The 42,836-nt window shown below is 52.4% G+C and carries 31 protein-coding genes, 1 tRNA gene and 1 pseudogene; 12 read left to right on the forward strand and 21 right to left on the reverse strand.

The features are described 5' to 3' along the window. Positions 1–384, forward strand: a 384-nt coding sequence (locus tag ACQKP2_RS18355) for an ABC transporter ATP-binding protein (RefSeq protein WP_427578427.1), incomplete at its 5' end; no start/stop codon positions are given. A gap of 1,396 nt (positions 385–1,780) precedes the next feature. On the opposite strand, the gene ACQKP2_RS18360 is transcribed toward ACQKP2_RS18355, so the two are convergent. Next, positions 1,781–2,251, reverse strand: coding sequence for an Lrp/AsnC family transcriptional regulator (locus tag ACQKP2_RS18360; RefSeq protein WP_427578429.1), 471 nt, complete (start codon positions 2,249–2,251; stop codon positions 1,781–1,783). 151 nt (positions 2,252–2,402) lie between these two features. Here ACQKP2_RS18360 and ACQKP2_RS18365 point away from each other — a divergent pair, with 151 nt between their 5' ends. The 10 genes from ACQKP2_RS18365 to rarD all read left to right on the forward strand — a co-directional run bounded on the left by ACQKP2_RS18365 (position 2,403) and on the right by rarD (position 16,098). Next, entirely contained in the window at positions 2,403–3,797 is a 1,395-nt protein-coding gene (locus tag ACQKP2_RS18365) for an amino acid permease (RefSeq protein ID WP_427578431.1), read from the forward strand. Positions 3,798–3,813: 16 nt separating this feature from the next. Next, entirely contained in the window at positions 3,814–5,025 is a 1,212-nt protein-coding gene (locus ACQKP2_RS18370) for an aromatic amino acid transaminase (RefSeq protein WP_427578432.1), read from the forward strand. Positions 5,026–5,048: 23 nt separating this feature from the next. Beyond that, complete coding sequence (locus tag ACQKP2_RS18375) at positions 5,049–5,792, forward strand: HpcH/HpaI aldolase family protein (RefSeq protein ID WP_427578434.1); 744 nt, start codon at positions 5,049–5,051, stop codon at positions 5,790–5,792. Positions 5,793–5,977: 185 nt separating this feature from the next. Beyond that, on the forward strand, positions 5,978–7,471 hold the full coding sequence (locus ACQKP2_RS18380; protein WP_427578435.1) for an aldehyde dehydrogenase family protein: 1,494 nt from the start codon (positions 5,978–5,980) through the stop codon (positions 7,469–7,471). A gap of 539 nt (positions 7,472–8,010) precedes the next feature. Then, complete coding sequence (locus ACQKP2_RS18385) at positions 8,011–9,087, forward strand: threonine aldolase family protein (protein WP_427578436.1); 1,077 nt, start codon at positions 8,011–8,013, stop codon at positions 9,085–9,087. A 637-nt stretch (positions 9,088–9,724) separates the two neighbouring features. Next, entirely contained in the window at positions 9,725–10,846 is a 1,122-nt protein-coding gene (locus ACQKP2_RS18390; protein WP_427578437.1) for a branched-chain amino acid ABC transporter substrate-binding protein, read from the forward strand. 448 nt (positions 10,847–11,294) lie between these two features. Then, the gene (locus tag ACQKP2_RS18395; RefSeq protein ID WP_427578438.1) at positions 11,295–12,995 is read left to right on the forward strand and encodes an AMP-binding protein; all 1,701 of its coding nucleotides are present in this window, start codon (positions 11,295–11,297) and stop codon (positions 12,993–12,995) included. Positions 12,996–13,226: 231 nt separating this feature from the next. Then, positions 13,227–14,201 carry a quinone oxidoreductase family protein gene (locus tag ACQKP2_RS18400; protein ID WP_427578439.1) on the forward strand — a complete coding sequence of 325 codons (975 nt, stop codon included), beginning with the start codon at positions 13,227–13,229 and terminating at the stop codon, positions 14,199–14,201. Further along, positions 14,198–15,124, forward strand: a complete 927-nt coding sequence (locus ACQKP2_RS18405; protein ID WP_427578440.1) for a LysR substrate-binding domain-containing protein — start codon at positions 14,198–14,200, stop codon at positions 15,122–15,124. Before ACQKP2_RS18400 ends, ACQKP2_RS18405 begins: the two co-directional genes overlap by 4 nt. Positions 15,125–15,165: 41 nt before the next feature. After that, positions 15,166–16,098 carry an EamA family transporter RarD gene (gene rarD / locus ACQKP2_RS18410; RefSeq protein WP_427578441.1) on the forward strand — a complete coding sequence of 311 codons (933 nt, stop codon included), beginning with the start codon at positions 15,166–15,168 and terminating at the stop codon, positions 16,096–16,098. Positions 16,099–16,299: 201 nt separating this feature from the next. On the opposite strand, the gene ACQKP2_RS18415 is transcribed toward rarD, so the two are convergent. The 6 genes and pseudogenes from ACQKP2_RS18415 to ACQKP2_RS18440 all read right to left on the reverse strand — a co-directional run bounded on the left by ACQKP2_RS18415 (position 16,300) and on the right by ACQKP2_RS18440 (position 20,886). Beyond that, positions 16,300–16,659 carry a hypothetical protein gene (locus ACQKP2_RS18415; RefSeq protein ID WP_427578442.1) on the reverse strand — a complete coding sequence of 120 codons (360 nt, stop codon included), beginning with the start codon at positions 16,657–16,659 and terminating at the stop codon, positions 16,300–16,302. A 255-nt stretch (positions 16,660–16,914) separates the two neighbouring features. Further along, positions 16,915–17,106, reverse strand: a complete 192-nt coding sequence (locus ACQKP2_RS18420; RefSeq protein ID WP_427578444.1) for an antitoxin Xre/MbcA/ParS toxin-binding domain-containing protein — start codon at positions 17,104–17,106, stop codon at positions 16,915–16,917. A gap of 83 nt (positions 17,107–17,189) precedes the next feature. Beyond that, positions 17,190–17,717 carry a hypothetical protein gene (locus ACQKP2_RS18425; RefSeq protein WP_427578446.1) on the reverse strand — a complete coding sequence of 176 codons (528 nt, stop codon included), beginning with the start codon at positions 17,715–17,717 and terminating at the stop codon, positions 17,190–17,192. A 137-nt stretch (positions 17,718–17,854) separates the two neighbouring features. After that, positions 17,855–18,066, reverse strand: a pseudogene (locus ACQKP2_RS18430) (hypothetical protein). 361 nt (positions 18,067–18,427) lie between these two features. Further along, the gene (locus ACQKP2_RS18435; RefSeq protein ID WP_427578448.1) at positions 18,428–20,659 is read right to left on the reverse strand and encodes a hypothetical protein; all 2,232 of its coding nucleotides are present in this window, start codon (positions 20,657–20,659) and stop codon (positions 18,428–18,430) included. A 56-nt stretch (positions 20,660–20,715) separates the two neighbouring features. Continuing rightward, on the reverse strand, positions 20,716–20,886 hold the full coding sequence (locus ACQKP2_RS18440) for a hypothetical protein (RefSeq protein ID WP_017704414.1): 171 nt from the start codon (positions 20,884–20,886) through the stop codon (positions 20,716–20,718). 717 nt (positions 20,887–21,603) lie between these two features. Here ACQKP2_RS18440 and ACQKP2_RS18445 point away from each other — a divergent pair. Beyond that, the gene (locus ACQKP2_RS18445) at positions 21,604–22,449 is read left to right on the forward strand and encodes a GIY-YIG nuclease family protein (protein WP_427578450.1); all 846 of its coding nucleotides are present in this window, start codon (positions 21,604–21,606) and stop codon (positions 22,447–22,449) included. A gap of 353 nt (positions 22,450–22,802) precedes the next feature. Here ACQKP2_RS18445 and ACQKP2_RS18450 read toward each other — a convergent pair whose 3' ends face one another. The 14 genes from ACQKP2_RS18450 to uca all read right to left on the reverse strand — a co-directional run bounded on the left by ACQKP2_RS18450 (position 22,803) and on the right by uca (position 42,624). Then, positions 22,803–24,428, reverse strand: coding sequence for a hypothetical protein (locus ACQKP2_RS18450; RefSeq protein WP_427578452.1), 1,626 nt, complete (start codon positions 24,426–24,428; stop codon positions 22,803–22,805). Between the two features lie 227 nt (positions 24,429–24,655). Next, positions 24,656–25,054 (reverse strand): hypothetical protein, encoded by a 399-nt coding sequence (locus ACQKP2_RS18455; RefSeq protein WP_427578454.1) that lies wholly within the window; start codon positions 25,052–25,054, stop codon positions 24,656–24,658. Beyond that, a complete protein-coding gene (locus ACQKP2_RS18460; protein ID WP_427578455.1) occupies positions 25,017–25,646 on the reverse strand; it encodes a hypothetical protein in 630 nt (209 codons plus the stop codon). Before ACQKP2_RS18460 ends, ACQKP2_RS18455 begins: the two co-directional genes overlap by 38 nt. Next, positions 25,643–29,017, reverse strand: a complete 3,375-nt coding sequence (locus ACQKP2_RS18465) for a hypothetical protein (RefSeq protein WP_427578456.1) — start codon at positions 29,015–29,017, stop codon at positions 25,643–25,645. The genes ACQKP2_RS18460 and ACQKP2_RS18465 overlap by 4 nt, the downstream gene beginning before the upstream one ends. Further along, a complete protein-coding gene (locus ACQKP2_RS18470; protein ID WP_427578457.1) occupies positions 29,017–30,396 on the reverse strand; it encodes a tyrosine-type recombinase/integrase in 1,380 nt (459 codons plus the stop codon). The genes ACQKP2_RS18465 and ACQKP2_RS18470 overlap by 1 nt, the downstream gene beginning before the upstream one ends. A 448-nt stretch (positions 30,397–30,844) precedes the next feature. Then, positions 30,845–31,801 carry a hypothetical protein gene (locus tag ACQKP2_RS18475; protein WP_427578458.1) on the reverse strand — a complete coding sequence of 319 codons (957 nt, stop codon included), beginning with the start codon at positions 31,799–31,801 and terminating at the stop codon, positions 30,845–30,847. Then, positions 31,801–32,466: a hypothetical protein gene (locus tag ACQKP2_RS18480; RefSeq protein WP_427578460.1), complete on the reverse strand. Its 666-nt coding sequence runs from the start codon at positions 32,464–32,466 to the stop codon at positions 31,801–31,803. The genes ACQKP2_RS18475 and ACQKP2_RS18480 overlap by 1 nt, the downstream gene beginning before the upstream one ends. A gap of 534 nt (positions 32,467–33,000) precedes the next feature. Then, a tRNA-Gly gene (locus ACQKP2_RS18485) sits at positions 33,001–33,074 on the reverse strand. A gap of 277 nt (positions 33,075–33,351) precedes the next feature. Further along, on the reverse strand, positions 33,352–34,236 hold the full coding sequence (locus ACQKP2_RS18490; RefSeq protein WP_427578461.1) for an alpha/beta fold hydrolase: 885 nt from the start codon (positions 34,234–34,236) through the stop codon (positions 33,352–33,354). 312 nt (positions 34,237–34,548) lie between these two features. Then, the gene (locus ACQKP2_RS18495; protein WP_427578462.1) at positions 34,549–35,241 is read right to left on the reverse strand and encodes a pseudouridine synthase; all 693 of its coding nucleotides are present in this window, start codon (positions 35,239–35,241) and stop codon (positions 34,549–34,551) included. A 34-nt stretch (positions 35,242–35,275) separates the two neighbouring features. After that, positions 35,276–35,494, reverse strand: coding sequence for a cysteine-rich CWC family protein (locus ACQKP2_RS18500; RefSeq protein ID WP_427578464.1), 219 nt, complete (start codon positions 35,492–35,494; stop codon positions 35,276–35,278). Then, a complete protein-coding gene (locus ACQKP2_RS18505; protein WP_427578465.1) occupies positions 35,481–36,974 on the reverse strand; it encodes a sensor domain-containing diguanylate cyclase in 1,494 nt (497 codons plus the stop codon). Before ACQKP2_RS18505 ends, ACQKP2_RS18500 begins: the two co-directional genes overlap by 14 nt. 214 nt (positions 36,975–37,188) lie before the next feature. Next, positions 37,189–38,967 carry an allophanate hydrolase gene (gene atzF / locus ACQKP2_RS18510; protein WP_427578466.1) on the reverse strand — a complete coding sequence of 593 codons (1,779 nt, stop codon included), beginning with the start codon at positions 38,965–38,967 and terminating at the stop codon, positions 37,189–37,191. A gap of 24 nt (positions 38,968–38,991) precedes the next feature. After that, complete coding sequence (gene uca / locus ACQKP2_RS18515; RefSeq protein ID WP_427578468.1) at positions 38,992–42,624, reverse strand: urea carboxylase; 3,633 nt, start codon at positions 42,622–42,624, stop codon at positions 38,992–38,994. Between the last annotated feature and the right edge of the window lie 212 nt (positions 42,625–42,836).

A 42,836-nucleotide genomic window follows, 5' to 3' on the forward strand; every position in this document is an offset into this window, starting at 1 on the left:
TGCGACTATCAGGAACAGATGGACAAGGTTCTTGGACTTTTCCCTCGGCTGAAAGAGCGCTTCAACCAACGCGGTGGCACCATGTCCGGCGGCGAGCAGCAAATGCTTGCCATTGGCCGTGCGCTGATGAGCAAGCCCAAGCTGTTGCTGCTCGACGAGCCGTCGTTGGGCCTGGCACCGATCATCATCCAGCAGATCTTCGACATCATCGAACAGCTGCGCACGGACGGTGTGACCGTGTTCCTGGTCGAGCAAAACGCCAACCAGGCGCTGAAAATCGCCGACCGTGCGTATGTGCTGGAAAACGGCCGGGTGGTGATGCAAGGCACCGGTGAAGCCCTGCTGACCGACCCGAAAGTGCGCGATGCTTATCTTGGTGGATAAGCATCGATTTTGAAATGCTCGCATAGTCCGTGTTCAAAAGATTGAGCCTTTGATACTGGGCTCATTCTTTAAGAACTAAAACACGACCATCATATGTGCGCTGGATAAGTTAATAGTAAATTTCACGTCGCGTTATCTTTTTAGGGGAATAATCAATGCCCTCAATAATCAATAGTCTATCCTCGGGCGTGCTTCGAATCGCTTCACTGATCGTAAGTGCTGGCAGCTATATGTGCGGACTAGTCAATAGAGTGGATCGAAGACTCTTGGAGTTGCCGCAGCTTGGGCATATTCCTGTAACTTTAAGAGTCGTTTGGTTGGCTTGGTTGAAGCTAATTGTCGTCGGATTTATAGCAAGCTTCTCCGTCAATGTGGCTCTGGTGGTTTTGGGGGTGTTGTTGATCTCGGTAGTGCTAGCTCGGACAATAAAAGAATCACCAGTTTGAATTTTATGGTTGAAGGGGAAGTGGAATTATCAACGTGTTGAGAACGTGACAGATCTTTATCCGCGCTTGCGCCATAGGAAAAAACAAATCGCCGTTGAAAATAGCGCAAATGGGAATCCTGCGAGCAGGGATATTTTAGACGAGACGACGCTGCCTGCCAGGAGCCCGGTGATGATCGAAATAATTAAGTAGAAAATGTCGCTAGCTCTCTGGTTTGGCCGGATTATAGAGTTTGTTGGTTTGGTCATATTTGTGCCTCTCTGATTTTATTCTATGATGGATTGTCGGATTGGGTTTTGAAAGGGGTTGTTAATCTATAGCGGCTGGTGATTTGTGTGCTCTGTTTAAGGCTGTATGATTTTGTCCGGTGTCAATGGCGGCGCGTCATAAACTATTGGTCTAAAGCATTGCAACGAATAAGCATAAAAGACCGAAACAAGGATGGCTTGTAAAAAATTGAACGGAAGGACAATGTGCGCCTCCCAAGTGTTTTGCGACTGTCCTGAGTGGGCATGAGTTGTTCATTCAGTTCACTATTCCAGTGACTGTACGAACACGTCGTCTACCTTGACGAGCAGATCAAGGTGGTGGAAAAAGAGCTAGCAGGTCAATTGGCGAAGATGATCTGGGCAGTTGGTTACTGAGACTAGTAGTCTAGCGACCCGATCGCCACGGCCTGGTACCCATTCTGTACAGGCGGCAGGGCAAACTTGTTGGACGTCAACAGGTGCAGTGACAAAAAGTCATGTGCCTGAATTTATCCGCAGCGTCTGGACTATCAACATCGTCTTTTGGCCGGCTTGGTATATGCGTTGGTTGAGCGACGACACTGGAACGTTTTGACCTGTGTTCCGGCCAATAGAGAGGCTGCCAATTCGAAAGCTGCCGGAGCTCATCATGTTGGCTTTGGTGTTGCTGATTTTTTACGTACGTCAGCAAATGCCTCTCTTTCAAGGTAGTGGCACATCTGCAATTCTGCCTTTGATTTCCTTAAGTGAAATATGGCTGTGTAATCGACTCACGCCGGGTAAGCCATGAAGCTTGCCGTGCAAAATTTCTGTGTAGCATTCGATGTCTTTTGCGACAACGACGAGAATGTAGTCTTCAGTTCCGGATAAACAATGGAACATTACAACTTCTGGTATTTTGATTACGGCGGCTTCGAAGTTTTTTACTTTGTCAGTAGATTGGTAGTCTAGTGTGATCATTACGAATGCCAGAAAACCTAGATCCACTTTTTTTCTGTTTATTTCAGCGTGGTAACCGCCAATGACCCCTAGCGTCTCTAGTTTATTAACTCGTCGCCAACAGGGTGATTGGGAAAGATTAACTCTAGGTGCCAATTCTGACGTCGTAAGACGGCCTTCCTTTTGCAGTTCTCTCAGCACCGCGTAATCAATCGAGTCTAGCTCTTCACGCATGGGTTATTCCTTTTGTCCTATCGAAACGGTGAGTTTATGCATGTTTCGCAAATTTGATGGATGGCTCTACCTTTTGCCGTTGACACGATTATAGACTTCAGTCCGCGTTACCTGCAATTGCACTAATAATAACCACAAAAGGTTGTCTAATATGACGAGTAATAGCATCGAATCCCAAGAGGGCGGTTTGCACCGGAGTTTATCGGGTAGTCAAATCAGCATGATAGCCATTGGAGGGGCGATTGGGACGGGCTTATTTCTAGGGAGCGGTTACGCTACAAACTTGGCAGGGCCAGCAGTCCTTTTGAGTTTTGCGATCGGGGCAGTGATATCGATGATGCTCATTGCTTGTCTCGCGGAAATGACGGTGCTTCATCCGATGGCAGGGTCGTTTGGCGTATGCGCCGAAAAGTACATCGGCCCATGGGCAGGATTTTTAGTTCGTTATACTTACTGGGCCGGCCTGGTATTAGGTATTGGGCTAGAGATAAGTGCAGTCGATATGTTTGCTCGTTATTGGTTCGTGAATCTGCAGCCTGGAATAGCAGGTGCAGTGCTCGGCATAATGTTAATTGGGTTAAACGGAATCAACGTTAAAGCCTTTGGCTCGATTGAATACCTATTTTCATCAATAAAGGTAGCTGCAATCCTCGCCTTCATTGGTATCGCTGGCTATATAATTTTTTTCAGGGATGTTCCGGGTGTTGGGTTTAGTAATTATGTTTCCGATGGAGGTTTTTTTTCCAAGGGAATCGCTGGTGTTTGGAATGCCACATTAGTTGCAGTGTTTAGCTATACAAGCATTGAGATGGTTGCGATCGCTGCAGGGGAAGCAAAAGATCCCCACCGTGCCATTGCGTCAGCGTTCAAAGGAACCATTATAAGGTTAGTGCTTTTTTATCTCGTCTCAATTGCGTTGATGCTCGCGATTGTGCCATGGCAAAAGGCAGGGGTCGATGGAAGTCCTTTCGTTAAGGTGATGGAAATCATCGGCATTCCAGGTACTGCAACCGTTCTAAATTTCATTCTGCTGATCGCGGCACTTTCAGCGATGAATAGTGAAATTTATATCACCAGCCGTATCATGTTCAGCCTTTCACGAAGCGGCTATGCGCCCAAAAAATTCAGTGTTGTGAACGAGCGGGGAGTTCCAGTTCTCTCGCTGATCGTATCAAGTGTGGGTGCAATTATCGGCATTGCTACCACGGCCCTCTGGCCGGAACATGCATTCATTTGGATGATGGCATTAGTGATGTTTGCCTTCATGTTTGTTTGGTCGATGATTTTCATTACTCATATTTTCTTTAGAAAAGAGATCGCTCGAAAAGGTATTAAATTGCCTTTTAAAGTTAAAGGTTATCCGTATTTTAACTTGCTTGGGTTGGGGCTGATGCTTGCATTGATGATCAGTACTGCGTTTTTTAAAGACTTTGAGCCAACGTTAACGTACGGCGTGCCATTTATCGCATTCCTGAGCCTTGTCTACTTCTTCAAATATCGGAAAAAAGCAGCCTCCACTAACGGTGTTGTCGAATCATCGCTTTAAAGATAGGGGATTTAAGATGTTTTCTAACGTTAAGCCATATGCAGGCGATCCAATCTATACGCTTTTTGAGAACTTTCAGAAAGACGTTAGACAAAATAAAGTTAGCCTGAGTGTCGGCGTGTACTGCGATGAAGATGGCAATATTCCGTATATGGAAGCAGTTCGTGTTGCTGAAAGCCGAATTTCTCAAAATTTTGGTAGTCGCTCTTACCTGCCGATGGAAGGCATGGGTGTTTATCGGTCGATGGTTCAAGGTTTTCTGTTTGGTGACGGAAGTGAGGCCAATCAGAGCGAGCGGATTTCAACTATCCAGACAGTCGGCGCGACGGGGGCTCTACGTATCGGCGCTGACTTCTTAAGTCATAGCCTGAATTGTCGTGATGTTTGGGTGAGCGATTATACCTGGGAAACTCATTGCGATATTTTTGCGGCAGCAGGATATAGGGTGCATCGATATCCATTTTATGATTTCGCTACTGGCGGGGTAAAATTCGATGCTATGTACGGACTGTTGTCCTCTCTAAGTAAAGATAGCGTAGTGGTGCTTCATGCTTCTGCACATAACCCAACAGGTGCAGAACTTAGCGAAGGGCAGTGGAGGGAGTTAAGCAAGCTTGCAAAAGAAAAAGGGCTGATATTCTTTTTGGACATGGCCTATCAAGGATTCTCCAAGTCAGTGGAGGAAGACGCAATAGCCATCCGAACGTTGATTGACTTCGAAGTTGGTTTCTTGCTGGCGAACTCATTTTCCAAAAATTTTTCAATGTATGGTGAGCGCGTCGGCAGTTTAAGCGTGGTGTGTCCGAACTCCTTGCAAGCGGAAAAGGTAACAGGCCAGCTTAAAGCGACGGTTCGACAGAGCTATTCCAGTCCGCCTACGCATGGTGCGCGTGTGATCTCTAGTATATTGGGCGATGGGGTTTTGAAAGAACTATGGCTCACAGAGTTGGATTCGATGAAAAATCGAATTCAATCTATGAGATACAGTCTTTATGAACGTCTGTTGCCATATGCTGATCCTGATCAGATTAAATATCTTCTCCGGCAGAGTGGGATGTTTAGTTTTACAGGCTTGTCTACCCAGCAAATCGACTGGCTTAAAAATGAGCGCGGTATCTATTTGGTAGGCTCTGGTCGAATTTGCATAGCTGGCTTAACGACTAAAAATATAGATTATGTTGCGGAATCTTTGGGACACATCCTATCCCACAATTCCAAAAAAAATTGATCATTGATAAGGTTGAATTTGTGATGACTACAAACAATGAAAATCTCAAAGCCAAACTTAATGCCCGCAGACCTGTCACAGGCACTTTCGTTTCTATACCACATGCTGCGGCAATAGAAGCGTGTGCCAATAGCGAGATGGACTTCATTTGCATTGATGCCGAGCACGCGTCAATCGGCAGAGAGACCATGGAGAATATGATTCGCGCAGGGGAACGAGAAAATACAGTATTAGTACGGATTCCTGATGCCAAATCTGGGTGGGTTGGATGGGCATTGGATGCTGGTGCCGAAGGAGTTGTGGTGCCACGTATAGAAAGTGCTGCCGAAGCCGAAGCGGTAGTGCGCGCCGCTTACTATTCACCTCGTGGGGCACGTGGTGTAGGAATTTGTAGGGGGTCGAGTTATGGCGAGTCACTTCTTACCGATACCCAAGTCGCGCATCAACGAACCTGTGTGATTGTTCAAATCGAGACGCTGGCAGGAGTCAATAATGCGGTAGAGATTGCAAATACTCCAGGTATTGACGCGATATTTGTCGGGCCATTTGACCTTGCGTTAAGTCTACAAGAGGCATCGACTGATGATCGACTTGAGCTCGAAGAGGCCATTGATATTATCAAGCAAGCCTGTGAGTCCTCGGGTAGGTGTATGGGTATATTTTGCCTAAATTCAGAGGCGGCAGTTAAGCGTCAAGATTTTCCTATGAAAATTATCGGCGCTGATCTTCTTTTTATTCAACAAGGTCTCTCGATGATCGCTAAGTAGCGAGTTGCCTGAGGGCATTGTCAGATACGTCGATATGCCCTTGGAATGTATAATTTCTTCAGTGTTGTGAGCTCTGCTGCACCTGGCCGCCGATTTCAATAGTTTTGGAGTCGGGCATGTGCACGGCTATAACGTGTAGTTTATATATTTTAATATTCGCATTTGGCAACTGAAGGTGCTCAAAAATGAACTTCGATTTTCCAATTTTACCTTCTACTCGCGCATTCATTAGTCGTAAACTTAGAATGCGCATCGGCACTGACTGGACGGACGCTACCAGTGGGCGAACTATAAATTTCAGAAACCCAGCCACCGGCGAGATTCTGGGCGAAGTACCGGCGGCTGACGCCTTCGATGTAGATCGTGCGGTTCAGGTTGCACGAAGGGCGTTCGACGACTCAGCGTGGTCGCGTATGCGACCACGCGAACGACAAAACCTTCTTCTGCGACTTGCCGACCTGATGCAGCGTGACAGACGAGAACTTGCAGAACTGGAGTGTCTCAACAATGGCAAGAGCGCGAATGTCGCTGAAGCAGTGGACGTTCAGCTTTCCATCGACTTTCTTCGATATATGGCCGGCTGGGCTACCAAGATAGAAGGAAGTACGATTGAACCATCTTTGCCACTGATGCCAGAAGAGTATTTCCATGCCTTCACCCGCCGGGAGGCTGTTGGTGTTGTCGGTGCTATCGTTGCTTGGAACTTCCCGTTAATGCTTGCCTGTTGGAAGCTGGGGCCAGCCTTGGCTACTGGATGCACTGTAATTCTAAAGCCAGCCGACGAAACTCCCCTCACCGCATTGAAACTCGCTGAGCTAGTTGAAGAGGCAGGCTATCCTGCTGGTGTCTTCAATGTAATTACGGGGTCAGGTCTAGAAGCTGGGGCTGCGCTGAGTCGCCACCCAGGTGTAGACAAGCTCACCTTTACTGGGTCTACGGAGGTCGGGAAGCTGATTGGTAAATCGGCTATGGATAATATGACGAGAGTTACCCTCGAACTTGGAGGGAAATCCCCGACTATCATTCTGCCGGATGCGAACCTACAGGACGCGGCAGCGGGTGCAGCGTCCGCCATTTTTTTCAACCAAGGGCAAGTTTGCTGCGCGGGCTCCCGATTATATGTACATCGCAAGCACTTTGATGAGGTCATTGCCGATATTGTAGCTATCGCCAATAAAATGAAACTTGGCAATGGTCTTGATTCTTCGGTAGAAATGGGGCCTTTGGTTTCGGCCAAGCAAAAGGAGCGAGTTTCTGGTTATATCGAACTAGGGCGCGAGTTGGGTGCCTCAGTTGCCTGCGGTGGCGAGGGATTCGGCCCAGGTTATTTTGTAAAACCGACTGTGCTGATGGACGTTAATCAAAGGCATCGTTTGGTTCAAGAAGAAATATTTGGCCCTGTTTTGGTAGCAATGCCATTTGATGATGTTGATGAAGTGGTTCGCTTGGCCAATGATAGTCCTTATGGCTTAGGGGCAAGTGTTTGGTCGAATAACTTACGCGAAGTTCATCGAATTATTCCGCAGATTAAATCTGGTTCGGTATGGGTCAATTGTCACAGTGCATTAGATCCCGCTCTTTCGTTTGGCGGTTACAAGATGTCAGGTATCGGTCGGGAGATGGGCGCTGCGGCCATTGAGCATTATACCGAGCTTAAAACGGTGTTAATGAAGTTGTAGTTTTTGATGGCGCCGGCCCGCGTTAACTGAGAGTTGAGCGCGGGCTAAACGGCGATTGAGTGTTATGTAGGTGGCGATCGATGTTTAATGAAATGGCGTTGCTTCCTTGGTTTGTGGTTTTTTTACTTTTGATTATTGTTATAGGGCAACGGCGAATGAGGTAAAAGCTTAAGGGGTTAAAAAAGTCCAAGCTTCTCTACGAGAATCTTAGAAGCTTATTAAAGCTGTATGGTGGCCAGGATCCAGTACGCTTTGGCACTCTCAAAGTCAGTAGCCTGTGATGGAAAAAAACGGTGCGAACTCTCTATCGAGTCCTAGAAGCTGGTTATTGGCCTGTGTGATGCGGTGTCGGTGTAAAATTTATCCGTAAAGAGTTTTGGTGACTATGTGAATAATCTAAAGGAGCGCATTAGCTACGGTTGACAAAAAACTGAGCATAGTCCCTGGTGATCAATTTTTTACAATGATCGCCAACTTCTATTCGTTAACATGCTTCGATGTTGAGGAGGAGGGCCTCCTTGCATCCAGGAGGGTTACCTGTGAACGAAGGTCTGAACTCGAATCTGAAGAAGCCCGCTCTTGGGTTTACTAGTGATAATATTGCGGATGTATCGCCGGAAGTAATGGATGCCATTGTCCGGTGCAATGTGGGCCAAGCAGCCCCCTACGGTAACGATGTATATACGGCTCGGATCGAAGAAAAATTCAGTGAGCTTTTCGAGCGCGAAGTCGAGGTGTTTTTGGTGCCTACCGGGACGGCCGCAAACGCTTTAAGCTTGAGCTTGTTGACCCCGCCTTGGGGAAATATTTATTGCCACGCGGACAGCCACATCAATAACGACGAATGTGGAGCTCCAGAATTTTTCACCAATGGTGCCAAGATAATCACGGTTGATGGGCCATCGGCAAAAATAGATTCCAGTCATTTACGTCAGAAAATAGGGGGGGATAAAGCAGGTAATGTACATGTTACGCAGCCTTCATGCGTAAGCATTACTCAGGCTACAGAAGTAGGTAGTATCTACACCCTGAGTGAAATCGCTGCAATCGGAGAAGTCTGTAAGTCGTCCTCCTTACGGTTGCATATGGATGGTTCTCGCTTTGCCAATGCCCTAGTTTATCTAGATTGTTCTCCAGCTGAGATGACCTGGAAGCTTGGTGTTGATGCACTTTCTTTTGGTGCTACCAAAAATGGAGTGTTAGCGGCAGAAGCCATTGTTCTGTTCGACCCTTCATTAGCTAGAGAAATGGGATTTCGGCGTAAACGTGCAGGGCATTTGTCGTCAAAAATGCGGTACATGTCAGCGCAAATGGATGCATATTTGAGCAATGATCTTTGGTTGCGCAATGCACGCCAAGCAAACACTGTGGCACAACATTTAGTTAACGGTCTTTTTCAACTTAAAGATGTAGAAGTATTGGGGGCTGTACAGTCGAATATTGTATTTTGTCGCCTGACTCCTGGCTTAATTAAAGGGCTGCTCGATGAGGGGTTTGAATTTTATCATGGGCGATGGTCGTCTGGTGTTGTTCGCTTTGTCACATCCTTTATGACATCCACGGAGGACGTAGACTATTTGTTAGGAACCATGAAGCGCCTCGGGGGCACATCATAAGTTTTGTTGCAAAAAAAACACAAGTTGAGCAAGGTATTTACCGTAAGTATGCGATGTGAAGCCAGCTCCTTAATGGTCTATAGGTTTCAAATCAAGGATTAGCTCCAGCTGCTTGGTGTTGTGGGCGAGGCGCATTAACTCTCGCAGTAGGCGGGTATTAGATTTGAAAACAGGCAATGCCAATAATTGAGCTTAATTACGAAGGGTGTTTTGGCTCTAATAAGGACTCATTGTTGCTGGAGCTACCAATTGTTAATCCAGCAACTCCTTTTTAAGGATATGCTTGGCTTAGAACTGAAATGCAGTCGGTGCGCGTTGTTAGCATGGAGGTCAGTTTAATGCTTGACATCAAATTCAAATCAGTTTCTGTCGACAAGGCGGTGCCCAAGGCGATTGCAATTCGGTTGAGTCAAACGGGCTAGAAGCTAAGCACGTGTCGGTTCAATTTTTTACAATCGTCGCGCTATAAATATCAATTATTTTGCAGAAACCTCAGGCATTCATCGTTAGATGGGTTAAGCGTCGCTTTGCTCTGTCTAAAGCTTGAGTTTGTAGTAACCCAGGTCGAATGAGAAATAAAGACTCAATCGGTATGGGCCGGCAAGGACTCGATATTCCTCACCATGAGTGGAGCACTATGAATAATATTTATAAAAAAACTCCCCAATTCCTTCTTGTCATGATGCTTGCAGGATTTGCTGGGCAGTCATTAGCAGCTGACAGTATAAAAATCGGTATTGCTGGCCCAAAAACGGGGCCTGTCGCTCAATTCGGTGAAATGCAATTCAATGGCGCAAAAATGGCGATTGAGCAAATCAACGCAAAGGGTGGAGTGCTCGGGAAGAAGCTTGAAGCTGTTGAATACGATGACGCCTGTGATCCAAAGCAAGCCGTGGCAGTTGCGAATAAGGTGGTCAACGACGGTGTTAAGTTTGTCGTTGGCCACCTGTGCTCCAGCTCTACTCAACCCGCTTCGGACATTTACGAAGATGAAGGTGTGATCATGATCACACCTTCCGCTACGAGTCCAGATATCACCAATCGCGGTTACAAAATGGTGTTCCGTACCATTGGCCTGGACAGTGCTCAAGGCCCTACCGCAGGTAATTATATTGTTGATTTCTTAAAGCCAAAAAGTGTCGCCGTTCTGCACGATAAGCAGCAATACGGAGAAGGCCTCGCGACTGCCGTGAGGAAAATTCTGGACGAGAAAGGCATTAAAGTTGCCATGTTTGAAGGTCTGAACGCGGGCGACAAAGACTTCTCGTCAATCATATCAAAGCTTAAGCAAGCCAATGTTGATGTCGTTTACTACGGCGGTTATTACCCTGAATTAGGCCTAATACTGCGCCAATCACGGGAGAAAGGGCTTAAAGCCAAGTTCATTGGGCCCGAGGGTGTGGGGAATGATGCGATTTCGTTGGTAGCCAAGGAGGCATCTGAAGGCCTTCTGGTAACAATGCCAAAAATCTACGACCGAGAGGCATCCAATTCCGCTTTGGTCGAGGCATTCAAAGCGAAGGGAGAGGATCCTAGTGGCGCTTTGGTGCTCCCTTCCTATTCCGCGATTGTGGTGATTGCCAAAGGCATCGAGTTGGCGAAAACAGAAGATCCAATCAGTGTTGCTCAAACGATCCACAACTCAACAGTGGAGTCGCCAATCGGAAACCTCAGCTTTGACGAAAAAGGCGACCTTAAAAACTTCCAGTTCCTTGTTTATCAGTGGCATTTCGACAAGCGCAGGACGGAAGTGGAGTAGGGGCTGTCTTTCAGGTTTGCAGGCAACTCAGTGAGTTTAGTTTCGCCTGGCTTTAAGTTGAGCCAGGCGAGATTTGATTTCCTGGAGTGTTTAATGCCTGATATCTATCGTCTGCTCACACGCCTGATGTCAAATTGAGCTTACGTTAAGCTCCGTAGGACGTTAGTAAATGGAGCGAAAATGCCTATGATTTTTTTGCATAACGCCTTGGTCAATTTACACGTTCTTATTCAATGATCGTCCAACTATAATCGAGCGCGCAGCACGAATTTCAATGACGATACCCTCAATAAAAATAATAGAGTACCCAATCATGAATCTTTCCTATGTTGCCGCAAGTTTTTCGCCATCCAGCACACGGCTCCTCAGACACGATCGGTAACGCATTCCTTATCAATAAATGAGCTTATAAAGCTGAGCTTATTTTTCGCGACTGATGGAGTTTTTTATGAACAAAAACCACCCATTTCTTATTGCCCGTGACTTTCTGATCACCCACCGGACAGACTATGAAACCGCCGTGCGTGGCTTTCTTTGGCCTCAGCTTAGTGAGTTCAACTGGGCGTTGGATTACTTCGACTCCATGGCCAAGGGGAACTCTGCCCCAGCCTTATCTATAGTCGAAGAAGACGGCAGTGAACAGCGATACAGTTTTCATCAGATTTCGACACGATCCAACAAGGTTGCGAACTACTTGCGAGCCCTTGGAGTTCAGCGCGGCGACCGTATTTTACTCATGTTGGGGAACGAAGTTGCATTGTGGGAGACTATGTTAGCGGCATTTAAGCTTGGCGCCGTAGTCATCCCTGCCACTGGTCTTCTCACTGCCGAAGACCTGCGAGATCGCATTGAGCGTGGCAATGTGCGGCATCTGGTGGTTGGCAGCGCCCATTTGGAGAAGTTCGCCGATTTGGGGGAAGGTTGTAACCGTATCTGTGTTGGCGCCGCTAATTTTGGTTGGACAGATTACAGTGCCGCCTACAAGCACCTTGGGCATTTTGAGAGTGAGGGTCGCACGTTGGCGACTGACCCACTGCTGCTTTACTTCACCTCTGGCACGACCTCCAAGCCGAAGATGGTACTTCATAGCCACCAAAGCTACCCGGTTGGTCACCTCAGTACAATGTACTGGATCGGCTTGCAGCCGGGCGATTTACACCTGAACATTTCTTCACCAGGTTGGGCCAAGCATGCGTGGAGCTGTCTATTTGCGCCTTGGAACGCTGGCGCTTGTATCCTCATCCATAATGTTGCCCGCTTCAGCGCCAAGAATTTGCTCGAAGTTCTGGAAAAGTACGGTGTGACTAGCTTATGCGCACCACCTACTGTTTGGCGCATGCTGATTCAGGAAGATCTGGAAGGCTACAAGGATCGACTTAACTTGCGTCAACTGGTCGGCGCTGGTGAACCACTTAACCCGGAGATCATCGAACAGATCCAGCGTGCTTGGGGACTGATGTTGCGCGACGGCTTCGGCCAGTCGGAAACCACCGCTCTAATTGGAAACACCCCTGGTCAGCCGCTCAAGCCCGGCTCCATGGGGCGCCCTCTTCCGGGTTATCGTGTGACTATGCTTGACCCTGATGGTCTTCCTGCAACTGAGGGTGAGGTCGCTTTGCCTCTGGCCACCGGCCCGCTTGGACTGATGCTTTGCTACGAAGATAGCCCGGAGAAAACAGCTGAAGTGATGCGCGGTGGGTATTACAGAACTGGCGATACAGCGCAGATCGATGCGGACGGATACATTACATTTGTTGGCCGAGCCGACGATGTGTTCAAGTCTTCCGACTACCGTATCAGCCCCTTCGAATTAGAGAGTGTTCTCATTGAGCACCCAGCAGTTATGGAAGCAGCTGTGGTACCAAGTCCAGACTCGCTACGTTTGTCCGTACCGAAGGCGTTCTTAATCCTGGCTCATGGTGAGTCAGGAAACGCCGAATTGGCTGGAAATATTTTCGCATTTGCGCGTGAGCACTTGGCGCCCTACAAGCGAGTGCGTCGAATTGAGTTCGTTTCGGAGCTGCCCAAGACTATATCTGGAAAAATTCGTAGAGTAGATCTGCGCCAAATGGAATCACAGCGTCGCCAAACAGAGATGAGAGAGCAGCAGGAGTACTTCGAAGAAGATTTTCCTTTTCTTAAGGGATGAAGGCCGGGCGTTATGCTCAGGCGCTTTTTAGATTGTTCCCGGACGTTTGAACAGACAAGTATTACCCGGATAAATTGCGTTTAAACGTGATAGTGCGCAATAGCTAGTAATCGACATTACTGCAAACTGTGCATCAATGACCTGCAGGAAACCAGACTTGTTCATGAAAAGATCAATTCTCATACTTGGCCCAGCGATTTGAAGGCAGCGTTTCACTGAAGGGGAATGACCATGGTTTCTGCAATCCAGTTTAGCCAAGTTGGCAATCCTGAAGTACTGAAAGTTGAGACACTGAGCGAGCAGTCGCCTGGATACGGCGAGGTCTGGCTTGAGCAAGTGGCCGTAGGCGTTAACTTTCTCGACGTTACCCAGCGGAAGGGGGCGGTGCCCCTTCCATTGCCATCTGGACTTGGGCTGGAAGGTGCAGGGCGCGTCGCCGCTGTTGGTGCAGGCGTCAACAACGTACGGGTAGGGGATCGCGTCGCTTATGCCACTGGCCCTATTGGTTCATATGCATCGGCACGGCTTTATCCTGCCGAACGATTGGTCAAGATTCCTGATGAGCTATCGTTTGATGACGCCGCAGCCGTCATGTTCAAAGGCATCACTGCGCAATACCTTTTGAAAGCCACCTATCCTGTAGGGGTGGGTACAACCATCCTCCTCTACGGTGTGGCTGGAGGGTTGGGTGAAATTATGGTGCAGTGGGCGAAACACTTGGGAGCTACTGTGATTGGCGTGGTTTCAAAGCCGGCGAGTGTCGAAAAAGCTCAAGCGTTGGGATGCGATGACGTTCTGGTATTCGATGCCGGTAACCTGGCGTCGGAGGTTACTCGAATCACCGGTGGCAAAAAGGTCGACGTCGTCTATGACCCAATAGGGCGTGCTTCTTTTCAGGCATCTCTGGATAGCTTGCGACCACGAGGACTGATGGTTTCTTTCGGAGCTTCATCAGGTGCGCCCTCAGCCGTTGAACTGGCGACACTTAACTCCAAAGGCTCCTTGTTCCTGACGCGCCCTTCATTGGCGGCCCATACTACGAGCACCTCTGAGTATCAGGAGCGAGCACAGGATGTTTTGGCAGCGATAGGTGCGGGTATTATCAAGCCTCGGATCTGGGCAAGCTACCCGCTGGCGGACGCAGCATTGGCGCATGCCGATCTGGAGTCGGGGCGCTCATCGGGGGCTATCATTCTAAAACCATGAATCTTGATGTTCTGAACAATCAACACAGTGATGAAATTGCTGCGTTTCTGGCCGTTGCCTCGCAAGGTTCATTTGTTGGGGCTGGCCGGTTACTGCAGCGTCACTCAACTGTCGTTTCGAAACGACTCGCTGCAATGGAAAAGCGTCTCGGCGTTCGGCTCGTGGAGCGTTCAACCCGACAGGTGCGAATCACTGAGGCAGGCGCCAAATTGGAAGAGCGTCTTCGCTCGGCCATCGAATTGTTGAATGAAGCGCAACAGCAAGCGGCAGAAGGCGCCAGTGAAATTCGAGGTACTTTGCGATTGGCATTGCCTGCCGCCATGGGAAGGCTTTGGCTTGGCCCGATGCTGCCTGAATTTCTAAAGGCTTATCCTCATGTCTCAATCCTTGCAGACTACAACGAACGGCTGGTCGATATCATTGATGAAGGTTTTGACGCTGCCATTCGGATTGGAGAGTTGGAAGATAACAGGTTGATCGCTAGGAAGCTGAGCGACCATCGTCGGATACTGTGCGCCTCGCCTGATTACATCAGACTGCACGGCATGCCCAAAACTCCGCAGGATTTGATCAAGCACAATTGCCTTCGCTTTAGCGGTCTTGCGTCTTTTCCTCAGTGGAGACTCCATCGCGACAACGTACTTCAGACGGTTTCACCTAAAGGAAACCTAACGGCCAATGACAGCGAATCATTACTTGCGGCGGCCTGCGCGGGTGCGGGAATACTGGGGGCCGGAGACTGGTTGATGAGTCGTGATATTGCTACCGGTAAGCTGCTGCATGTCCTCCCTGAGTGGGAATTGGACACCGCTGGTGGGGTTTACTTGGTAAGGCCGTCCGCCAAGTTTCCGAGTGCCGTGGTCGTCGCGTTCAAGCAATGGATAGAGTCAAAGTTTGTCCCCACACCGCCTTGGGCCATTTGACCGGCTCATCATCCATACACTCATTATTATATGGAGGCCCCTTGTTCAAAGGTGTCGTTCTTTCTATTGCATCATCCTGTCTTTTTGCCACTCTGTACTACTACGCGACTTTGCTTTCTCCATTGAATGGAGAAGAAATTTTCGGTTGGCGTATGGTGCTGATGTTGCCCTGCATAACTGTTTTTTTGATTTTCAGTGGGGAGTGGCGGCATGTGAACTCAATCTGGCAGCGCCTTAGCCGGAAACCTCAATTGCTCGTCATGCTTTGCTTGAGTAGCGCGTTGCTAGGTACGCAGCAATGGCTGTTCATGTGGGCGCCGTTGAACGGACACGGCCTCGATGTTTCTCTCGGTTATTTCCTTCTGCCACTTGTGATGCTCATGATCGGCAGGTTTTTCTACAATGACCGTCTGACATCGATGCAAAAAATTGCGGCCATTTTTGCTGCCATGGGGGCGGTAAATGAGCTTTATCAGGTCGGGCATATTTCATGGCCGACACTCTTGGTCGCCTTGGGGTTTCCTCTGTATTTCGTATTGCGGCGCAAACTCGCCACAGCGCATCTTGGCGGTCTTTGGTTTGACATTCTGCTCACACTCCCTGCTGCCGCATATTTTGCTATGGGGAACGAAACCGCGACTGACATTTTCGTCCAGGCACCGAGCCTGTATTTTTTGCTTGCGCTGTTGGCGATCATGAGCTCAGCCGCGTTCATGTCCTACACCGTTGCTGGCAAACTATTACCATTCAGCCTGTTTGGTTTATTAGGGTACGTTGAGCCGGTATTAATGGTTGTCGTGGCCTTGGCATTGGGTGAACAGATTGGGGCGGGGCAGTGGATGACATACATTCCAATCTGGACGGCAGTGGCATTGCTGGTTATCGACGGAGCTCGTTATCTCTGGCGCACGCGGCGCTTGGTGGGTAGCCAAAGCATACGAAGTGTTAAGGGGAATATACCTACAGCGGCTTGACGACTAAGACTGTCTTGAAACCAAAACTCTCTGCAGTCATGGGCATAGGGGGCCGGGTTTATCAGGTATTCCCACGATTAATCTGTCCAAGCTCATCCCAGACCAACTGATATGGTTTTGATTACTCGCGGTGACCAGGGCGCCTTCATGAATTCCTATGCGAAGGCTCCACCAACGGTCTGTCTAAAAGGGCGCGCTAAATCAGACTCCTACATCGAGTTGCAGACGCCACACGAGCAAGCCGTCATCCAGAGCCTCTACAGGCAGAGCTTTTACGATACCTTGCAAAAGGTAGGCGCAATGGCAGTGGAGGATCGCGACTTTGCGTGGGTCATCTTCCATAAACCTTAGCTCCGCTCCTGCCCGGCGTTGGCCATTGCGCAGGGCGGCAAGGGCTGCCGCACCAAGCCATTCAACATGCAAGAATCCATACATGTTCACCGCGCGCTTGCGCACGTGGCTCTTCAGCAGATCAACCACCAGCTCTTCCAGTCCTTGCGATCCGAGAGTAGCCACGGCCAGTTTCCAGATCTGCCCTTCGATAGGCCTTGTGATCTTCATAAAGCACCATGATCGCGCGTGTGAGGGACTTGGCTCGTACCGACCTGATCATGGAGCAGGTTGGTCGTTTGAGACTTCCAAGTGCGTTAGCAGGGCCGCGCGTAATTCAAGCAGTGCATCTCTTAACCTGGCATCTTCGCGTGCATCGCCTGACGTTGGGCTGAATTCCTCAACGTGGCGAAGGAGAGCCTCGGTGTCGTTCATGTTGAGATCAAACACAATCATCGAGGGCCTTCTGGCATGGATTTCTGATGGTTAGAAGCTGTAACCGTGATCGATTCTATCGAGCACATCTTTGACGCGGAGATAGCCTGACTCATCACGGGCAATCTCCAATGGTGTGCAGTCATCAAAATCGGCCTTAGGTTGATTGAGCCAGGCATCCGCTTTTTGTTTGTTGGCAAAGACACGTTTGGCTTCAAGCTGAATCTGCTCAACGTAGTTCATTTTTTGGCTCTCGTAAGGGGGCGGCGGCTTGGATTTTAGCCTGCGGTCGAGGTCGATGCTGGGGCCTTAACGAGCTCCATGACTCACAATCCTAGATCCTGCTGAAGCAATAGCTCCTGCAGGCTTTCAGGCGCCTCTCCAATAGTGACCAGAATGGACAACAGATGATGAGTCCAATGGCTCCAGAGTGATTTGTTCAACACGATACAGCTCCCCCGATCATCGATTTCAAATTCGGTAACCGTAGCCGCAAGCTTGCGCAAAACGCTAAAGACGGCAGAGCCGTAAGCGTCAGGTTGTGAGGGTTGGCTGTCCAGCGAGGATACTTTCCCGCTGTAGAGCTGGCCCATCGGCGAGGCATCCTGGAGAGTGCCTGCGAGCATTTCTATAAGCTCTGCTTCAGTGAATAACTCAGTGGCCCGTGACCAGATGAACTGTGCTTGAGCAATACTCATCCCCTCTGGGGCCGAATCGGGAACCTGCAGATACAAAGATGTTGAGGCATGGCCGGTATGGCCCATCTGTGCTTGCAGGGCACCAAGGAATGAAGGCATTTGAGTGGGATGCAGGCCCGCCAAGAGTGATTCAATCTTTTGCATGCGTTTACTCATGCGGCTCTACCTTAGAGTCTGTGCGATTGTATGACTAAATCGACATGGTGATGGGGCCTTGAACACAGAGCAATCGCGCTTGGTGCTTGATCGATGGGTCACCCCCTGATCAACCTCTATTGAGGGCCGTCCTCAGGTTAAGCAAAATCGAGATTCAGAGCGATCTTCTTCACCAGCTCCAGTGGCCTCTTACTGTCGATCACGCTGTACAAGATGTCACGATTACTCCGGTGTAATTTTTAACGACACTCCTCGCGGCAGCTTGAGCGCCTTGATCCGTGCCATGTATAAGCGCAGCCAGTAATAGGATGAGCACGGCGTCCGAAGGCGTCCTAGTCTTCGCTTTCAATGTGGCGATTCAGAACGGCGGGCGTCATGCGACGCGGATCGGGGATACGATGAGGCACGTGCATATCGTCGCGCCAGAGTCTGTTCTGATGGAGAGATACGCTGTGCGAGGGAAGAGTAACAGGTGAGCGTACTGCATCCTAACGAGCAGAGTGTTCGTTAGGATGCAAGTTTTGCGGACAAAGTTCTAGACACAGAAGAGTACACCCCGTTGGCAATTGCAGATCAGATAATGGACGTCTAGGAGAAGTAGCACATGGAAAACCGATCTAACCCTGGTGGTGATGGGGTCGCGATTTCGGGAGGTACTTGTTGTCCTGAAAAAGGTATTCCGGCAGGCCGTAGCCTGCCTTTCGAGGTCGTTATGCTTGATCCAGCTCAAGCCTTTCTCTTTCCTCTTTCTCCCGCCTCATGCGCTCTTCAACCAGAGGAGGGCGACTCAGGCCTTTTGCCACGAAGTCGACCTTGTCCTGAAAGAACGAGGCGATTTTCCGTACGGCGTTTTTCAAGTACTTATCAGGAGTCGCGTAGTCGCGGCTGTACCGACCTGACGAGTAGTTGACATGCCAGATGGCGTTCCCATTTTCTTCTGTCCACCAGATCTCGCCCGCGATCCGAGCTGCCTGGAGGCCGGTCATGCTGGGGTGGCCCAGCTTCGGCTCCGAGATATCCACCGCAAGGAACAGGCTGCCATCGCGGCCAATGGCCCAGATCAGGTTCTTCATAACTGGATCTGAGACAATTCCGGGGAAGACGTCTGCCAGCGTCGTCTCTTGAGGATCGAAGTAATGCTCCAGGGTTTCATTCAATCCTTTGCCCGACGCATCAACCTCACTGGGTTCAAGCTTTAGTGGTGCGCGGAGTGCGCCGTACGCCTGGTTGAGGTGGCTGACATAGTCGAGTTCGCGCAGCTCAAGCGCCTTGCGAAACGATCCATAGAAATGTGTTGTATCAGTCTCAGCACCGCTGTTCTCTGCTTTACGGAACAGACCGAAGAACAACTCAGAATACAGGGGGTCGCTTGCATACACGCCAGACACCGCATTGCCCAAGGGAATATCTGTCGCGTCCAGAAGCACTTTGAAAATTTCTTTGTTGCCCCAGAAGAAGTCGATTTCCCACTGCAGTCTGGCCATCGGACTGGTCAGGATGCGGATGCGATCCTCCTTCCACCTTTCCAGCTCTGTTGCGGTAAAGGAAACCACTTCATCGACTTCGACTTGTAGCGTTTCACCACCCGAGTATTCCAGCTTGTGGTTGCGCACATGCTCTCTGACCTCAGCAATCGAGGACAGCTTGATGTTGAACCTCAATGGGCCTGGCTCAAGCCGACTCTCTGTAGAGGCCAGTAGAGGCTCCGTCCAAAGACCGATTTGTTCAGCGATCGCTTCAGCTGTGCCGTGCGCGTATTGAAAGGGCAAACGAGCCTTCTTTTCTGCGGGTACGATGCAAGCGTCTGGGATGAGAATTTCGTGGGCATCTAACCATGTCTTGCCTAGGTCAGGGGTACGGCGAAATGCTAACGCCCAGCCTGTCCGTCGCTTGGGTAGTTCTCCTAACGTTTCGTAATTGTTCAGTTCTATCAGGTCAACTCGGGCATAAGGCCCTAACCGATCGTCGTGAATGTAGAGAAGGTTCGAGCCGACCCTGAAATCGTACCCGAGCACAGTGACCGCATGACCGCCCACTCTCTTAAGGGTAAGCACCGCTTCGTCAGTCTGTTCCTCCGTTTGGGCCCCAGTCTGGGCAGGCGACATGAGCGAGTACACTTCACCCACCAACACCAAGGGTAGATCGCTGTCGATATAGGAGGTCACGCAGGCCCGGAACCATTCTAGGGTTTGCTCCAGAAGCAGCGTCGAGTGGTAGCGAAGGCCTTCGACGTCCAAGGAGCGTTGAATCTGCTTATTGGTGAGCTCTTTGTTGGGGAAACCGTTGTTCGAGCCGTCGACGAAATTCAGGGCATTGATGGTGATTTCACTGCAGGAGGGAACGTGTTTAACGTCCCGCCAAGGAAGCGCATGGAGTGCCGTCCAAATGGCGGTGGTCGCACACGCGGCCACGACCTTGTCTTGTTCCTGGAAAGCGATCGAGTCGACATGCAGCTTGATGCCGAAAAGGTTCACGTCGTAACGCTTGGCGATTTTCTTTTTGGTGCCGTCACCTACACCCTTGTCGCCTGTGAGTTGCAGGCACGTTTTGCCTACAAAGGTGCGGCTTAACGGTTTGACCACCATAAATCCCAGGTAGTGTTGCTGCAGCTTCTCTGGGGTAAGCCCATCCTTCGGTTCCCCTTGGAGCAGCAGATCCAAGTGCTCGTGGTCAATGCCGTGGCTGAAGAAGTGGATGCGACCGCACTCATAGCTGTCGTTACCGAAGCGCTTTACGTAGTAACGGGAATAGTCTTCCAAGAACTCGCGATCGATATACTCAGGCTCCAGAAGCATGGAGACGCAGTCTCGCTCCTGGAGGTAATTGAACAGGTACGTGACCTGATCTTTCAGGAAAATGTCAGCGAAGTCGTAGCCGAAGCATTCGCGTATCAAGGCGCTAAGTGTGGCCTTCTGAAAACTGGAAACGAGGTATGGAGTCATTTTGATCGCGCAAAAAAAAGCAGCCGCTGAGGCTGCTTTTTATAGAACAGGAAAGATCAGAGGCTACAGGCTTTTGCCAGCACTTCCGGAGTCATGGCTTGAGAGGCGAGCTGACGCTCCAGCTTCTCATTGAGTGCGCTCATACGCGCGCGGGCCGCAGCCTCACGCAGCTCTGGGGTCTCGCCAACTCGATTGCGAATCTTGTCAAACAGACGATCAGTCGTCATCGCATTCAACTCCTTTTCCTATCACTACGTTTGTGGCCCATTGACACGTCTTGGTGCGTGATTCGGGGCATACTAAAGGCGTTTCAGGGGAAATGCCTTGAAAAAAAGCTACCGGATTATAGAGATCCGATTCAGTGAGTCAACCATCTTCTTCCACATTTGTCCACACCGCCATGACTTCGACGTATGTCAGTTGTTCAACGTATCTAGACTGTCTACCGCGCGCGGTGAAGGCGTGACCGAAAGTTTGCGTTTAGATTCGCTCAGCTCGGGGCCAACCGGGAGGCCATCGCTATGGTAAGGCGGGTATTCTTTGAGTATGGCACAACGATGGCGCCTGGGCGCAACACCATTCTTCCCGGCTGACCTCTTTTCGCAACCACTACGCGGCCCGAATTCAGTGTGCCAAGGGGAAGCCCCTGCGGGGCCGTAAGCTGCTGACATGGGAACAGACAATATCAGGGAAGATGATTGGACGGATTCCAGCGACTGACTGGCATCGACGTACTGGAACGAAGCTTGGTCAGCTTGTTACACGTTAGGAGATTGCGATTGTTGCCAGCCGCAAGAGATAGGATAGTGATGGCTTATCGACATACCGGCGATGCCGTGAACCCCAACCTGCTCCGGGATGCAGCCTGCAGCGCGGCATATTAACTAAGCCAAAGGTGTGCTTTAACCCTCAACTCGCTGCCTGACCTCTCTGGATGACTCTCAGTGACACCTGGTTACCTCTATCTTTTGCAGAACCCTCTCTACGGCGCATACGTAATCAAAATCGGCCTTACCACGCGAGAGCCGGATGTCCGAGCACGTGAGCTCTATGTTGGTTCCTCTGGGGTTCCTGTTCCCTTTGAGATTGCCACCGCTTACTCGGTAGGCGATTGCAAGCTGGCCGAGAAGCAAACCCATAAACGTTTGGCAGCCTATCGACTAAATCGCGGTCGCGAATTCTTCCGCACTTCTCCTGCTGTAGCGGCTGCCATCGCGTATGACACGTGTACAAAAATCAATGACCATCTCGGGCTGCTACCTCCCGAAGTCTTTAAAATCGACAAAACGCCACCACACTTGCCTACTGGGTTGCGAGATAAGAATGCTAAAAGTGTCGCTGAAGCATTCGATGGGAAAATGGAGTTAGTAGATCCCTTCACGCTACGTTATTCTCCGTTAGGAACTAGTACTTTGACGCCGGAGCAACTAGATCGCGTTGAAATTCTCAAGATGCATCTGAGTCGGCTCTACCCTGGCCATATGGAGGAAATACTGAGCTCATTCAGTCGCGACACAACGCCGGAAAAAGAGATCAAAATTTGGGAGCACATCACGAAAGCCTACCTGACAATCGAACAGGTAGAATTTGCTAGCGATGACTTGCGGCATGAAGCCTTCGTACTGCTTTTGGCGCGTTCATGGTCTTCAACCAATGAGGTGTTGAATAGCTATGAGCTCGAACACTTTAGTCCCAAATCGGCCAAACGCTTGTTGCAAGCGTACGAATTGCGACCAATGCCGATTGTTGTTCGATCTCGCCGTGAATACAAATTCCAGCAGGCAGATTAGTAATGATTCGGTGAGTAGTCGCTTCGTGCATGTCGTCCTCCCGCGATCGGAAATGCGGCTGGGTAGGTGAGTTGGGTGAGGATCGCTTACGCGCGTTTGCGATTCTTGGAAGCAGGTCTGGAGGATCAAGCGTCGAGATTGAGCACAATCTGCCTGATCATTTCGAGGGGGCGTTTGCTGTCGATGATCAGATAGATGAGGTCACGGTTCCTGCGAGGGCGCTTTTTTGACCACGTTCTTCGCGGTGGCTCTCACACCTGTATCCATACGGTGGATTTTTCGGCCAAAAAAAAGACCAGTGAGACGTGGGTGACAGTCATCATCTGTAAAAATTGCCCTAAGGGCAGGCTTCATCAGTTTAGTCCTTCAACCAGCGGGGTAATGCGCTGACCTGAAGGAATTTTGGCGTTGTGGGATGGGGCAGGCAAAGCATAATGCCGGACTATCTCTGTGCCAGAGTCGCGCAAGTACTCCGCTAAGCCATGGTCGTGACATGTGAGAAGCACTCCGCGTTTTATACCGATTCGCACTGCATCGAAGACGTCGATTGCGTATGCCTTCGATGTCTGACACTCACTGACAAACTCGTTCGTCAGTTGCCTAACAACTCCAGCGGCGTTGACCATCAAGCCTTTGTCTGACGTAGAGATAACTACACCTATAAAAGAGTCAAAGCGACGAGCACCTCTGGGACGAAACAGCACGGGTTGATGCTTTGAATAGCCGCCTTCAGGGGTGACCAATTTCAGCGTGCCAGCAGCTTTGTGACGTGAGTTGATCTGCTGAACCAAGTCGAGATCATCCGAGATAATCGTGTGCCCTTGGTCAATCGCTTCATCCAGTTCGGCATGGCTGGCAGCCTTAGGAAAAGTAGGAGGCTGGAGGCTTCGGTTGAGCGCCACGTTGTGGAAATAAGCATAGAGATCCCGCAAGTGGAATTCACGGGTCAGGGCGCAGGGCTCTGCCGCATGGTGGCTGACCAGAATCAATTGATCTTCTTTTTCGACCTGCTCAAGGAAGACCACTAGGTCGCTTAGTGAGAACTGATCAAAATCGATCACGATCCGACTTTGTCCCGACTCAGCTCGGTGGGAGCTGACCTGGTAAAAAGGCAAAATTTCCTCGTAGGGAAGCCATTTGGCTAGTGCCAATGTTCTGTGCTCTGAATAGACCACAATTTGTGGCGGGCTCCAGTGAAGAGTTTGAACTAAGGCTGAATACTGTTCGACAAGCTCCGCAAGCTCTGTCATCGAGCTGTAGGTCAGTATCACCACTCGTTGATTCACCAACTGAGGGAGGAGCGAGTAAAAATCTATTGTGGCCTCACCTAAAAGCCCTTCGAGCCGCGAATACGCAAACTCTATCTCTGGGTCGCCGTAGGTCGGGAAGAAGTTGGCCGTTAACTCCTCAAGTTTCTCTCTGCCTCTGGTTTGCAGCAATGCGTGCGAGGACAGCTGAACCTTCGTTTCATCTGCTCTTACAGAGCGGTTGTTAACGCAGGCGTCCAATGTCGCGCGTAACCTCTTCGGAATTTCAATCCGGTCACACAGGGTGTGTCCTCGATCCGCTTGATTTTGGAGCCAAAGCAAAAGCTCAAATGAGGTGTTGATACTTTCAGCCGCATCTCCCAACTGCCCCTTCAACGCAGCTGTCCCGTTGTTCACAAATGGCAACGCACTCTGGGGGATGGCTGCCAAATGCGAGGGTGCGTTAATGCCATAGCACTGCAGATACCGTTCAGCTTGCTGTTGATTCAAGCCAGCCGAAATCAGCACCATCAGAATCTGCTGGTCTTGTCGTTGATTTGAAACTTCAAGCCATATCTGGGTGGCATACGGCTCATTGATTGGAGCCGTGTGGTGGGAGATATCTGCAAGATTGAGCCAGTTGGATATGGCATTGGCCCGTTGATGGATCAGCTTTTTGATCGCTCGTGGTAGATGGAGCTGGGCCCCAATCATTCCCCGATCAAATGCCATACGGATGCTCTCAGGGGTATGACCTACAGGTCGGGAGTAAACGAGCTGGGGACGTCCAGACCGGTAGCTGAGCTTAATTTCGAATACGAGACCGGGTAGCATCGGAGAGGCTATCTCATTAGTGTCTATGACGATCCGTTCTGGCCGACTCCTGCTGATGTTGATCGTGGAGAAGACGGTGCGTCGATCCAGTCGGTGGAGGACACTTATCACTAGATATTGCTTCATCAATAGACCATGGGCTTTCCAGAGTGAATCAGGTCATGCATAAGTTTCAGCCGGTTGATCTCTGCTTTTAGCTCGCGTGACTTTAGGTGTTGTGCCTTCAAGGCCACCCGAAGAGCAGATACGTCGTTACCTGGCTTTCGACTTGAGCCAGTCGATGAGGTTGGGCCGGACTTTGCGTATTCCGACAGCGCCGCTATCAGCTCATGAAGGTCTTTTGGCCCTCGACCAGGGTAAAACTTCTGGCGGTCGATGCCGCTTTCGCTCGCCACCCAGGACAACTGCAAGTTACCAGCGCGCATTGCTAGCGGATGGCCTTCAGTGAGCATTGAAATCGCCCATTTTTTGAGTTTGACCGCGTCGTCACTCTGAGCTGTCAGAGCTGAGAAGTTTGCGAGCAAGGTTCCCTTTCCCTGACTGCCAGTCGAGGAAGGGTTTGCAGCGCTCGGCTTCGCAGATGAGGACGATGTCACCAACGATAGGTGCTGTGTCATAAAGTTCTCCGTCAACAATCTCTAGGCCAGTATTCGGGTGCCGCAAAAGCTTTTGTAAAACCAAACAAGTCTGTTCGAATTCATAGAAAAAATTTATTTGAGGGGGGCTTGAGCCCGCCTCTGGCTGAAGTGTTTTTTTCCTTCTCAAGCCAGCCTTGTAGGCATCTTCAATCATGGCAAGCTGACGTTGAGTCTCCTTGAGTTGGCTTTCCAGTACTTCATAGGGGACTATGGGCTTGCCGGGAACTAACTGTCCTACGTATTTGTCGACTAATACGCGATGTATCCCATGGTTCTGAGATTTTTTAGGGTTGGGCTTGGCAAGGAAAAGTGTCTTATCATATCCAAGAGTTTTAGCTAGCTCTGCAGCTAGCTTAGATAGAGACTTGAAAGTCTTTTCGGTTGAAACCCACTCGGAAAGAGTCTCATCTAACCGCCTTAGAGTGGCATCAAGTTGGTCGGCTTGATGCTTTTCGAGGTGAGCATTTACTTTGCTCATGCTGCGTGTCCAATTCTGAAAAGTGTTTGGTCTTCCATGCGCTGAGCAAGCTCAGGTATTGTAATGCCCGTGTTGTCAAGCATGTAAATAATTTGGTTTGCAATGATCTCCCTTTCTTCAGGTTTTGCCAGGGCAATGGACAATAGGTGCGGCTGGGATGCAATTTTTTTCAGCCGAATAAGATAGTTTTTTGCGGTAAAAGCAGGAAACTCGCGACCATCAATGATGTTCGCAAGAAAGCGCTGAACAGGATCCTGGTCGTCATATTCTAAACAGCGATCACGGAGATCCCCGTGACGAGAAATGTATTTAGTTCTGTATTCTTCACTTTCCATGTGCTTGTTTAGGATTTGTCGAACTTGTTCAAGGCCTGCTAGTTCAAGTTTTGATACGGTCAATAAGTGGTGAAGATCATGCGTGGTCTGTGATGCAGGTTGAGCTGTGGAGGTTACAGATAACTGCTCTTGTAGGGCTTCGCACTCATCGATGAGAAAGCGCATCTTCGCGTTAATGGCAGGCAGGTGGCTTACACCAAATACGGCGTGTGGACACATTCCACAGGTCTTAGCGCAGGTAGTAAATGCCAACAGTTCTTTTGGGCATTTCCCATTGGCCATGCAAGCGCATAATTGGTACCATCCAATTTCCGTAACATCCCGAAGTTTTATGAGTTCTAGTCCCGCATTCTCTAATTCAACTACAGGCGAGCTGAGGCTAACTAAACCATAGTTTTTTGCAGCCCCCGTAGTATCGACCTGCCATGCCGCCTTCAACCCATTTTGTGCTGCTTGTGAAGATTGTTCGCCCCACAAAGAGTCCCAGCTTGCTTGATTAGCCTTGGCTTCAGCTGCACGAACGTGCTCTTCTGTTTGCTGAAAAGTGGGGGCTGTATAATAGATGCTCGATTTCGGGTTGGCATGCGCTACTTGTGATCCCAATATCGTTTGAGGAAGGTGCCCATAAATCCCCATATACGTAATCCATGTAGCTCGCAATGCATGCGGCGTGTGGACTGCTAGTGTCACCCCTTTAGAGTTGACAGTTGTAAAGCTGTGCTTTCTATGGTCTGGTACAATCGAGTTGTATACGGACTCAATGCCATTCAGCACTCTGATCCACTTGCTGGAGTATGCGTTGTCCGAAAAGGGTAAGCCTTTCTTATTGAAGGGGCTTCTGAATAATGGATGGATTTTTCCGTATTTTGTATCCTTAGGGTTGTTTTCGTAGTGAACCGGGTTTACGGGGCGCCAAGAATGTTGAAATTGACGCTCTTCTAGTAGGCGTTCAAAAACTTCTGTTGGCAACGAGACGGGCCTGCTGTCCCCATTTTTATCTGTGTTGACAAATAAGGTGGTATACCCGAGTACAGTTTTTTCAGGTGAGTAATATTTATCGAATGACAGTATATCGAGCCATTGACAGTTTTGCATGCGAAGTCCGCCATACATCGCAACGGTAAGCATCCTGTTTGCAGATAGCCATGGTATCCAAATCAATTTGCCGCTGTAACGACCATGGTGCCAGAGGTATGCATTTGCAATTCTTTTTAGCGGTATCTCCTTGGCAATGGCTAGAGTATTGGGGTTGATTAGCTTGATAGTATAAGCTATCCCAACTTCTTCAAGGTCAATCCAGTCCTCAGATCTGATCTTATTTTGAAGGTCGGTAGATATTTCACCAGCCAGAATCTTCGCTCGTATCGTTGTTCCAATGTCATCGAGTGCAAGCATGTACTGTTTTGCAACTGGAACTGAAGCCAGCGGAAGGACAACTTTGTCAGTCTTCGTCCGTCCACCGCTTCCAGGTGAGTCGAGCTTAGGGAATACAGGGTTGACAAGCGTTCCGTCGTTGAGCGCCTCATCACCGATATAGCGGTCAGCGCCTTTTGCGCACGCTAGATCAAATAGAAGGTAGATTGTCGAAATAAATGACGCAGCTGTCTTCTGACTATAGCATTGCAGATAAAATTGAATTGCCGTGAGGGGCAGATTCTTTTTCTTTAGGGTGCGTAGTTCATCGTTGCTGAGGGCGTTTTCTTCAGCGTCAGGGTATATGTCTTCAGCGTTTACGTATTCATCGCTCCAGAATAATGTGCGATGGAAGTCGGTGAGTAAGCGAGGTAACTCGATGATGCTAGTTTGGTTCTTATGCTTCCAGAGAGGCAGATAGCAAAAAATGTAATCTATTAGCAGCGTCACTTCTCTGTAATAATTACTTCTAGCTCGCCCATGTATACCTTTTTTGTCAAGATGCTCGCTCAAAAGGCCAATAGCAGCTTTCCAGTGGGATGATAGGTAGTTTATGTTGACGTGCTCTAGTCCAACGTAAGCGCCATTAGTCAGCCATGCGAAATCTTTCGAGGTGCGAGTGACTGCCTTTTTTATAATTTCTGCTAATTCCTCGGGTGTGGAGTTTTCCTGAGCCTCGATGATGACGGCCTTCCGCTTTTCGGTGGCCTCTTGTTGCTTGGCCAACTGATAGGAAACATGTAAGTGTTGGGTTCGCTTTTCATAGCGCAGGTGCTCGCGTTCCTTGGGAGTCATATTTTCCCATGACTCCAAGTCTACCCCCCACATATCTTTGAATGCCTCAAAGCTTTGGCGGTTTTCAAGAGCGGTTGAAGCCCTTTGCTTTTGCTGAAGATGTTGGTGGTATTTTTCCAAATGAAAATACTGGTCTGGAGACACAATTCCAGGGTGTACTGCTGAAATCAGTTTTATAAAAGCGAGGTAGCCAAAATCAAGATTTTTTAGTTGGCCGGAGTCTCTTATTTCCTTTTGAATGTCGATAACTCTGGGTGCGGCTTCCCATAGTTCAGAAAATGAAATGTCCGCTAGCGTATGCCAATTGGTTCTATATTGGAATGCGCGCGCGTATTTGAATAGCGATGGTGAATTCTTTGTGAAATTATGAATGAAGCCGTGGCTGATTTCTTTGAGGTGCGGGAATTTTTGCCAGGCCCCGTCCAGGTTAAATGTATAGGGTAGGGTGAGGGCGCCTTCCGACCACAAAATTGCAAACATTGCTCGAAGCGGAGAGCGAAGTCCCTCAACGTCCTCTAAGTAGGCAGGAGGAATTCCTACAACTTTTTCATAGAGTTCTTTCAAATAACGCGTGTCTGTCTTTGGGGTTGTTGTGATATTGTAAAGGGTGTCAAAGGTCTCTTTGCTGAATCGCTCGATATCTGTATTCTGAACTAATGTACATAGAGCTATTCGGGAACGGGCCTGAAGGTTTAAGATTTCTTCTATGGGCTTCCCATTGTATTTTGCATTTGTAGCGCTGGTGCGTTCGAGATCGTTCAGAATCTCGATTGCTCGACGGACAGTCCCTGTATTTGTCCAGATGACGAAATCTGAGGTATTAATCATTAGGCTGCCCTCGCCAAGAGCTCATCTGCAAGTCGCGCGTAGGTTTGTGCTCTTACCAAGTCAGCGCTGTAAGATGTACTCCAGCCATGAACAAGCTGATTGGCTGACGCTATCTCAGCTGCCACATTTAGTTCGTCTAGCTTGGCATAGCGTTCAGTTGACTTGATGTCTTTGTGACCCATTAGAAGTTGAATTTCTGAAAGTTCAAGGCCTACACGATTACGTCCGGGGATGTAGATGCAGTTTCGTGCCCAGTTACCATAAAAGTGGCGAAGACTATGAGAGGTAAAAAGTTTCTCACCGTCCCTGGCAATGCCAGCTGCTATCTGGGCTTTTTTTAGTTCTGTGTTATAGGATTTGGTTGTGGTATTAAATCGAGATGATTGAATGATTGATTCACCATGCGATTCTCGTTTCTCTGACACGAACAGAAAATCGCTTGACGAAGTTGGGCGCTCTTTTTCGTATTCGTCCAGCGCCTCGAAAAATATACTTTTAAAAGGCTCAAACATAATGACGGATGCTGTCTCGCGCCCTTTGTAGGCGATATTGGAGCCGTCTTTTTTCTTTTCCTTTTTCTTTGAGGGATCGCGACGATTGTTTGGATCTTCGATCTTTATGGTTTTATTCTTGGTGTTGATGTCGCTCCGGCGAACTAAAAAAGCTTCCGAAATCCGCAAGCCTCCCCCGGCCTGTAATGCCCAGAGGCAGCGATAATGCGCAGACGGTGCGTGGCGTAGCAGACTCAGGATATGGCAGGTCGGAAAGTCTCGCTTCGCGTTGATGCGCTTCACCTTGGGGCTGGGGATCCCGCCTCGGGCAAAAGCGAAGTCAGTCCTGGGCGTGCCAAACTGAAGCGTTTCCTCAAGGATGCGTTCTCTTTCTGCCTGGCTCCTTCGCCTTGGTTTGATCGCCGACGGCATCACGGGCGGAAGAGGTTTCTCTCCGGCAAGGACGCTCCGGTGTGCCGAAGTGTCTTGAGCCACTCTCGTGCTGTTATGTAGAAAATGGTTGACGGCTGCTATCTTGCGCGCCGCAAACGCGGGACTTACAGGTCGGTGATTCAGCGCGATGGCTGCTCTTCTGATAACGAAGTCTTTGCTGTGCGCACCTTCAGTCAGATAGTTACGGTAATGACACATAGTTGCGTGTGCCGCCTCTGTGGTGAGACACCTAGCACCTAAGATTCCGGTTTCGTACCCGTAGTCAAAGAACTCGGCCACATCGGGACAGTAGATCGTGGGGGTGCTCGCGCCGCTTGAGTGATACAGATTGTTGAACAGTAGATCCGAATAGGCGTTGAATGCGTCTATAGGTTTGCCGGTGTCGGTCTCATAGAGGCGTGGAATCCCCCTATTTATAAGGCGTACGTTTTTCATTGACCTGTCCCACCAAAGGTCGCATCGAAGGATGGAGTTTTCGCAGTCGACAACGCCTCTGTCTCCAACTTGGTGAGCAGTGAGGGCTTTCGTGGGTAAACAGAAGTGGTCAATGCCTCAAGCAGAAGGTGTTGAGGGCTGCCGGCAATGGGTGGGTGAGACCTGCAGGCAACTGAACGTGGAGTCTGAGTGGTGGCAAAAGAATTTCGGAAAAACGATTAAGCATATATTGACAGGCCCATCTTCATCATGTATAAAATCGAGCCGGATTCTACATTCATTTAAAAAGTTGGCAAGCCTAGCTAGAGCTTTCTCGTGCGTTGTCGTGGGTGTTGGTGCGGGAAAGATGTAATTTCGAAGGCCGGCGAGATAGGGATACTGTTCGATCGGCTGTAATTACCGCCGACTGTGGTGCATTGGCGGGGTTGAGTGCTTCAGCAGACCGGCGCTACTCGTTGTTGTCCCTTTCGTAAGCGTGGCCTTCGCGCTTCGCGTCCTCAAGATCATCCTCGGTATAGAGATCGAAGTATTCTGCGGCTGAGTATCTGGACGTCTCCGTAAAGACGTTTCCGAGACCGCACGCGGAGAGTTTCGAATAGCCAGAGATCTTGAGCAGGCAGGCAACACATTCGAAAGAGGAGGGAAGCATGCCTTGGCGCTGTGTCACTTCGTCATCTCCTATTGTTGTTGCTACCGTCCCTATTGGGGTGCCCTGTAGCAATGCTGCAGACTTGCAAGCTGGACATTGGCAGCGGTGACCGGCCTGTCTTGTAGCCCAGGCGTCTGCTTGGGATTCTGAAACCTGTCTCTCCTTGTCACTTTTGTTGTTCCAAACCTTCGCGTGGGCTTTGATGTCCTGATCTACGGCTTTGGCGGATGCATCCTCCAGCGACTCAATCATTTCCTTGGCTTTTTGCGCGTCTGGCATGAGGCTGCTCAATGGTCTATCCATCGACTCCAGCAAAACGGTACAGGCTCGGTAGTAGCGAGGAAGCCACTCAGAATTGGAGGCGGTTAGAAATACCGCTTCTCCAGTGTGGAGCTCGATATTTCTACGCTCGACATGCTTGGCGCAAAAGCCTGCGATCTCAGCAGTAAAGGTTGGTAGCAGCTCTGCCAGTCTTGCCAAGACATCTTTCGTACTGATCGAGACGGCAGAGAACTGTTTGCTCGTTGCCTCTTTCCCCATCGCGTACATCAAATTACGCCAGTTCTGTTGATCCGCGAGGAGAACCGGTGAAATGTTTGAAAGGGCTGCACGAGCGAGAAATTCCAGTCCCAATGATGAAAACAACCCAAACTGCCAATCATCAGGTGAGTAGGTGCTCATCTGATCCGCGTACAGCTGAGCCTTGCTTAGTAGAGTGTCTTTGGCCCAGGGTGAGCTATCCACGCCTGTATTCATCACTGCTCCCAAAGTTTTGAAACGTAGATGCGCTCCAATCGTCGGTGTGTCGCGCTTGGAACCGAAGACCTTCCATGCAGCATTCGCCAGTTATCAATAATCAACGTATCTCCCGGATCGTTCAGGCAGACATCGATGCGGCGGATTTCTTGGATCGATTTGATGCTTTCGCCGACTCTGATTGCAGCCTGATTCAGTGGTTTGAGAAACAGATAATCCCAGCGCAGGCCCACAATTCCATCGTCTCGGAAGCAAACTGGCATGGGGCATAACATCCTTCCGGGGTGGGCTCTGCGTGGGACTACGATGGCTCTATCTGCAAGCCCATCTGTATGCTCAAGAATGTCAGAGGCTGGCAGTAGATAAGTGCTCACCGAGGAGGTGCCCTCAAGGCAGCGCAGCATCAGGAATCGAGGTGGTGATGCCCAGTGGGCGTAGTCGGAATGAAGGGGAAACTCGTTCAGGCCATAGACTCCGCTGTAGGTGTGGAGGTCGAAGTCACATGACTCGCGTGGCTTCAGTGTCTGAACGGTTGCGATCCCATGGTTTGGTGCAGTTTTCTGTGGATCAAGGATTGGGCCCAGGTGGCTTGCGATTTCTTGGGACGATGATTCAGGCAGCAAGGTTCTGGCGAATGCATAACCGTTCATGCTCACGAGGTGCATGAGCTGCTCTAAACAGTCTTTATTCGCTATAGGGGTAGCGAGCGGTCTGGGTTCTCTATTAATGCGGGAGTCCATCACTATCCTTTTCACTTCCTTGTGGTGCTCCAGATCTTGAGTCGCCGCATTGGGGTAGGACAGATCTGCCCTCCACTGCTCTGGCTCTTCAGACCTGGCTGCTGGATTGTTAGAGCGTTGCTGGGCTTCCTGGGGGTTGCTGCCTGATGCGGGTTACTGGTCTTTGAAGCTGGAGTTCTTCACAGGAAGAGACTAGCTGGGAGGCGATCAATGTGTGAGTAAATATTGAAGTGGGGAAGGGATTTTGTGGGGCGTGGGTGAATGACTTTGGCGAAGGTGCGATCTTGTTGCGGGCCAATGTCGGAGCCCTTTACTCACCACTTTGGTCAGTGGTTGCAGGTAGATTTCTAGCCGAAACGGTTTGACGGGGTGTTGTGAAACCAGTGTGGGGAGGAATGCGCTTTCGTCTGATTAAATGCTCTGAAAGGCAGAGAATACGGGGCTTTGACAGGGAGGGGGTGGAGCGGGTAGAGGGAATCGAACCCTCAACTAAAGCTTGGGAAGCTTTCGTTTTGCCACTAAACTATACCCGCTTTAAGCGTCAGTCTTTACTCACCAAAACGGGCTGTCCAATAAGAACCCTCGTTATCAGCTTGGGAAGCTGGAGTAATGCCATTATACGACACCCGCCTGGAGCGGCTGACTTTGTACCAGATACGGCTTTGGAAATGAAGTTTTTCTTTGCGGCTGAAGGCTTTTTGCGTGGGTGAAACAAAGCGGCGACCGTGAGGCGGTCGTTCGCGGGCAAGCCTCGCTCCTACAGGGTTTGTTAACACCGTAGAGCGGGGGCTTGCTCGCGATGACGCTGTTTCAAATGGACAATGCATGGTGGTCCTGGACGTAGTGGTAACGCGGTCGGCTCTGGTGCTGAGCCGGCTTCAGGAACCCCATCAGCGCTTTGCGACTGTCCCGGCAGGCTGCCTTGTGTTCCATGTCGAGAAAGTGCCCGGTGGCCTGAAGGGTGCTGAAGGTGCTGTGTTGCACGTGGTTGCCGAACAAACGGGCATCTTCTGCGCTGGTGTACTCGTCCCATTCGCCATTGATGAACAACACCGGTACGGCGATTTTCTTCGCCGCGTTCAGGTAGCACTGCCCATCGCTTTGCAGGACGTTGTTGATGTGGAAGTGCATCTGCCCGTACTCGTGCTCGGCAAGGGAACTGACATGACGGTAGTTGAAGCGCTTGAACAACGACGGCAGGTGCTTGCCGATGGTGTCGTTCACCAGATGCCCGACTCGATCGCCGTCCCGGCTGCCAAGGCAATCGACACCACGCTCCAGGTAATCGAGCATGTGCGCGTTGACGATTGGGGAGAAGGAGCTGATCACGGCTTTTTCGATGCGACGTGGCCGTTGCGACAACGCCATCATGGTTGCGGCGCCCCCCCAGGAAAACGACAACACGTGTTCGGCGGCGAAGTGGTCGATCAGCTCCAGGAGGATCTGCCCTTCGATTTCCTTGGTCAGCATTTTCTCATGCAGATTGTGGGCTTTTGACTTGCCCGCATAGGGCTGGTCGTAGCAGACCACATTGAAGTGCGGGTAAAGGTTTTTCACGGTTTGTGCAAACGACGCAGTCGTGGCCATTGAGCCGTTAACCAGAATAATGGTCTTTTCCGCGGCGTCCGCGCGATAGAACTCCGTGTAAACCCGATATTGACCCTGTATATCCAGCACAGCGATTTCTGGCCTCATGTCATAAGACTCCTGGCAAGCGGGTATGCGCGCAAAAGAGATTGCACGAGCTATGTGACAGGTAGGCATACGCCTGGAATTTGGAGGCCCATGTCGATCCATTGCAGTCCGGTCGACGGGTGTTGTTATTGGCGGGCAGTCTGCCGGTGCAACGCGGAGCCTTGAGGCTCTCTACCGACAAAAAGTTTCTTAGAAGTATGTTGTGACTCATCGGTCACATTTCGGCCGACGTCCTGATTCAAGCAGGGGTCACGTGATCGCGCAAGTGCCGTTGATAAATTGCTCGACAACTTCTGCTCAGCGGTAGGCTGCTCAGATCGACCGGATCTCTTCGTCGGTCAGTGGCCGGTATTCGCCCGGTTTCAACGCGTCGTCGAGCACCAGCGGGCCCATGCGTTCGCGGTGCAGGCGCAGGACCTTGTTATCGAAGTGGCCGAACATGCGCTTGACCTGGTGATAACGTCCCTCGACGATGCCCAGGCGCGCGGACTTCGGCCCCAGAAGCTCAAGTGTCGCGGGTTGCGTGGTGAGGTCTTCGTAGGCGAAATACAGGCCTTCGCTGAACTTGATGGCGTATTGCGGCCCGATCTCCTGTTCGGTTTCGACGTAGTAGACCTTGGGCAGCTTGGTCTGCGGCTGGGTCAGGCGGCGCGACCAGCTGCCGTCGTTGGTGATCAGCATCAGGCCGGTGGTGTTGAAGTCCAGGCGCCCGGCGATGTGCAGTTCGTCCTTGTCCGCTTCATGGATCAGATCCAGTACGGTCGGGTGCTGCGGGTCGCGGGTGGCGCTGACGCATCCTGCTGGCTTGTGCAGCATGAAATGGCGCAGCGGCCTGCCTGCCTGGAGCACGTCATTGTCGACTTCGACGCGGCTGAATTCGCGGACTTCGGCATGCGGATCGCTGACGATTTTTCCGTCAACCCTTACGCGTTTTTCCACCAGTAACAGGCGCACCTGTTTTCGGTTGAAGCACGGCAGGTTGCTGAGGAAACGGTCGACACGCATGACTCAAGGTTCGATGAAGAAAGGGCTGCGCATCTTACTTGATCGGCCGGGCGGCTGCTTGCAGCTGCGCCTCGACCTGGGCGCAGCGCGGGCACAGGCATGAGGCGTCGCGCAGTTCGGCCGGCAATGCCTGGAGCACTGCCGGGTCGATGCTGACGCCGTAGCACCAGCATGCCCGGTCGGCGGTTCGCGGGTCGGCCAGGGTGCACTCGTTTGGGGCGCCGCAGGCCGGGCAGAGGTCAGGCAGGTTCATAGTTGGAGTGAGGCATTTCCACGCAGGTACGGTTGCGGCCCGATTGTTTGGCCCGATACATCGCATGATCGGCCCGCGACAGCAATGTGTGCAAGGTGTCGTGAGTTTGCAGGGTCGTCAGGCCGATGCTGACGGTCAGTTGCAAGCTATTGTCGTTGTAGGAGTAGCGCTGCCGTTCCACATGCTGGCGAATTTTCTCGGCAATTTTCAGGCCGGTCTCACCGTCGGTGTCCTTGAGCAATACGATGAATTCCTCGCCACCCCAACGGCAGACGATATCGGAATGGCGCAGGCAGCTCTCCAGATCCCGGGCGAAACCGATGAGCACCTGATCGCCTGCCAGGTGGCCGTAGGTGTCATTCAAGGCCTTGAAGTGGTCCAGATCCAGCAGCAACGCGGTCAGCGGGGCGGGCTCGCGCTGGGCTTCATGCATGGCTTGCGCAGCCAGCAGGTCGAAGCCACGACGGTTCGGCAGTTCGGTCAGACTGTCGAGGGTCGCCTGCGCATGCAGCTTGCCCTGGTAGCGCTTGATCACCCGGTTGAGCAGGGCCAGTACGGTGAGGGTGACCACCAGGCAGATCAGCAGGTTGAGGTACAGCGAGCGACGGATGTCACTGAGGTCGCCGTCTTCGAGCTTGTCCACGAACAGGTACCAGTTCAGTTCGGGAATGAACCGCACGTTGAGGAAGTGTCCCTGGCCCTGGCCGGAATATTCGTAGCTGCCGCTGTGGGGTTTGGGCAATTGGCTGACGAGGTTCTTCATGCTCTTGAGTTCGCCCAGGGCCTGCCCGGCACGTGCTCCGTCGGGACCGCCTTCGGCGCCGGTCAGCACCAGGCGACCTTGCGTGTCGACGAAATACACGCTGCGCTGGTAATGCTGCTGGTATCGGTCGATCAGCTTGATCACCGCATCGACCGTCAACCCGACCCCGGCGGCACCGATGAAGCGGTTGTTGTAGTCGTAGACTTTGTAGTTGATGAAGACGGTCAGGTTGTCCTTGTTGGCCAGATCCGGGTCGACGTTGATCTCGTAGGGATCCTTCATGTCGCGTACGCGAAAGTACCAGGCATCGCGGGGTTCGCTGGCCTTGACCTGCTTGAGTACGCCTTTGGCGTGGTAATAGGTCAGGCTGGAGTTGGAGACGAAGAAGGCCGTGTAGGCGCCGTAATGGGTCATGACCTCATTGAGGTAGCGGGTCATCTGGTCGGGGTCGCGTTCGCCGTTTACGACCCAGTCACGCATGAAGGTGTCGCGGGACATCATCGAGGAAATCAGGATGGGCCTGACAAGGTCCTTCTGGATTTCCGAGTAGACGGTGTCCGATGTCAGCGGCAGTTCAGTGTTGACGATGTTGTCGCGGATCGACGCCCGCGAGGCGTAGTAGCTGAGAAAGGAGGTGGCCAGGAAACCTGCGCCCAGCAATGCGACCAGCGTGAGAACCAACAGGCGTTGAGAATACAGTGGCGAGCGAAGCGGCATGGCAATTCCATTGGCAATGATCCGATGGCAAGCATTCTAGTGTGAACCGCAGGAAAATAGCTGCTCCATGTACGCCACGAATGGTCGTTCCTGTGTTGCACCGAACCCTGTAGGAGCGAGCACGCTCGCGATGGTCGTCAATGATGACGCTGGATGCCTGACACTCCGCGGCGCGCTCACGTCCATCGCGAGCATGCTCGCTCCTACAGGTTTTCTATTGCAGGGTTTTCAAATAGGCCCGCCATCCGCCGAGATGGCTGATGTCGACGGCCCCCTCCATCCCATACCCCTCACAGATAAACCCGCTCTCCCAGCGCCCATCCGCCAATTGCACCTTGCCCAGACCCAGCGGTGCCGGAATGCCGGTGAGGAACGAGCCCAATTCGCTGCTGGGCAATTCCCACACTTCCACGGCAATTGCCACGCCGCCGTCCTTCACCCGGACCATGCCCGGGCGAAACGGAGGGCCACCGGCCAGGGCATACAGTCGATAGTCAGGTGAGCTGAAGGTGGACTCCAGCAGACGAGCGCCGCGTTGCCTGAGTTGCCAGTTCAACGCCAGGCCATCCAGATGCGCACCGCAGACCACCAGTCTTGCCCGGTCGTTGCGCGCCGCGGTCGAAGGCGCGGGGGCTGCCAATCCTTGCTGGCGCTGCAAGCCATCGGCCACGCTCAACAGATACTGATCGGCGAACGCCCGGCCAAACAGCGTCACGCCCCAGGGCAGGCCGTTGTCCATGAAGTCGCTGGGCACGGCGACGGCGGCGTAGTCCAGCAGGTTCATGAAGTTGGTGTAGTAACCCAGCTCCGAATTGCGCAACACCGGTTCCGCTTCCAGTTCCGCCAGGGTGACGGGGCGACCGATAGTGGGCGTGACGACGCAATCGAGGTCTTGCAGCGCCGCGTCGCACAAGGCCTTGAGTGTTTGCAGACGATACTGCGCGCGGAAGGTTTGCACGCCCGTGACCGCAGGCGCCTTGGCCAGCACCGCGCGTATCACCGGCAGTACGGCTTCGGGATGTTGTGCCATCAGATCCCCGGCGACGCTGTAGCGCTCGGCCACCCACGGGCCTTCGTAAAGCAGGCGCGCCGCCTCGAGAAACGGCGACAGATCCAGCTCTACCGCTTCGCCGCCCAGCGCCTTGAGTCGTTCGACGGCAGCGTCGAACAGAACCGGGCCTTGAGGGCAGCCAAAAAACTCCAGGTCCTGTGCACGCGGTACGCCAAAGCGAAAGGAACGCAGGGCGCCGAACGCCGTGCCGTCATTCCACAGGGGATTGCGGCGGCTGTACGCGTCCCGCGGGTCGAGGTGCGCAGTGAGCGACAACAATTGACTGGCTTCCCGGGCGGTGGCGGTAAAGGTTGTCACACAGTCGAGGGTACGGCAGGCCGGTACCACACCGGCAGTGGAAATCAGGCCCTTGGTGGCCTTCAGACCGACCAGGTTGTTCAACGCCGCCGGTACTCGCCCCGAGCCCGCCGTGTCGGTGCCGAGGGAAAAGCTCGCTACGCCCAGCGCCACCGCCAACGATGAGCCGGCGCTGGAACCGCCGGACGGATACTCCGGCAATACGCTGTTACGGCAGGCGCCATAAGGCGAGCGACTGCCATTGAGACCGGTGGCGAACTGGTCGAGGTTGGTCTTGCCCAACGGAATCGCACCCAGCGCCAGCAATTGCTCGACGATGGTGGCCGAGCGTTCCGGTACGTAGGCAAACGCCGGGCATGCGGCCGTCGTCGGCACGCCTGCCAAATCGATGTTGTCCTTGATGGCGAACGGCACGCCGTACAGGGGCAGGCTGTCCATGTCGCGGCCGTCCAGGGCGGCGAGGTAGGGCTCCAGCTCTTCGAGGCTAAGCAAGTGAATGAACAGGTGATAGTCCGGGTTCAGCGCTGCCGCTTTTTCCCTGAGCTTGGGCAGCAATTGCCGGGGTGTGGTGCTGCCGTCGCGGTAGGCGCTGCGCAGGGCGTCGAGTTGCAAGTTGATGTTCATGGCGTTCGTCCTTTTCAAATGGGTTCAGTCGAGTTCCAGCACCACGACGCGCTGGCCGGCACGCACCGCCGAACCCGGCTGCACGCGAACCTCTCGCACGACGCCGGCGGTGGGCGCGAGCAACGGGATTTCCATCTTCATCGACTCCAGAATCACCAGCACATCCCCGGCCTCGACCCGGCAGCCGTTTTCCACCTGGACCTGCCAGAGATTGCCGGCGATATGGCTGTCGACACTCTGCTGACCGTGGGCCAGCGGGGCGTCTTCGCTGACTTCGGCAACCAGATCCTCGCTATCGAAATGTGCCTGTCCGCTGGCGACCCAGCGTTCACGCTCGGCCTTGAAAGCGCCTTGTTGTTGGTTGCGAAACGCGGCGATGCCCTGGGCTTCCTGCGCCAGGAACGCCTGGTAATCCGCCAGGTTCAGTTGGCTGTGTTCGATGTCCAGTTCGAAGCGCCCGAGCGGGAAGTCCCGGCGGATACGCAACAGTTCATCGGCGCTTACCGGGTAGAAGCGGATCTGATCGAAGAAGCGCAGCAGCCACGGTTTGCCCTCGAACGCGGCGACATCCCGATAGCGGTTCCACATCTGCAAGGTACGACCGACGAACTGGTACCCGCCGGGGCCTTCCATGCCGTAAACGCACATATAGGCGCCACCGATACCCACCGAGTTTTCCGCGGTCCAGGTGCGCGCCGGGTTGTATTTGGTGGTGACCAGGCGATGACGCGGGTCGAGCGGAGTGGCGACCGGTGCGCCGAGGTAGACATCGCCCAGGCCCATCACCAGATAACTGGCGTCGAATACCGTGCGCTGCACCTCATCGAGGTTCGGCAGGTTGTTGATGCGCCGGATGAACTCCAGGTTGCTCGGGCACCAGGGCGCGTCCCTGCGCACGGTGGTCATGTATTTTTCGATGGCCAACTGGCAGGCCGGATCGTCCCAGGACAATGGCAGGTGCACGATGCGCGAGGGGACTTGCAGGTCCCTGGCGGCACACACTGCGTCCCATTCGCCGGCGACGATGCCAAGCAGATCCGCCAGCGGCAGTTGCTCGGGGCGGTAGTGCACTTGCAGCGAGCGGATGCCGGGTGTGAGGTCGATCACGCCGTGCAGGTTTTTGCTTTCAAGCGCCTGCATGAGCGCGTGGGCGCGAAAGCGCAACACGAGGTCCAGCTCCGGGGCGCCGATTTCCAGCAGCAGGTGGGTGTCACCGGACAGCCTCGCGACCAATTGTGTGTCTTCCTGACCCAACTCCAACACAACTGGCGACATAAGACCCTGTGGGAGCTGGCTTGCCAGCGATGAGGCCCGAGCAGACACCGCATCAACTTCATCGCTGGCGAGCCAGCTCCCACAGGTATCCCATTTGCAGGCGAGTTCACGGGCGGTTTTGATGTCGACCGGGAGGAATTGGATTTTGTCCCCGGCCTTCAACTGTCCCAACTGCCAAAGGTCCGCCTCGATGACCGTCACCGGGCAGACGAAACCGCCAAGGCTCGGGCCGTCCGGGCCGAGGATCACCGGCATGTCGCCGGTGAAATCCACGGCACCGATCGCGTACGGATTGTCATGGATGTTCGAGGGATGCAGTCCTGCTTCGCCGCCGTCGGCACGCACCCATTGCGGCTTCGGTCCGATCAGGCGTACGCCGGTGCGGCTGGAGTTGAAATGCACCTCCCAGTGCGTGGCGAAGAAGGTCTCGATATAGCCTTCGGTGAAATATTCCGGGGCGCCGTGCGGGCCGTAGATCACGCGAATTTGCCGAACAGACGGCAACTCGCTGATCTGTGCTTCGGGCAGTTGTACACCGACATTTCGGTCGTTCAGAGCCCGTACATGCAGCACGTCGCCCGCCCGCAAGGCACGGCCAGCGTGGCCGCCGAACTGGCCGAGGGTGAAGGTGCTTTTGCTGCCCAGATAGTCCGGCACCTGCAAGCCGCCGCGCAGGCACAGGTAGCTGCGCGCGCCTGCTCCGGCAATCGTGCCCAGACTCAAGGTTGCGCCTGCGGGCACCAGCAGCGAAGTGTTCATCGGCACGGCCTGGCCATTGAGCGTCAAGGGAATCACCGCGCCGGTGACGGCGACCACCGCATCGCAATTGAAGCGCAGCAACGGTCCGCTCATGGTGATTTCCAGGGCGGCGCAGCCTTCGTCGTTGCCCAGTAACCGATTGCCCAGGCGCAAGGCGCGGCTGTCCATCGGCCCCGACGGCGGCACGCCTACGGCCCAATAACCCAGGCGGCCAGGATAGTCCTGAACGCTGGTCTGGGTTCCGGCGCTGAGCACTTCGAAGGTGTTGGCCTGATAAGCAAGGTTCTCCAGGCATCGGGTCCACGGCTGGCCGCTGGCGAACGGTGCATCGAGCAGGATTTGTCGAAGGTAATCGCGGTTGGTTTCCACGCCGTACAGAAGACTGTCGCCCAACGCTTGATGCAGATTAGCGGCGGCCTGTTCACGGGTCGGTGCCCAGGTGATGACCTTGGCGATCATCGGGTCGAAGTACGGCGGGATCTCGCAACCGGCTTCGACCCAAGTGTCGATGCGCAGTTGCTTGCCATCGGCGGCCGGGAAGTTGACGGCCGTGAGCAAACCGGGGCTTGGCTGGAAGTCCCGGCCCGGATCTTCGGCATACAGCCGTGCCTGAATCGCGTGGCCTTCAGGCTTCAGGTCCTGGGTCAAGGTGCTCAGGGGTGGCAGTTCACCGGCCGCCAGTTGCACCATCCAACGCACCAGGTCCACGCCCCACACCTGTTCAGTGACGCCATGTTCGACCTGCAGGCGGGTGTTCACCTCCAGGAAGTAGAAACGCTGCGCATCGCTGTCGAACACGAACTCCACTGTACCGGCGCTGCGATAGTTGACGGCTTTGGCCAGTTTGATCGCCGCCGCACACAGCGCCTTGGCCATACCCTGCGGCAGGTTCGGTGCAGGGGTTTCTTCGAGGACTTTCTGGTTGCGCCGCTGCACCGAGCAATCGCGCACGCCGAGGGCGATCACCTCACCGAAACCGTCGCCGAACACTTGCACTTCCAGATGCCGGGCTCGCTGGATGTACTTCTCGATGAACACCCCGGCGTCGCTGAAGTTGTTCTGGCCCAGGCGCTTGACTGCTTCGAAGGCATCGCTCAGTTCAGCGGCGTTGCGGCATACGCGCATGCCAATGCCGCCACCGCCAGCGGTGCTCTTGAGCATCACCGGGTAGCCGACCTGTTCGCCGGCCATCAAGGCGGCGTCGAGGCTATCCAGCAACTCGGTGCCTTCGAGCATCGGCACGCCGTGCTGTTTGGCGAGGGCGCGGGCGGTGTGTTTGAGGCCGAACACCCGCAGTTGTTCTGGCGTCGGGCCGATGAAGGCGATATCGGCGGCGGCGCAGGCTTCGGCGAACGCGGCGTTTTCCGAGAGAAAGCCGTAGCCGGGATGGATCGCCGTAGCGCCGGTGGCTTTGGCGACGGCGAGGATTTTTTCCACGGCCAGGTAGGTACCGGCCGCGGCACCTTCGCCGAGGCTGTGAGCCTCGTCGGCTTGCAGTATGTGCAGGCTGGCGGCGTCGGCTTCGGAGTAGACGGCGACACCCTGCACCTGCAGCTCACGCAAGGTGCGCAGGATGCGGCAGGCGATGGCGCCACGGTTGGCAATCAGGACTTTTTCGAACATGGCATAACCCCCGGAGGCGATAGCGCATCAGCCTCGACCTGGGATGCGGGCCGTCCCGCAGTTTTTCGATAGACATCCGGGTCGTCCCGGATGAAAAAACAGTTCCCTTCACAACACCGCCGACCCCCTGTAGGAGCGAGCACGCTCGCGATGGAGGTCCAGACACCGCTGGGCGTCAGGCTGCCAGCGTTATCGTTGACGACCATCGCGAG

It is taken from the genome of Pseudomonas sp. NPDC089569, from assembly GCF_050280625.1.
Classification (GTDB): Bacteria; Pseudomonadota; Gammaproteobacteria; order Pseudomonadales; family Pseudomonadaceae; genus Aquipseudomonas.

Bases quoted from the DNA above. Each gene is read 5' to 3' on its own strand.
- ACQKP2_RS18470 (WP_427578457.1), bottom strand. From the start codon at position 30,396: ATGAAAAACGTACGCCTTATAAATAGGGGGATTCCACGCCTCTATGAG.
- ACQKP2_RS18465 (WP_427578456.1), bottom strand. From the start codon at position 29,017: ATGATTAATACCTCAGATTTCGTCATCTGGACAAATACAGGGACTGTC.
- ACQKP2_RS18425 (WP_427578446.1), bottom strand. From the start codon at position 17,717: ATGAGTAAACGCATGCAAAAGATTGAATCACTCTTGGCGGGCCTGCAT.
- ACQKP2_RS18460 (WP_427578455.1), bottom strand. From the start codon at position 25,646: ATGAGCAAAGTAAATGCTCACCTCGAAAAGCATCAAGCCGACCAACTT.
- atzF (WP_427578466.1), bottom strand. From the start codon at position 38,967: ATGAACATCAACTTGCAACTCGACGCCCTGCGCAGCGCCTACCGCGAC.
- ACQKP2_RS18475 (WP_427578458.1), bottom strand. From the start codon at position 31,801: ATGAATACAGGCGTGGATAGCTCACCCTGGGCCAAAGACACTCTACTA.
- ACQKP2_RS18505 (WP_427578465.1), bottom strand. From the start codon at position 36,974: ATGCCGCTTCGCTCGCCACTGTATTCTCAACGCCTGTTGGTTCTCACG.
- ACQKP2_RS18395 (WP_427578438.1), top strand. From the start codon at position 11,295: ATGAACAAAAACCACCCATTTCTTATTGCCCGTGACTTTCTGATCACC.
- ACQKP2_RS18435 (WP_427578448.1), bottom strand. From the start codon at position 20,659: ATGACTCCATACCTCGTTTCCAGTTTTCAGAAGGCCACACTTAGCGCC.
- ACQKP2_RS18450 (WP_427578452.1), bottom strand. From the start codon at position 24,428: ATGGCATTTGATCGGGGAATGATTGGGGCCCAGCTCCATCTACCACGA.
- ACQKP2_RS18360 (WP_427578429.1), bottom strand. From the start codon at position 2,251: ATGCGTGAAGAGCTAGACTCGATTGATTACGCGGTGCTGAGAGAACTG.
- ACQKP2_RS18500 (WP_427578464.1), bottom strand. From the start codon at position 35,494: ATGAACCTGCCTGACCTCTGCCCGGCCTGCGGCGCCCCAAACGAGTGC.
- uca (WP_427578468.1), bottom strand. From the start codon at position 42,624: ATGTTCGAAAAAGTCCTGATTGCCAACCGTGGCGCCATCGCCTGCCGC.
- ACQKP2_RS18370 (WP_427578432.1), top strand. From the start codon at position 3,814: ATGTTTTCTAACGTTAAGCCATATGCAGGCGATCCAATCTATACGCTT.
- ACQKP2_RS18490 (WP_427578461.1), bottom strand. From the start codon at position 34,236: ATGAGGCCAGAAATCGCTGTGCTGGATATACAGGGTCAATATCGGGTT.
- ACQKP2_RS18390 (WP_427578437.1), top strand. From the start codon at position 9,725: ATGAATAATATTTATAAAAAAACTCCCCAATTCCTTCTTGTCATGATG.
- ACQKP2_RS18400 (WP_427578439.1), top strand. From the start codon at position 13,227: ATGGTTTCTGCAATCCAGTTTAGCCAAGTTGGCAATCCTGAAGTACTG.
- ACQKP2_RS18405 (WP_427578440.1), top strand. From the start codon at position 14,198: ATGAATCTTGATGTTCTGAACAATCAACACAGTGATGAAATTGCTGCG.
- ACQKP2_RS18375 (WP_427578434.1), top strand. From the start codon at position 5,049: ATGACTACAAACAATGAAAATCTCAAAGCCAAACTTAATGCCCGCAGA.
- ACQKP2_RS18480 (WP_427578460.1), bottom strand. From the start codon at position 32,466: ATGCACCTCGTGAGCATGAACGGTTATGCATTCGCCAGAACCTTGCTG.
- ACQKP2_RS18420 (WP_427578444.1), bottom strand. From the start codon at position 17,106: ATGAACTACGTTGAGCAGATTCAGCTTGAAGCCAAACGTGTCTTTGCC.
- ACQKP2_RS18495 (WP_427578462.1), bottom strand. From the start codon at position 35,241: ATGCGTGTCGACCGTTTCCTCAGCAACCTGCCGTGCTTCAACCGAAAA.
- ACQKP2_RS18365 (WP_427578431.1), top strand. From the start codon at position 2,403: ATGACGAGTAATAGCATCGAATCCCAAGAGGGCGGTTTGCACCGGAGT.
- ACQKP2_RS18415 (WP_427578442.1), bottom strand. From the start codon at position 16,659: ATGAAGATCACAAGGCCTATCGAAGGGCAGATCTGGAAACTGGCCGTG.
- ACQKP2_RS18380 (WP_427578435.1), top strand. From the start codon at position 5,978: ATGAACTTCGATTTTCCAATTTTACCTTCTACTCGCGCATTCATTAGT.
- ACQKP2_RS18440 (WP_017704414.1), bottom strand. From the start codon at position 20,886: ATGACGACTGATCGTCTGTTTGACAAGATTCGCAATCGAGTTGGCGAG.